Below are 50953 nucleotides of genomic sequence, written 5' to 3'. Positions count from 1 at the left end.
GCCACCGTGGCATCCGCTCCCACCGTCTCGCCCACGAAGGACGCGCCCCCGGAGGCGTCCATCCCGAACGTGGCGGTCTCCAGATCGCCCAGGCCCGTGGCCGACACGAGAGCGGTCTCACCGATCGCGATGGACTGCGGCTCGATCGTCACCTCCGGCGTGGCCGTGGCCTGAGCCGGTCCGGCCCCGCCGAACAGCAGGGCGGTGAGGGCGATGGAGGCGGTGACGGCGGCAGCGAGTCTGGTGCGCACGGGGTTCCCTTCGTCGTTTCGGGCCACGCTAATCAGGCGACGCGGACCCGGGATGCCACTGGACGCGGCCGACGTCGCAAGCTATGAGGCGCCGCACGGTCCCCCGTAGGGTGGAGCCGAGACCCGCCCCTTCCCGGAGACGCCCATGACCGAGCGGAACGCACCACGGCCCCTGGCCGTCCTGCTGTGCGCCCTCGCCGCGGCGATCTTCGCCTTCCCGATCCTGGCGCTCCCCGCGGACACCGCGACGGCGGTGCGCGGCGGCTTCATCCTCGCGGGCTCGATGGTCTTCACCCTCGGCGTGGTGCGCATGCGCGTCGAGACGCGACGACCGCCCGAGGAGTAGGAGCCGCCCCTGGGCGGCCGGCCGGGCTCAGCCCTCCGCGCGCCGGTGCCAGACCGCCGCCGCCCACGGCGCCAGCGGTGCCGCGACGGCCTCGCTCACCCGCGCGGGCAGGTCGACGTTCGAGAGCACCGCGACGGCGGCATCCCAGTCCTCCGCCCCGGCCAGCGCCACCGGTCGCGGATCGCTCGACAGGTTCGCGAGGACGAGGAGCTCCTCCCCCTCGAACGCACGGACGAATGCGAACACGGCGGGGTCGCCGACGTCCAGCCGCGCGAACGTCCCCTCGGCGACGACGTCGAGGTCGTGGCGGAGCGCGATCAGCGCGCGGTAGTGCTCGAGCACCGACCCCGGGACGCCGCGCTGCGCGGCCACCGAGATGCGCGCCGCATTCGGGTTGACGGCGAGCCACGGCTCCCCCGTCGTGAACCCGGCGGTCGGGGTGGACTCCCACTGCACGGGCGTCCGCGCATTGTCGCGGCTCATGGAAGCCAGGCCGAGCAGCACATCGGCGGGCGCGGACCCGCGGGCCATCGCCTCCGCGTAGTGGTTGAGGGACTCGACGTCGCGGAACGCGTCGATGTCGGCGAACGGGGCGTTCGTCATCCCGATCTCCTCGCCCTGGTAGACGTAGGGCGTCCCGCGCTGCAGGTGCAGGATCGTCGCCAGCGCCGTCGCGGACTCGCGCCAGTAGCGCTCGTCGTCGCCGAACCGGGAGACCGGGCGGGCCTGGTCGTGGTTCGCCAGGTAGAGGCTGTTCCACCCCACGTCGGCGAGCGCGTCCTGCCACTGGGTGAACGACGCCGCCAGCGCGCCGGGCTCCGGACGCTGCGGCGCGAACTTGCCCTCGGGACCGTGGTCGAGCCCGACGTGGTCGAACTGGAACACCATGTCGACCTCGGCGCGGGCGGGGTCGGTCAGCAGCCGCGCCTCCTCGACGGTGACCCCGGGCGTCTCACCGACGGTCAGGAGTCCCGATCGGCCGGCGAAGACCTCGCGGTGCATCTCCTGCAGGAACTCGTGCAGCCGCGGGCCGTTCATGTAGAGCGACGAGCCGTCGGCCCACCCGCCCTCGGGCCGCTCCGGCGCGTCGGAGAGAGGGAGCCGCTTGGAGATGAGGTTGATGACGTCCATGCGGAAGCCGTCGATGCCGCGGTGCAACCACCAGCGCATCATGTCGTAGACGGCGTGCCGCACCTCGGGGTTCTCCCAGTTGAGGTCGGGCTGCTTGCGGTCGAAGAGATGAAGGTAGTACTCGCCGCTGACCTCGTCCCACTGCCAGACCGGCCCCGAGAAGAACGACTCCCAGTTGGTCGGCTCGGCCCCGGGCGTCCCCGGCTCGTGACCGGGACGGGCCGGCGACCACCAGTACCAGTCGCGGCGCGGGCTGTCGCGTCCCGACCGGGACTCGGCGAACCAGGCGTGCTCGTCCGAGGTGTGGTTGACGACGAGGTCCATGACGATCCGGATGCCGCGCGCGTGCGCCGCGTTCACGAGGGCGTCGAGGTCGTCGAGGGTTCCGAACAGCGGGTCGATGTCGCGGTAGTCGCTGATGTCGTACCCGTTGTCGGCGTGCGGCGACCGGTAGATCGGCGACAGCCACAGCACGTCGACCCCGAGGTACGCGAGGTGGTCGAGGCGGGACAGCACGCCCCGCAGGTCGCCGACCCCGTCGCCGTCCGAGTCCTGGAAGCTGCGCGGGTACACCTGGTACACCACGGCGCGCTTCCACCAGTCGGGGCGCTGCGCCCAGGCGGACTCGCGGGCGGAGACGGCATCCATCGACATGCCCGCGACACTACCGAAACGTCGCGGGGGCCGGGCGACTCGGTCCGGCTCAGGCGGCGGGGAGCGCCGCCTCGATCTGCTCGGCCGTGATGATCGTGAGGGGCTCGGTGGGGAGGTCCCAGGACGCGGTGGGGTTCATTGCTCTCTCGACTCGAAGATGGGGGCCGGCCGGCATCGGTGGGCGAGGCGCGACGCCGGCGGAGGAGGTCAGATGAGGGGTGACAGCACGCCGGCGGTCATCAGCGTGACGCCGAGGGCGGCGGTGACGGATGCCGTGGCGAAGAAGGGGAGGCGACGACGGAGGATCCGCCGCCGCTGCGGACGGCGGACAGGGCCGAGCGCGTTCTTGGCGTCGTCGAGTCGGGGATATCCGCCGACGAAGCGGGAGTGCTGGTCGAACACAGAGAAGGTGTCGGCGGAACGTCGATCCACGAACCCGTGGAACTCGCCCCCGCGGGTGGCGACGTAGAAGTCGTCGTCGACGCGCGACCAGACCACGGTCGCATCCGACAGGGGCGCAGCCATGGTCGTCAGGCGGCGCGAGCGAGCGAACGTGCCGGCGCGGCGGAACGGGGCGCGGCGGGGGCGCGCTCGGCGGGGGCCTCGTCCAGGGCGATGTCGAGGCTCAGGCCGCGCGAGGAGTTCGCGTCGTTGGCCATGCGCTTGAGCAGGTTCTGGTCGAGCGTCTCGGGCTGCTCCGAGTCGAACACGAAGCGGAGGGGGATGGACGGCTGCAGCCAGATGGTCGTGCGACCGGTGGGCTCGCCCGCCCCGTGCGTCCAGGAGACGGTGAAGCTCTCGCCGCGACGGAGCTTGGTCGCGACGACGACCTTGACGTGGGCCAGCATGCGGTCGTCCACCGTGATCGGTTCGACCGAGGTCCCGTAGAAGAGCTTCGCCATGATGCGACCTTTCGGCTCGTGTTGTTGGTTGCTTGCTAGAGAACTTACTAGGTAGACTAGCGAATAGGCAAGCGAGATATAAGCGAGTTTTCAATGAGCGGTGAACAGACACCTCCCTCCTACTGGTACGGCGACAGCGCCGACGACGCACGGGGGACGCGGGTCATGGAGGCGATGCGGCTGTACCGCGCCGCCGAGATGGCGATGCGCCGTCGCACCCAGGACTCGATGTCGATGGGCGAGAACGAACTGCTCGTCCTCCGTTACCTCACGCGCGCGTCGCGGCGCGGCGACGACGTGACGCCCGTCGACCTCGCCCGCTACCTCGGCGTCTCGACGGCGTCGACGACCGCCCTCCTCGACCGGCTGGAGCGCTCGGGCCACGTCGTGCGCGACCGGCATCCCACCGACCGGCGCAAGGTCCTCGTCACGGCGACGGCCCACACCGAGGAGGAGATGCACGACACCCTCGGCACGATGCACGGCCGCATGATGGGCGCGACCCGCGGGATGAGCGAGGCCGAGGCGGATGCCGTGACGGCGTTCCTCCAGCGGATGCGCTGCGCCGTCGACGCGGTGTGCGACGACGAGACCCCGCGGTGCTGCGGCGTGCTCAAGACCGAACCGGCGGCCTGACCCCGCAGACGACGGGCCGCCCCGACCGACCTCGGACGCCTACTCCGCGACGCGGATCACCTCGGCGATGACCCGCGGGTCGGCGAGCACGCGGAAGTGGCCGCCCGCCGCGAGCCGCACGTTCCGCGCCCCCGCCAGCTCGCTGCCCTCGGGGATGTGCGGGTCGAACGGCCCGAAGACCGAGACGATGCGCTCGTTCACCGCCGCCGCGTCGGCGAGCGCACGCATCGTCGCATCCCCCGACCGGAACGCCCGGAGCGAGGGCGTCGGCATGAGCCGGCTGTACCGCGACCCGCCGAAGGGCGTCGCCACGGCGACCATCGCGCGGACGCGCTCCCCCGCCGGGTCGAACGCCATGACGTGCTTGCCGATCAGCCCGCCCTTGCTGTGCGCGACGAGCACGACGTCGTCGAGCCCGCGCTCACGGAGGAGGTCGGCGACCTGCCCGGCGGCCTCGGCGACGGGGCGGCGGTTGCCGCCGAGCGCCGTCACGACGTGGACGGGATGACCGCGGTCGTGCAGGGCGCGCGCCAGCGGCTCGAGGAACCGCCACGTCTCGTAGATCCCGGGCAGCAGCACGATCGGCGTCCCGTCGCCCGTCGCCATGCGGTCCGGGTCGTCCCGGCCGACGATGGCGCGCACCTGGCCCGCGACGGCGTAGGCGTAGTCGCGCACCCACCACACGAGGTCCTCGGCGAGCGCGCGGAGCCCCGCCCTCGGCGCGGACCCGGGGGCCGTGGCATCCATCGACATCACCCCAGTCCGGCACACGCCCCCGCGACGCGCAACCCCGGAATCCGCGTCGGACGCGACCTCTAGAGTCTGGGCATGGAAACCTCGGACATCCGCTGGAACGAGCCCGCACGCCAGAAGATCCTCGACGACGCCGACCGCGTCCTCCGCGAGGCCGTCATCGACATCGCCCGCGAGAACCCCGGCATCTCGTCGGACGACGCCTTCGCCGAGATCAACTCGCGCATGAAGGGTCGCTTCATCGACTACGAGCCCGGCCCGGACATCCGCACGTACGCCGACGCCATCGCCGCCGGAGAGATCCCCACCGACGCCTCCGCATGACCCGCGCTGCGCGTCTGCCCACCGGACGCCAGCTCGTCCTGACGTGGAGCATCCCCGCCGACTACGGCGGACTGACGGCGGCCCTGCTGCAGCGATCACGCCTGTTCGATCGCCGCGGCGGCGCCGCCGTCGACGTGCTCACGTGCGACGACCGCGAGGACCACGCGCGCGTCGCGGCGGAGCTCGCGCGGCGCGACGCCCTCTCCGAGCGGGTGCGCGTGGTCAACCTGTGGGACTGGCTGCGCACCGACACCCTGCGCGGTCGTGCCGTGTCCCCGGCCGACGGCTTCGCGCCCCTGGCGTCGGGTGACGAGGGCGTCGTCGAGGACCGGTCCGGCGGACACGTCGTCCGTCGGGTGCGGAGGGATGCCGCCGGCGCGGTGCAGCAGATCGACCACCTGCGCCCCGACGGGTCCCTCGCCGCCTCCGACCGCCGCGACGTCCCGCGCGCGGACGGGCGGGTCCGCCGCCGGGTCGTCACGTGCGACGCCGACGGTGCGCCGCTCGCGGCCTTCTCCGGCGTCCGCGCCGTCTACACGGCGTGGCTGGATCGGGTCACGGGCGGGGAGCCCTCGTTCCTCCTCGTGGACAGCAAGACCATGGCGCGCTTCGCCACGACCTACCGCCGCCGCCATGTGGTGGTGCTCCACATCGTCCACGGCTCGCACCTCACCGACGAGGGGGATGCCGTTCGGCCCTCCCGCGCCGAGGTGTTCGGCAAGCTCGCCGCGTTCGACGCGGTCGTGTTCTGCACCGACCGTCAGGCGCAGGACGCGCGCCGGATGGCGGGCCGGCTCCCGCTGCTGCTGACGGTCCCGCACCCGGTGCGGGTGCGAGAGGTGGACACGACCGCTCCGCGGGAGGGCGTCGCCGTCGTCGCCCGGCTCGAGCCGATCAAGCGGGTCGAGGACGCCCTCGCCGCGGTGCGCCGCGCACGCACGGAGGAGCCCGGACTCACCCTCGACGTGTACGGCGACGGACCGGCCGGCGACACCCTGCGGGCCATCGCGGGAGAGGACGGCGGCATCCGGTTCCACGGTTTCGATCCGAACGCCGGCGCGGCGTTGCGCGAGCGGTCGGTGCTGCTGCTGACGAGCAAGAGCGAGGCGTTCTCGCTGGTGATCGCCGAGGCCATGGCGGCGGGGTGCCTGCCGATCGCCTACGACGTGCCGTACGGGCCGCGGGAGCTGATCCTCGACGGTCGCACCGGGTGGCTCGTGCCGTCCGGCGACGTCGCGGCGCTCACCGACGCCGTCGTCCGCGCCGTCCGACTCACGCCCGAGGAGACCGCACGGATGCGCCGCGCCGCCGTGGAACGCGCCCGCCTCTACGACGAGGACGCCGTCCTCGCGCGCTGGGCGGGTGCTCTGGAGCGCGCCTCCCGGCGGCAACGGCTGCGGCGTCAGGCGTGGCGAGTCCGAGAGGTTCTTCGGCGTCGACTCGGAGTTCGCTGAGATCCGCGCGACCCGCATGGTCCGCGCGTAGTGTCTGTGTCACCCGGCCCCGGCATTGCCGGTGCGGAACGCGGCGGTCCCCCCTGGCCGTCGCGACCCCGACGTCCCTCGTCCGTCGAGCACGTTCCCCCAGACACGCTCCGGACGAGGGCCGTCGCAGGGTCACTGTCGAGAGAGTCTCTGCCCTCTGCGCGACCTCCCCGCGGGCGCGGGTCCTTCGTCGAGGCGCTGACTTGCCGCAAATGCACGCGTGACGGGCCTCCGCGCGTACATCTGCGACAACTCAACGCGCAGAACCGCGTGCTTCGTCACAGCGCTGACTTGCCGCAAATGCACGCGTGACGGGCCTCCACGCGTACATCTGCGACAACTCAACGCGCAGAACCGCGTGCTTCGTCACAGCGCTGACTTGCCGCAAATGCACGCCGGAAGGGCCCTCGCGCGTACATCTGCGACAAGTCAACGCAGGGACTCACCGCGAGGGGTCAGCCCGCGAGGCGCGGGTCAGCGGTCCTCGCCGTACGCCTTGATGCTGCGCAGGTCGTCCTGGATGTCCTCGGAGGCGAGATCGTCGTCGTCGGTGACCGCGGCATCGGCCTGGCGCTGCTGAGCGGCGCCTTCCTTCTTCTCCTCGGCACCGGCGTCGGTGGCGCCGTCCATGACGGGGGCGTCCTGGGTCTCTTCGCGATCGGTCATGTCGTCCTCCTCGGGATCGGGCTTTCCGGCATCCTGCCCGCCCGCCCCGACCGGGCGCCGGGGCTTGCGCGCGGCGCATCGGAGTGTTCGCCGACTGTCAAGCCGCTGCCGCAACCGACGCCGACGCCTAGCGTCGAAACCTCACTGATCGAGGAGGACTGATGAGCGACCCCACCCCCGCGGACGAGCCCACCGAGGCCGAGGACATCGAGGCCACCGAGAAGCCGGGAGGCCTCGGCGACGACGGGACCATTCCTGACGACCCGAACGGCGTGGCCGCCGGTCACACCGGCGACGACTCCCACTTCGAGCCCGAAGAGGACTGAGCCCTCCGCGACTCGACGACAGAGGCATCCCTCCCCCGCCTCACCGACCGGGGAGGGATGCCTCTCGTCTTGGGCTCAGGCCGCGGGGCTCAGGCCGCGAGGCTCAGGCCCGCCGGGGGCTCAGGCTGCGTGGGCGGGGTGGCGCCGCTCGAGGGCCGACCCCTCGACGTCGACGTTCGGCACGATCTTGTCGAGCCACTTCGGCAGCCACCACGCCGCCCCGCCGAGCACGTGCATCACGGCCGGGATGAGCAGCATGCGCACGACGAAGGCGTCGAACAGCACGCCGAGGGCCAGGCCGAGGCCCATGGACTTGATGATCACGGAGTCGGAGGCGATGAAGCCTGAGAACACCGCGATCATGATGATCGCCGCCGCGGTCACGACGGTCCGACCGGCCCGGAAGCCCTGCGCGACCGCCAGGCGCGGAGCGGACCCGTGGGCCCACGCCTCGCGCATGCCGGTGGCGAGGAACAGCTGGTAGTCCATGGCGAGCCCGAACAGGATGCCGACGAGGATGACCGGCAGGAAGCTCAGGATCGGGCCGGGGTTGTGCACGCCGAGCAGATCGCCCAGCCAGCCCCACTGGAAGACCGCGGTGACCGCGCCGTACGTCGCGAAGAGGGAGAGGACGAATCCCGCGGTCGCGATGAGGGGCACGAGCAGCGAGCGGAACACCATGACCATGATGAGGAACGACAGACCGACGACCACGACCAGGTAGAGCGGCAGCACGTCCGCCAGTCCCTCGGAGATGTCGATGTTGATCGCCGCGGCGCCGGCCACGCCGAGCTCGATGTCGCCGTCGACCGGGGGCAGCGCCCGCAGGTCGCGGACGAGCTGCTCGGTCGAGACGGCGTTCGGACCCTCGGCCGGGATGACCTGGAAGGCCCCCAGCGTGCGGTCGTCCGAGACGGCGACCGGCGCGACGGACACGACGTCGGACTGGGCCGCGAGCTCGCGGGCGACGTCGAGCTGGGTGGCGACGACGTCCTCCTCGGCCAGGCCGTCGGGGAAGGCGGCGGTGACCAGCAGCGGGGAGTTGGCGCCCTCGCCGAAGGCGTCCTGCGTCCAGGTGAAGGCCTGGTATGCGGTGGAGTCCTCGGCCTCGGAGCCGCCGTCGGGCAGGCCCAGGCGCATGGACAGCGCGGGGATGGCGACCACGAGCAGCGCCACGGTCGCGACGATCATGGTCACGACGGCGCGCACCGTCGACATCGGCCGGACCGCGGTGCCTCCGCGGCGGGGGTGCTCGGCCGTCCCCGCGGCACGGCGCGGGTGCTCGCCGTCGTCGGTCGCCGCCGGGGCGACGGCGGTCCCCTCGGCGAGGCGGGCGCGGGCGCGGCGGCTGAGGATGCGCGTCTTCGCCAGACCGAGCAGCGCCGGCACGAGCGAGACCGCGATGAGGACCGCGATCGCCACGCTGACCGCGCCGGCGGTGCCCATCAGGCCGAGGAAGGGGATGCCGGTGATGTTCAGCGCGAGGAGCGCGACGATGACCGTCGTCCCGGCGAACACCACGGCGTTGCCCGCGGTGCCGTTCGCCAGGCCGATGGACTCGACCACGTCCGACCCCTGCAGCAGCTGCCGGCGGTGCCGGTAGATGATGAAGAGCGCGTAGTCGATGCCGACCGCCAGGCCGAGCATCACCCCGAGGATGGGGGTGACGGATGCCATCTGCACGAGTCCCGAGAACGACAGCGTCGCCATCGCGCCGATGCCGACGCCCACGATCGCGGTCACGATGGGGAACGACGCCGCGAGCAGCGAGCCGAGCACGACGATCAGCACGATGGCCGCGATCGCGACGCCGATGGCCTCGCCGACGCCGAGGATCTCGGGCACGCCCTGCGCGATCTCGGTGTTGAAGGCGACGCCGACGCCGTCGACCGGCTCGGCCGTGAAGTGCTCGATGACCGCTTCCTTCGAGCTCTCGGGGAGCTCGAGACGCGGCTCGCTGAAGGAGATGTTGACGATGGCCGTGGCGCCGTCCTCGGACACGAGACGGATGCCGTCGGCGTAGGAGAGCAGCTCGGCGCCCTGCTCGAGCTGCTCCTCGTTGGCGGCGATCTCGGCGAGGCCGTCGGTCAGCTGCGTCTGCTGCTGCTCCAGCGCGGCGCTCTGCTGGTCGAGCTGCTGCTGCTGCGCGTCGAGAGCGGCGAGCTGCGCCGCCTTCTGCGCCTCGGGCAGCGGCGCCGCCTCCAGCTGCGCGCGCCCGGCGTCGAGCTGCTGCTGTCCCGCCTCGAGCTGCGCCCGGCCGGCGTCGAGCTGCTCCTGTCCGGCCTCGGCCTGCGCGCGGCCGGCCTCGAGCTGCGAACGGCCGTCCTCGACCTGCGCCCGCTGGTCGTCGAGCTGCTGCTGCGCGTCGAACGGGTCGGTGACGCCCGCGACGTCCGGCAGGTCGCCCGCGGAGGCGACCAGGGCGGAGATCTCGGCCTTCTGCTCGTCCGTGAGCGCCGAGCCGTCGTCGGTGCGGAACACCGCCGTTCCGGCGGCGCCGCTGAAGTCGGGCAGCTCGTCCTCGAGCTCGGCGATGACGTCGCCCGACGCGGTCCCGGGGATGTCGAAGCTGGAGCTCAGCCCCTTGAAGCCGATGAGGAAGCCGCCGACCGCGACACCGAGGATCACCACCCACGCGACGATGACCGTCCACGCGCGACGCGCGGCGAACGTTCCGAGGCGGTGCAGCAGTTCTGCCACGGGGGCTCCTCTCGTGCGGTGCACGCGGAGGAGCACCGTCGGCTCCGACCAGTCTTGCTAAGATAACACGCACCGTCTCGTCTTGACTCGGTGGCCCCGGTGTGAAAGAGGTGCCCATGGCGCTCCCCCGCAGTGGACCCGTGCGCAGCGAGGCCGCCCGCATCGCGATCCTCGACGCCGCCGTCGCGCTGTTCGCGGAGCGCGGGTACGACCACCTCACGATGGAGGGCATCGCCCGGCAGGCGGGGGTGGGCAAGCAGACGATCTACCGCTGGTGGCCGAGCAAGGGCGACGTCATCGCCGAGGCCATCCTCGAGGGCAAGCTGCTCGGGGGCCGCCGCGACCTCCCCCGCACGGGCGACGCGCGGGGCGACCTCACGGCGTGGCTCACCGACCTGTTCACCCTCCGCGGCAGCGCCGACGGCGAGGGCCTGCTGCACTCGATCGTCGCCGCGGCCGCCGGCAACGCCGAGACGGGCCGCCGACTCCGGTCCGAGATCCTCGCGGCACCGCTCAGCGACCGGCTGTCCGAGGCGCTCGGCGGGGCCACCGGGCCTCGGCTCGCCGCCGCCGCCGACGCGCTCGTCGGCGCGGTCATCCTGCGCGCGCTCAGCCGGGAGCACTTCGACGAGACCGACATGCGGGCCCTCGTCGACGCCGTGATCGGCACGCCCTAGGCATCCCTCCGTCGCCCGTCGCCGTGGCGCGTGTTTACGCCGCCGACACGAGACCTTGGTATGAATGGGGCTGTCCGGCTCGTCCAGTGGGGGTGAGAGGCCCCGGACGCGCGCGAGGAGTGCCATGCGTCTTTCGGTGATCGGTTGCGGGTATTTGGGAGCGGTCCACGCGGCGGCGATGGCCTCCATCGGCCACGAGGTCGTCGGCATCGACGTCGACGAGCGGAAGGTCGCGGCCCTGTCCAAGGGCGAGGCGCCGTTCTTCGAGCCCGGCCTGCAGGAGATCCTCACCGAGGGGATCGCCTCGGGACGGCTGTCGTTCACCACCGACATGTCCGCCGCGGCCGGCGCCAAGGTCCACTTCGTCGGGGTGGGCACGCCGCAGCAAGCCGGCGGGTACGCCGCCGACCTCACCTACGTCGACGCCGCCATCGACGGGCTCGTGCCCCACCTCGCCCCCGGCGACATCGTCGCGGGCAAGTCGACGGTGCCGGTCGGCACCGCCGAGCGTCTGGCCCCGCGCGTCTCGGCCGCGGGCGCGACGCTGGTGTGGAACCCCGAGTTCCTCCGCGAGGGCTGGGCCGTGCAAGACACCGTCGACCCCGACCGTCTCGTGGCCGGTGTCCCCTCCGAGGACGGCTCCCCCACCGCCGAGGGCGCCACCGCCGCCGACGTCCTGCGCGAGGTCTACCACCCCTCCATCGGCAAGGGCACGCCGTTCATCGTGACCGACTACGCCACCGCCGAGCTCGTGAAGGTCTCCGCCAACGCGTTCCTGGCCACCAAGATCAGCTTCATCAACGCCATGGCCGAGATCGCCGAAGTCACCGGCGCCGACGTCACCACCCTCGCCGACGCCATCGGACACGACGCGCGCATCGGCCGCCGCTTCCTCGGGGCCGGCATCGGCTTCGGCGGCGGCTGCCTGCCCAAGGACATCCGCGCCTTCTCCGCCCGCGCAGAGGAGCTCGGCCGCGGCGAGTCCGTCGCGTTCCTGCGCGAGATCGACGCGATCAACCTCCGCCGCCGCGACCGCGCCGTCGACCTCGTCTCCACCGCCCTGGGCGGGGCGCTGTTCAAGAAGAACATCACCGTCCTCGGTGCCGCGTTCAAACCGCACAGCGACGACATCCGCGACTCCCCCGCCCTGGACGTCGCCGTCCGCCTCCACGGCCTGGGCGCCTGGGTCACCATCACCGATCCCGCCGCGATCGATAACGCCCGCCGCATCCACCCCCAGCTCAACTACGTCGAGGACCGCGACGAGGCCCTCCGCGAGGCCGACGCCGTCATCGTCGTGACCGAATGGGACGAATACCGCCGTCAGCTCACCCCCGAGCACGCCGCGAGCCTCACCCGCGGACGCATCGTCATCGACGGCCGCAACTGCCTCGACGCCGCCGCCTGGCGCGCCGCCGGGTGGACCTACCACGGAATGGGCCGCCCCTGAACGCACGGGAGAATGGATGCCGCGCGCTCGCGGCCCGAGAGGGCGGCGCGGTCGCGTAGAATTCACGCAGCAAGGGGAGTACTCCCACGCGACGATCCCGTCAATACGGTCCACGCCATCGAGGACCCGGGGCGTCGGTCCGCAGCAGCGGGTGGAGGAGACCTTGGTGTCCCGGCACACACCTATTTCCCTTGGAGGCCGCGTTGGGCGTCACACCCCTCGTCTGGATCATCACGATTGCGATCACCATCGCGTTCTTCGTGTTCGAGTTCTTCGCTCATGTGCGCAAGCCGCACGAGCCCACCATCGGCGAGTCCGCTCGCTGGTCGGCGTTCTACATCGGCCTCGCGCTGCTGTTCGGCGTCGGCGTCGGCGTCTTCTCCGGCTGGACCTACGGCGGTGAGTACTTCGCCGGGTACCTGACCGAGAAGGCCCTGTCGATCGACAACCTGTTCGTGTTCCTGATCATCATGACCGGGTTCGCGGTGCCGAAGAAGTACCAGCAGAAGGTGCTGATGATCGGCATCGTCATCGCGCTCATCATGCGCGGTGCGTTCATCGCCGTCGGCGCCGCCCTCATCGCGAACTTCTCGTGGATCTTCTATATCTTCGGCGCGCTGCTGCTCTTCCTCGCCTACCGCCAGGCGTTCTCGCACGGCGACAGCGACCCCGCCAACGGCAAGTTCATGCAGTTCGTGCGCCGCATCCTCCCCGTCAGCGAGGAGTACAACGAGGACAAGCTGACGGTGCGCAAGAACGGCAAGCGCTTCGTCACCCCGATGCTGCTCGTCATCGTGGCGATCGGCTTCATCGACCTCGTCTTCGCCGTCGACTCGATCCCCGCCATCTACGGCCTGACGAACGAGGCGTACATCGTCTTCACGGCGAACGCGTTCGCGCTCATGGGTCTGCGTCAGCTGTACTTCCTCATCGGCGGTCTGCTGGAGCGCCTGGTCTACCTCGCGCAGGGCCTGGCCGTCATCCTGGCGTTCATCGGTGTGAAGCTCATCTTCCACGCCCTCCACGTCAACGAGCTCCCCTTCATCAACGGCGGTGAGCCGCTGCTGTGGGTGCCGGAGATCCCGATCTGGTTCTCGTTGCTGTTCATCGCGGCGACCGTCGCCGTGGCGACCTTCCTCAGCCTCCGCAAGACCCGCGGCGACCGCCAGAAGAAGGATCGCGAGACCTTCGACGGCGAGAAGGTCATCCACGCCCCCGAGGACTGACCCTCCGGAACGACGGGCCCGCGGTGTACGCACCGCGGGCCCGTTGCCGTATCCCGGCGGCACGCGCAACCCCGAGAGTCGGGTCGGCCCCGACACCTACCGTGGCGGTCATGACGCGATTCGGATACACCCTCATGACCGAGCAGAGCGGCCCGCGCGCGCTCGTCGACTACGCCGTGGGCGCCGAGAAGGCGGGCTACGACTTCCTCGTCTCGAGCGACCACTACAGCCCGTGGCTGACCAGCCAGGGCCACGCCCCCTACGCCTGGACCGTGCTGGGCGCGGTCGCGAACGCGACGACCGACGTCGAGCTGATGACCTACGTCACCTGCCCCACCGTCCGCTACCACCCCGCCGTCGTCGCGCAGAAGGCGGCGACGCTGCAGCTGCTCTCCGACGGACGCTTCACCCTCGGTCTCGGATCGGGTGAGAACCTCAACGAGCACGTCGTCGGCGAGGGCTGGCCGGCCGTGCACGCCCGCCAGGACATGCTCGTCGAGGCCATCGAGATCATCCGTGCGCTCCACACGGGAGATCTCGTCACCTACGACGGCGAGTACTTCCGCGTCGACTCCGCCCGCGTGTGGGACACCCCCGACGGCGGCGTGCCGATCGGGGTGGCCGTCTCGGGCGAGCACTCGATCGCGCGCTTCGCGCCGCTCGGCGACCACCTCATCACCACCGAGCCCGATGCCGAGATCATCCAGGGCTGGGACGAGCACCACGAGGGCGAGTCGCGCAAGATCGGCCAGATCCCCATCAGCTGGGACCCCGACAAGGAGACGGCCATCGCCCGCGCGCACGACCAGTTCCGCTGGTTCGCGGGCGGATGGTCGGTGAACGCGGACCTGCCGACGCCCGCCGGATTCGCCGGCGCGTCGCAGTTCGTGCGCCCCGAGGACGTCGCCGAGTCCATCGCCTGCGGACCGGACCTGGACGAGCTCGCCGAGAGCGTCCGCCCGTTCATCGACGCCGGCTTCACCGACATCGCGATCGTCCAGGTCGGCGACGCCGAGCAGCAGCGCTTCGTCGACGAGATCGCCGCCCCGCTCCTGGAGAAGCTCCGCGCGCTCTGACAGCGCCTCCGCGAGGGGTCACGGCCGGTCGGCGCGTGGCCCCTCCGCGGGAGAGCGGGCTTCGGCCACCCACTGTTCCAGACGCCACACCGGCACGCGGAACATGCGGGCGATGGGCGGGACCGGATGACCCGCCTCCACGACCGCGGCGACCGCGAACTCCTGCAGAGACGGGAACGTGCGACCGGCGAGCTTACCTTTGCGCAGGTCGGCGAAGGTCCGCGGCGCGGGTTCGACCACGGCGGCCTCCGCAGCGTCCGGCGAGACGAAGACGTACGCGGACGTCTCCTGCATCCCGCGCGCCGCAGACAGGTGGTGGACGCGCGGCACGACGGTCTGCGCCGACGCCGCCGCCGTCACCACGTAGCGGTTGAAGGACGTATCGGGAGCCGGGCCCGCCGCATCCGTCGCCGCGCGGACCGGGTAGTCCTGCGGCAGCGACTCCTCGTCCGGGGCGTGCTCGGCCACCCACGGCGCCGGCGGGATGCCATTGCCCCACGTCTGCTCCGTCCGAGGGGCCGCGGGACGGGCCTCCGCAGCGGCCGGCGCGGGTACGACCGCGTCCGGGAGCGCCGCTGCCGCTGCGGCGGGCGCGACGGGTTCCGGGGTCGCCGCCGGCGCGGGCCCGACCGGCGTGGGCGCGACCGGCACGGGCGGGACGGAGGCCACCGGGGCGGGCGTGACGTCGGAGTCAGGCGCCCCCGCGGCGGCGAGCCAGGGGGCCGGCGGCAGCTCCCCTCCCCAGACCACTTCGCTCGGGACGACGTGGACGCTCCGCATGGCGGGATCGTCGACCCCCTCCTCCGGAACGACGCCCGCGTCGCCGAAGAGGGCGCCCACGCCGACGCCCAGCGCATCGGCGAGCGCGACGAGCGAGGCCAGCGACGCGCTGACGCGGCCGGACTCCACCGCTCTCACGGTCGACTCCGACAGGCCCGCCTCCGCCGCCAGGCCGGCGGTGGTCATCCCCCGCTGCAGACGGTGGGCGTGCACGCCGACCGCGAGGTCGCGGATGACCTCGTCGAGACGTGCATCGGATTGCGCGACCCCCGTCGCGCCCGTTCTCATGTGCACTCGGACTCCCCGCGGTCCACGGTTCTCTCACCGACGACGGCCCTCGGGTCGGCCGCGTCGATGCTCATGCTAGAGCTTCCGTCCCCCGTTCGGGGGACAGAATCGTGGGCGATTCCCGTGTCTCAGCGCCGGAACGCCGGCGAGCCGAGCACGCGCTCCACCCGCATCTCCAGCACCACGCGCTCCGGATTCACCCGGGGCTGGCGGTAGCGGCCCGCGTACAGCTCCACCGCGTGCGCGACCGCGTCGGGGTCGTCGGTCACGGTCGCCGTCCCCTCGAAGCTGATCCACCGCCCGCCGTCCACCGAGCAGATCGACGCGCGGCCGCTCCGCTCGGCGTTGAGGAACTTCTGCGTGCCGCGGGACCCGATGACCCGGACGATGCCGTCCTCGTAGGTGAACCCGACCGGCACCGCGTGCACGCGGCCCGAGCGTCCGAGGGTGGAGAGGGTCGCCAGGTGGTATTCGCTCAGGAACGCGAGCGCGTCGTCGGTCAGCACGGGTCCAGCGTCCCACGTCCGACGACCGTGGAGATCTCGCGCGCCCGCGCGTCCCAGCGCCGGATGCCGACCGCGTGACCCGCGATATCGCCGGCGCCGTGCTCGGCCAGGGCGGTCAGCGCCTCGCCGACCCGCTCGACCGGCACACGACGGGCGAGCGTCACGTGCGGCGTCCAGGCCCCCGGCAGCGTGTGGTCCAGGTCCTCGCCCATCCCGGCGGCACGATGCACCGCGGCGTGCAGCGCGAGCAGCTCCGCCGAGGGCACCACCAGTCGCGCCACCACGCGGTGACGCGCCCCGCCGAACAGCACCGGAGCGCCCAACGTCACCGCCACGGGCAGCAGGGCCTCGAGCGGGGCGGCATCCATCCCTCCGATCGACGGGCGGACCGCGAGCGTCGTGTGCGGGCGGTTGCTCGCGCCCGTGTGGCGGGCCTGGCTGGGCAGGTCCGCGGCGGCGAGGGCGTCCCACTCGGCACGGACGGCGGCGTCGGTGTCGTCGTCGAAGACCAGCTCCAGACTGACGATCGGCGAGGTCATCGGGCGGCCCGGCTCAGCGCGTCGACCACCAGGCCGCCGCGACGAGGGCCGGCTGGAAGAAGAGGCGCACGAGCCGCTTGCGGTCGGTGTCGAGTCCGAACGCCGACCGGCGCTTGCGCCACTGGTCGATGTTGCCCGGGAAGATCGCGATGAAGAACGCCGCCAGGGCCGCCCCGATCCGTCGGCGCTCGCGCGGGAGGGCCAGCAGCGCGATGCCGAACCCCGCCTCGACGACACCGGATGCCACGACGACGAGGTCCCGGTCGAGGGGGCCGCGCTCGACGAGGGCGTCGGGCACCTGGGCCTGGAAGTCCCGACGGGCGAAGGTGAGGTGCGACACCCCCGCGAACACCATGGCGAGGGCGAGGGACCAGCGCACGAACGTCTTCATACGAGGACGCTATCCGCGCCTCCTGCACCCCGGCGGGGCTTGACGTCCCGGTAAGGGGCACCCTTAAGGCACGAGGACGTATCGCGCAAGCCCGAGAACCGTCCGCGCAACACCGATTCACTGGAATAAGCATTCGGAGGTGCCCCTGTGACGATGACCGACGCTCGCCCCGTCCCTGCGGACGAGGCGGACCTCGACGCCCTGCTGGCGCGTGCCGCGACCGGCGACTGCGACGCGTTCGTCGCCTTCTACGACGCCACCTCCCCGCGGATCTACGCGATCCTGCTGCGAGTGACGGGGCACTCGTCCGCGGCGGGGGAACTGCTCGAGGGCATCTACGTCGAGGCGTGGGAGCGCATGCGCGGGCGGAACGCGCCGCCGTGCCCGGGGCTCGAGTGGATGTCCGTCATCGCCCACCGGCACGCGTCGGCTCGGCGTCGCTGACTCTCAGCGCGCGGACGCGTTCTCGTGGACGGGCGTCGCGTCCAGATCGACGACGAGCCCGCTGGAGGAGTTCGCGGCGGTCGCGTACCGCTGGAGCATCGCCGGATCGAGCACCTCGGGATCGACCGACGAGAAGACGAAGCGCAGCGGGATGGAGGGGTGGATCCACAGCGTGCTGCGGCCCGTCTCCTCGCCCTGCGGGTGCTGCCACGAGAGCGTGAAGCTCTCTCCGCGGCGGAGCTTGGTCGCGATCACGACCTTGATGTGCGCCAGGACGACGTCCGGTATCGCGACGGGGCGCTCGGACGAGCCGTAGAAGAGGTGGCCCATGAGCGTCTCCTTCCGGAGTCTGGCGGTAGAGAAATTTTACTAAATTGCCTAACTATTTCCAAGTGAATGACGGATGAATGACGACCGTCTCCCTTGCTTTCCCGGCTCGCGCACCAGATAAGGGCCGGTTTTCATCTCGGCCCTCTAACTAGACTGTCGCTCGGGCAGCCTGGGAGAGGCGAGAGGGAAGCATGACGACCGGGACATCCGAGGACGATCACGCCGTCGTCGCTGTGCGTGCCGTCGAACGGTTGAGGCTGGCCGAGGCGCGCCTGGCGCGCCGGCGACAGGCCGACAGCGGTCCGAGCGAGAACGCGCGTGCGGCCATGCGGCTGATCCTCGAACGCGCGGACGACGGACTGAACGTCACACCGACCGAGATCGCCCACGCCCTCGGCGTCTCCACCGCGTCGGTGACCGGAATGCTGGAACGCCTGCACCTCGGCGGCCTCATCGGCTTCGTCGCCAACCCGAGCGACCGGCGCAGCAAGTACGTCGTCCCCTTCGACCGCAGCGCCGACGTCGACGCGATCGACCCCGTCACGGCGCGCATCCGGGAGTTCGCGGGCGATCTCCCCGCGGTCGCCCTCGACCAGGTCGCGGCCTTCCTCGACCGGGTGCGCGAGGTCGTCGACGCGGAAGGCGCCTGACACCCGCGCTCTCCGGACCGGATGCCAGCGCGCGCGGGCTCGTCAGAGCGCGAGCGGCTCGGCGGAGTCGGGGTCGGGCTCGGGCGTGATGGACAGCCCGTTCGGCGAGCTGGCCTCCAGCATGAGGTCGTCGACCCACCGTCGATTCACCTGCGGCGACCGGCTGCCGTAGAAGTGGAACACGAGCGGGATCGACGGATGGATCCACAGGGACCTGCTGCCGCTGCCGTCACCGACGGCGAAGTGGAACATGAAGGGCTCCGAGCGACGGAGCTTGTTCATGAAGACGAGGCGGAGATGGGCGAGGGTGCGATCCTCGATATCGAACGAGTGACCGACGGCGTTGTAAACCAGTTTGCCCACAGATAAACCCTATCCCGAGTGAGCGGTTAACTATCAGCGCGACCGGTCTGCGCGTCGGCGAGGGGAGGGGATGCGGCGGGCGGAGGACGCGCTCGCCGGCGGGGGGCCTCCCTCCGCGGCATCCCCTCCCTCCCCCGCTCGGATAGAGTCCTCACCGTGGCGATCACACGACGGCCCCGCCGATGGCGGCGACGCCTCCCCCGCGCGGTCGTCATCGCGCTCGTCGCCGGGGCGCTCGTCATCGTGATCGCGGCCATCGCCGTCGTCGGCTCCCTTGTGACGACGCTGTTCCAGACCCTCGCCGCGCGGCCTCCGGCCGTCGACACCCGCATCGTGGCGCCGGACGAGTCGAAGGCCGCGAAGGCTGCCGCCGCAGCCGACGGCAGCGCCGACGAGACCGCGGCCGCGGCCTGGCTCGCGTCGCAGCCCACCGCCTACTGGCTCACGCCCGAGCTGGACCCCATCGACCAGGTGTGGGACCGCGTCGCGCACCTCGCGGCGGAGGCCCGCGATCAGGACGCCAGTCTCGCCGTCGTGGTCTACGGACTGCCGGACCGCGACTGCGGCAACCACTCGGCCGGCGGTCTCGACCCGGAGTCGTACCGCGCGTGGACCGAGCGCATCGGGGACGCCCTGTCCCAGGCCTCGGACCTGCAGCGCATCGTCATCCTGGAGCCCGACAGCATCGCCCTGTCCTCCCAGTGCGGATCGCCGGAGGAGCGCGCGGGACACCTGCGGGCGGCTGTCGACAACCTGCGCGGCACCAACACCTGGATCTACCTCGACGGCGGCCACTCGTCGTGGCATCCGGCCGCCGAGATGGCCGGCCTCATCAACGCGACCGGCCTCATCTCCGACGTGCGCGGGGTGGCCCTCAACGTGTCGAACTACCAGGACACCTCCGACGAGTTCGCCTACGCGCACGAGCTGTCGCAGCTGCTGGGCGGGACCCACGCGATCGTGGACACGTCCCGCAACGGCGCCGGACCGGCCGGCCCCGAATGGTGCAACCCGGCCGGCCGCCTCGTCGGCGATCCGGGCGGCACCTACGGCGACGGCGTCGTCGACACCAACCTGTGGATCAAGCCGCCCGGCGAGAGCGACGGCGAGTGCAACGGCGGCCCGACCGCCGGCACCTGGTGGCCGGAGGCCGCCGCCGAGCTGACCCGCGGACGACGCTGACGCGAAGATCCCCCGCGACGCCGTGCGACGGCGGCGACACACGCGTATGCGAAGATGTGCACGGTCGGTGTAACGACCGTCATCTCGGGGGAGAGCCGGGGCGCGCCGCGCCCTAGAAGAGGGAATGATGAGCGACAGCACCGAGCTGCTGAAGACCGCGGTGATCGTCGAGGACGATCCGGACATCCGCCACCTGCTGGTCGAGGTGCTCGAGTCCGCGGGGTTCTCGACCGTGTCGGTCGGTAACGGCATCGACGGCGTGCGCGCCGTCATCGCCTACCAGCCGCTGATCACGACGCTGGACGTGAACATGCCCGGCATCGACGGCTTCGAGGCCGCGCGGCGCATCCGCCAGCAGAGCGACACGTACATCATCATGCTGACGGGCCTCGAGGAGGAGGCGGATGTCGTCCTCGGCCTCGGTGCCGGAGCGGACGAGTACGTCGTGAAGCCCTTCCGCCCGCGCGAGCTGCGCGCGCGCATCGAGGCGCTCCTGCGCCGGCCCCGTGCCGGCGGCGCGGCCGCCTCGGGCGCTCCGCGCCAGGACAGCGTCGGTCCGTCCTTCCCCGGTGCCCGGCCGGCCGCCGCGCCGGAGCCCGCACCCGCGGCTCCGCCCGTCGTGCCCGTCGCGCCCGCTGCGGCGGCCGTGGTGGTCCCCTCCTCGCAGGGCCCCGAGCCGTGGGCGACGGCCCCCGGCACCGAGGTCGCCCACCGGACGGGCTCCGAGGTCGTCCCTCGCCTCGGCGGCGAGATCGCGCCGAACGGCGCACCGTGGGTCGTGCACCGCGACCTGCAGCTGGACCCGGACAGCCGCATCGTCCTCGTCGGCGGCGAGGAGCTCGATCTGACGCGGACCGAGTTCGACCTGCTGGCCACGCTCATGGAGTCCAAGCGCCGCGTACGCAGCAAGGCCGACCTCACCCTGGTCCTGCGCGGCGAGTCGTACGTCACCAGCTACTTCGTCGGCGAGGCCGACAAGCGGGCCATCGAGGCGCACATGACCAACCTGCGGCGCAAGCTCGGCGACAATCCCGCCAACCCGCGGTACATCGAGACCGTGCGCGGCGTCGGCTACCGCCTGACTTCGGAGCTGCTGGCCGCACCCTGAGCGCCCGCTCCCGGACATCACGGATGCCTCGACCCTCCCCAGGGCCGAGGCATCCGTCTTCTGTCGCGTTCGGGTCGCGATCAGACCGTGGGTCCGTCAGACCTTGAAGCCGTGGTGACGACGGACGAGCTTGGAGAACATGAGGAGCGTCTGCAGGACGGTGACGACGCCGACGATGGGCCAGCCGATCCAGAGGATCGAGGACTGCACCATCGGGCCCACCATGACCCAGATGACGGCGAGCGCGATCGCGACGGCGATGAGGACGATCATCGGCGTCCAGTGACCGAGTCCGCCACCGCGCTCCGCCTTGGCCTGCATGGCCCAGTTGTCGACCTTCTTGCGGGACAGGAAGCGGGTCCACGAGCGCACGAAGTGGCTGATGCGGATCCACATGAAGATCTCGGCCGGGAAGAACAGGATCGCGAAGAGGACGTCGGTGCGGTTGACGTTCAGCATGGTGCGCGCGATGCGCAGGTTGAGCAGCATGGCGATGACCGGCGGGATGAGCCACAGCGGCGAGAACACGAAGGCGCCGATCGACAGCGAGCCGGCCAGCAGCGTCAGGAAGGCCACGCGGACGAAGAGGTTGGTGAGCATGCCGAAGTTCTCGAACCAGCGCAGACGCAGGTTGGGGTGGAACGGCTGGCCCTTCGTGTCGCCGCGCTGGCCCGGCCACATGAGCTCGATGGCGCCGTACGTCCACTTGACCTGCTGGGCGTCGTAGCCCGACAGGGTGGTCATGCCGCCGACGTCGGCGCGGGCGAAGGGGCTGATCTTGGTGAGGTAGCCCGCGCTCTTGATCTGCAGCGAGAGCAGGGAGTCCTCGACCTCGGAGTCCTTCACCCACGGGGTGTTCTGGTGGTTCTGCTTCATCGCGTCGCGCAGGGCGTTGGTCGAGAAGATCGAGAACTGCCCGCCCAGCACCGCCATGTTGCGGCCGCGGAGCATGTTCTGCAGGTTGAACGCGGCGAACTGGGTGCGCTGACCCGCGGTGAGGAAGCGGGCGATCATGCCCTTGATGGGCTTGTCGTCGATCGTGTAGATGGCCGAGATGCCACCGATGCGCGAGTCGGACACCGCCTCCGTCTCGAGGTACTCGACGGCCTTGCTGTCGGCGATGGTGTCGCCGTCCACGCCGAGGAGGTAGTCGTAGCCCTCGACGAGCGAGTAGCCGTAGTTCAGCGCGCCGACCTTCTTGTCGGGGTTCTTGCCGATGTCGTGGACGAAGACCTCGGTGAACTGCTCCCCGAGCTCGGTGTGGATCTCGTGCGGACCGCTGTACTCGGAGGCGATCTTCACGGTCGCGTCGGAGGTGTTGTTGACGACGACGTGGATGACGTCGGGCACGCGGGTCTGGCTGAGCAGGCCCTCGATGACGTCGGCGATCGACTCCTCCTCGTTGTACGCGGGGATGATGCAGCCGATGGTCGAACGGTGGACCGAGGTGTTCTCGAGCACCGCCGAGAAGTCGTCGGCGAAGCCGTGCTCCTCGGTGAGGGCGACGGGCTGGTGTGCGAGAGTCCGGGTGGAGCTCGCGAAGCTGCGCGCGTCGGTCATGGCGGTGTCTTCCTGTCGGTGGTCGGCGGTTCTACCAGGAATCACTCTGGTAGCGTCGCCGCAAGGCATCCGCCGGACAGCACAGTCGTCGCCGCAAGGTTTCCTGAAGATTGCATCGCGACGCGAGAAGGATGGGGATGGGCACGGAATGGGCGTCCTCGACCTCGTCGCGGCCATCGCGGCCGCTGTGATCGCGTCGTCGGTGCTGTTCCTCGCCCACGGGCGCCACGGCGACGACCGGGGCGGTCCGCGGGCGGAGCTCGTCCGCTACGTCGGCGTCTCGGCGCTCTCGGCGCTGGTCTGCGCCGTGATGAACGCCCTCGAGATCCTCGGCGGCGGCACCGTCGCCGCCGCGGTCGGGAACGCCACCAACGTCTTCGCCCCGGCGATGGTGTGGGCGCTCGCGCGGCGGCTCAACGCCCGTGCCGCGATCGGCGTGCTGAGCGCGGGCGCCGCCGCCATCCTCATGCTCGGCGTCACCTTCCTCATCCCGCTCGACGAGGCGACCCTGGTCAAGACCGCGGCCATCGCGGCCGCGTGCCTTCTCGCGGCCTGGGAGCTGCGCCGCCGCCCGCTGCGCGACCTCGTCGGCTCCGGCGTCCTCGCGACGACGCTGTCGCTGTTCGCGGTGTTCAACCTCGGCCGGCTCGTCGTCGCCGCCGCGGCGGGCATGTACTCGGACGCCTGGGACGCCGTCGCGTCCGCGCAGCTGACCTCCATCGTCAGCGCCGTCGCCATCGTGCTCATGGGCGTCGGCACCGTCCTCATGGGACGCCAGCTCGACGACGACCCGGCGCCGGGCACCCGCGCCTTCGACCGCGGCGCGCTCCGCCGGGAGGCCGCCGAGCTGCTGCGCACCCACGGCCGGATCACGGCCGTGACCGTCCGCCTGCCGGAGATCGACCTGATCCGACGCGCGCACAACGCCGACCGCGCCGAGACGATGATGAGCGCGATCGTGGACGCGGCCCGGGAAGCGGAGCCTCGCGGCGCCGCGGGCGTCCCCGCGCGCGACACCGTGATCCTGCTCGTACCGGGCGAACGCGTCGGCGACGTCGACGAGGACGTGCGCCGGGCCTTCGCGGCGCGGATGCCCGGCATCGGGTACGACGACACCCCCGACCTCGAGTTCGCGCACCGTCGCATCACGGACGTCGCCGCGCTCTCCACGCTCATGGAGGCGCGGCGCCTGCGTCCGTCGCTGCGGGAATTCGACGACGCCTGAGACCCGGCTCAGCCCTGACCGCGCGTCCGCCCCACCGAAGTCGGGCGCCTGAACCGCGGCTCAGCCCTGGCCGCGCGCGCACCCGACCGGAGTCGGACGCCTGAACCCGGGCTCAGCCCTGGCCGTCGCCCCAGCTCTGGCCGGTGCCGGTCCCCGAGCCCTGCTGGCCCGACGAGCTCTGGTCCCACCCGGACTGCTGACCGTTCTGTCCCCACCCCGACTGCTGGCCGCCGGACTGGTCGCCGTTCTGCGTCGTGGTCGATCCGGTGCTGCCAGCCTGGTCCGCGTAGATGGCGATGGGCAGGTACTGGTACACGGTCTGCTGCGAGAAGGAGCCCTCGCTGTTGGGCGCACCCTCGACCCAGACGTTCAGGGCGAACTCCAGCGTGAGGCCGTAGGAGTCGTTGGGCAGCTGACGGATGGACGTCGTCGGCATGAGGAGGCCGCCCTGGTAGCTGTTCAGCAGCAGGCCGCGGTCGGAGCGCTGGGTGTCGGAGGGGACGAGCGTGCGCGGGTCGGCGCTGAACTGGAACGGGTTGGACACCTGCCCCCCGGTCTGCGCCGTCTGCGACGTGACCGAGATCGACGACAGGTAGACCCGGCGCTTCTGGGTGAGCACGGCCTTCTCGTCGACGCGGTGGTCGTAGACGTTGACGGCGAACCCGAGCTGCTTCTCATTCGAGGCGGTCCACTCCATCGTCCGCTTCGGGTCGACGGCCCACACGTCGAGGCGCACCTCGAGGCCGTCGGCCACCTCGGACGACAGCGACACGGACCCGTCGTAGGTGAACTGCGAGTCGAACGGCATCGCGCCCGTCGAGGACTGCGGGGCGGGGGTGGCGACGACGACGGACTGCGTGCCGGAGGTCTGCCCCTGCAGGGCGTTGAAGGCGTCCGCCACCTGCGAGCACCCGCTGAGAGTGGCGGGCCCGACGAGGGCGAGGGCGGCGGCGAAGGCGACCGTGCGCGCGACGCGACGGCGAGAGGGCGTGCTCATGGATTCTCCTGAGGTGAGGCGCGGGACGGCGCCGAGGTCGACGAACGACCATCACGCTGCGGGATGCAGGCCTCAGGGGGAGTCTGACCGGACGACGACCCTCGGGAGGGCTGTCGGCGGAGCAGAGACAGGATGGCGAGCAGCAGAGTACACCATCCTCTATACACTCGGAGGCATGGCAGTCGCAGGCGGCGTATCGACGACGTCCCCCCGCGACCGCAGCGGCACGGACGACACCGGCCCCGGCAGCAGGACCCGGTCCGTCTGGCTCCAGCAGCTGGTCCTCAGCGCGAGCGTCGTGATCACCGTGCTGGTCGTGCAGGCGTTGCAGCCCGAGCTGTTCGGGGTGTGGACCTTCTCGACCGGCGTGGCCCTCATCATCGCCCTGACCGCGGCGGCCCTCGTCGTCCCCTGGCATCGCGTTCCGCGGACCGCGGTGGCCGCCATCCCCCTCGGCGACGTCCTCGGCATCGGACTGCTCGCCTTCGGCACCGACCTGCGGTTCGGCTTCTTCTGGGCGTTCCCCATCATCTGGCTCGCGACGTACTTCAGCCTCGTGCTGCTCATCACCGCGCTGGCCGGGGTCGGGACGATGATCCTGGTGGATGCCACGGTGAACGGCTTCGGACCGGTGCAGGCCCTGCGGCTCATCATCGTGCTGCTCACCCTCACCTTCATCGGCATCACCGCGTACATGACCTCGCGGCAGACCCGGGCGTTCAAGCAGCTGCTGCGCCGCCAGGCCACCCGCCTGCAGGGGACGCTGCAACGCGTGACGGGCCAGGAGCGCCGGGTGTCGCAGATGCTCAACGGCCTCGACACCGGCATCGCCCGGCTGTCGGCCGAGGGCGAGGTCCTGGCGCTCAACGACACCTACGTCGCCCTCTACGGGGTGGACCGCGACGACCCGAAGCGCCCCGGCGGCGCCGTGGAGTACGCCGCGCTGCGCGGGGACCCGCTGCCCGACGGGGAGCGGCCGTTCATCCGGGCGTCGCGCGGGGAGCAGTTCGAGGACGAGCGGGTCTGGCTGTACGACGCGGACGGGAACTGGCACGCGCTGTCGGTGTCGACCCGACGCCTGATGTCGTCGGACGAGCCGCCCAGCACCCTGCTGATCGTGCACGACATCACGGCGCTCATCGAAGCCGAGCGCGCCCGCGAGCGCCTGGCGGCGACGGTGTCGCACGAGCTGCGCAATCCTCTGACGGCGATCGTCGGCCACGCCGACCTGGCGCTCGACGACCCGACGCTGCCGCCCAAGGTGCGAGAGCAGATCGAGGTCATCGCCGGCGCCGGCGAGCGCATGCAGTCGCTCATCTCGGAGATCCTCGCCAGCTCGCGCGGCGTGTTCCGCGAGGACGCGGCACCCGCGGTGTCCGACGCCGCCCGCATCATCTCCTCGTCGCTGGAGTCGTTCCGTCCCGCGGCCGCGGCGCGCCGGGTGACCATCGAGGAGGACCTGGGCGAGGGCCTGGAGGTCGTGGGCGACGCGTTCCGCCTCCGGCAGGCCTTCGACAACGTCCTGAGCAACGCCATCAAGTACACGCCGGGCGGGGGGACGGTCCGCATCATCGGCGACGCCGATCGCCTCGGCCGCACGGTGGTCCTGCACTTCGCCGACACGGGCATCGGCATCCACGAGGACGACCTGCCGCGCATCTTCGAGCCCTACTACCGGGCTCGCGCGGTGCGCGAGAGCACCACCCCCGGGACCGGGCTGGGGATGGGCATCGTCCGCAGCATCGTCGAGCAGCAGGGCGGCTCCCTGACCCTGGAGAGCGAGGTGGGCGCGGGGACGACGGTGAGCATCACGCTCCCCGCCCGCGCCGACGGGCCCGGCGCGGAGGAGCGCACGGCATGACCTTCGACGTCGCGATGGCCAACCTCGGCCTGGCGCAGGCGACCGTCGCGACGCTGGGCGCCGTCATGGTCATCGGGCTCGGCTTCCTCCACCGCCCGTCGAAGGCGTCCCTGCTGTGGTCACTGGCCTTCGTCCTGGCGATGACGAGCACCTGGGTGTCGGTGACCGGCTCCGCCCTGGGCGACGAGCAGATCCGCCGTGCCGGTCTCGGGCTCATGCTCGGCGCCCCGGCCCTCATCTGGTCGGGCTTCCGGGCCCGCCGGGGCGTCCCCGCCCTCCCCTGGATCGCGGTCGCCCAGGCGCTGATCACCGCCGGCGGCTTCCTCGTCGCGTCGGCCTCGGAGGTCTACGGGCTCGCGTTCCGGGTCGGCTTCTTCGGGGCGTCGGTCTTCGCCGGGCTGACGCTGCTCGAGCTGCGCCGGGCGGCCGACCGCCAGGAGCGGCTCGTGCTCCCGCTCACGATCGTGTCCGGAGGCTTCGTGGCGCTCGGGTGCTGGGTGCTGCTGTCGGGCCTCCTCCTGCCCGTGCGCGCCGACGATCTCGAGCTCACCCGGGTGCTCAACGGCCTCGCGATGCTCGTGTTCCTCGTCTGCGCGATCGTCAGCCTGCTGTACTTCACGTCGGTGTCGCCGGTCGGAACCCTCCGAGCGACGTCGTGGCCGCAGTTCTCGGTCACCGCCCGCGACCGCCTCCGGCGTGCACGGCGCGCACACGAGCCGGGGTGGGCCGTCCTGGCGATCCGCATCGACGACGCGGACCACGTGCGCGGCGCGGCCGGCGAGGCGAGCTGGGGGCGCATCGTGGAGGCGTTCGAGGACGTCGTCGCGACGACCCTGCCCGCCGAGGCGGATCTCGGCAGTCCGGCCCGCGGGCGGGTGGTGGCCGTCGTGTGCCGGCCGGGACCGGTCCTGCGCGAGCACGTCCGCGAGATGCTCCGGCGCGTGACCGAGTTGGATGCCACGAGCCACATCGCCGTCCAGCTGTCGGCCAGCGTCGGCTGGGTGCCCGCCGAGAGCGGGAGCTACGACCTCGACGTCCTCGCGGCCGCGGCGGACGGGGCCGCCGCCCAGGCGTCCCGCCTCGGAGGCGACCGGTGGGAGCGGCTCGACGCCTGAGCCGTCAGCTGGACGCGGAGGGCTCGGGCTCCCCGCCGCCCGAGATGGCCACGGTGATGCTGTCGCTGGCGGTCTGCTTCGCGAACTCGCTCGACGTGGGCGTCGTCTGGACGAGGAAGTCGTACGTGAACTGCAGCGTCACGAACGTCGCCCCCGGCGGGACCTCGCCGATCGTGAAGGTCTGCGAGTAGCTGTACGGGTCGAGGACGAGGTACCCCGGAGCGACGGAGGACTCGTCGATCTGCGGATCGAGCGGCGCGAACGACTGATTGGCGTTGCCGGGCACCGCCGTCATCGTCGCGCGCTGCAGGTAGACCTTCTGGCCGTCGTTGGGCGTCACCGTCGTCACCATCGACATGCTGACCGGCTTGAGCGCCGTGGCCGTCCACCGGTCCATGGAGAGCTTGGACCAGTAGTCGACGGTCGCGTTGACGGCACCGGCCTGCAGCGGCCGCTGGGTCGAGCCGCTGGAGAGGTCGTTCGGGACGGGCTTCGGCGCCGGTGCCGTGGTCGGGGCCGCGGTCGCGGTCTCCACGGGGGCGGCTCCGCCTCCGGTGGCCCACGGCGGTGCGCCGCACGCGCTGAGGGCGAGCGCCGCCGTCATGATGCCGATCGCGCTCAGCGCGGTCCGACGTCGTCGTGCACCGTCCCCCATGCGTCCTCCCCGGGTCAGCGGCCAGTCTAGGCGGACGCGGGGTCGCCGGCGGTCGACGCACGGCCCGAACGTCTAGGGTGGTCCGCGTGACCGACCCCGCCCCCCGCCGTCGGCCGTCGCGCGCCGCCGGAACGGCGTTCGCCTGGACGGTCGGCGCCGTCCTCGCCGTCGCCGTCCTCGCCGTCGCGTGGGTGGGCGTCCGGGGGTGGCTCGCCTACGGGCACCTGCGCGACGCACAGGACTCCGTCGCCGCGGCCTCGGCCTCGATCGACGACCCGGCCGCGGCCGCGGCGCTGCTCGGCGGGGTGGGTGACGACACCTCCGCGGCGCGATCCCTCACCAGCGACCCGGTCTGGCGCGCCGCCGAGACGGTGCCCTGGGTCGGACCGCAGCTGGCGGCCGTGGCGCGCCTCGCGGCGGCCATCGACGATGTCGCCGCCGACGCCCTGGGGCCGCTCTCCGAGGCCGCGTCCGGGCTCTCAGCCGATGCCCTTCGCCCCGTCGACGGCGCGTTCGACGTCGCGCGCATCGCCGCCCTCGAACCCGCCGCCGGCGCCGCGGCGACCGCTCTCGCCGGCGCGTCCGACGACCTCGCCGGCATCGACGAACGCCCCCTCCTCGGCGTCGTCCGGGAGGCGGTGGGCCAGGCGCGCGACCTCGTCTCCGAGGCGTCCGTGTCCGCCGACGCGCTGCACCGGGCCACGCGGATCGTCCCCGCCATCCTCGGGGCGAACGGTCCGCGGACGTATCTCGTCGCCTTCCAGAACAACGCCGAGTGGCGGTCCATGGGCGGGATCGTCGGCGCCGTGGCCCAGATCGACACCGAGAACGGCCGCATCTCCCTCGGTGCGCAGGGCTCGTCCGGCGACTTCCGCGCCCCCGCGCCGGACGACCCGGTCGTCGCCCTGCCCGAGGACACCCTCCGGATCTTCGGCACCCGGCCCGCCCGGTTCATCCAGAACGTCACGCAGCTCCCCGACTTCACCATGGGCGCCCCGATCGCGCGGGAGATGTGGCTGCGCGAGACCGGCACCGCCGTCGACGGGGTCATCGCCCTCGATCCGGTCAGCCTGTCGTACATCCTCCGGGCCACCGGTCCGATCACCCTGCCCACCGGCGACGTGATCACGTCCGACAACGCCGTGTCCCTCCTCCTCGACGAGGTGTACCGCCGCTACGAGGTCCCCGCGCAGCAGGACGCGTTCTTCCAGTCGGCCGCGGCCTCGGTCTTCCAGGCGCTCGCGGACGGCCGCGCCGACCCCGCCGCCCTCATCGACGCGCTCACCGAGGCGGGCGAGCAGCGCCGCCTCCTGATGTGGAGCGCGGATGCCGCCGAGCAGGCCGTCCTCGACGGCACGACCCTCCAGGGGGCGCTCCCCGTCAGCGACGCCGACCGCACCGCCTTCGGCGTCTACCTCAACGACGGCACCGGGTCGAAGATGGACTACTACCTGCACGTCGACGTCGAGACGGCGTGGTGCGGCGCGGACGCGGCGTCTCTCCGCGTGACGCTGCGCAACGACGCCCCCGACCCCGCGACGCTCCCCGCGTACGTCACGGGCGGCGGCGGATTCGGTGTGCCGGAGGGCCAGGCGCTCACCGGGGTGTACGTCTACCTCCCCGAGGGAGCGGTGCTCCAGGATCAGAGGCTGTCCAGCGCCGGGAGTGCCGCGAGCGCCACGACGGACACGGACCGCGGGCACGGCGTGGTGAAGTGGTCGGTGCAGCTCGCTCCGGGTCAGCAGGCCGAACTCCTCCTGAGGGCGGGAACCCCCGCGACCGCGGAGCTGGACGCTCTTCTCACGCCCACTGTTTACGCAAATGAAACGTCCCGAGTTGGCGTGGGCTGTGGTTTTCCTGAATAATCTCCCCTAAGAGAGTCGAGACCCGGTGTGGGGCCTTGGGGGGTCGCCTCGGCTCTCGATTTCATGTGCCGTGATCTTCTCGGCGCATGCCTTCGATCTAGATGGGTGCCACCATGAACAACAAGCTTGTCCGCGCCTCCGCGGTTCTCGCTCTCGCCGCGGGCATGGCGCTCGCGGTCCCGACCGCCGCCAACGCCGAGTACCCCGACCCCGCCGTCGCTGAGACGTCCGGCGGCACCGGCCCCGGCGAGACCCTCGGCCTGACCCTCCCCGCCGGCACGATGGCTCCGGGCGAGACCGTGGGCCTCACCATCACCGGTGAGAGCGCCCTCGGCATCACCACGGCCATCGTCAAGACGGCCGTCGAGACCAACAGCAGCCTGCGCACGCAGGCTGACGCGTCGGGTTCCGTCGCGGTCAACCTCAAGTTCCCGGACACCGCTGCCGGCGCCTACTCGATCACCCTCGTGGGCCTCGAGAGCGGCCGCTCGGTCTCGGTCGTCGCGGGTGACAGCGCCAGCGCCGGCGGCAGCACCGGTGGCAGCACCGGCACCGGCGGTTCGAACGCCGGCGGCCTGCCCGCCACGGGTCTGGACTCCGGCTCGCTCCTCGGCCTCTGGGTCGGTGGCGGCGCGCTCGTCCTCGCCGGTGGTGCGATCGCGGTCGGCACCACGGTGCGCCGCTCGCGTCAGAACGCCGCCTGACCTCAGCTCCGCTCGAAGGGCCGTCCGCATCGCGGGCGGCCCTTCGTCGTTCCCCGGGTCCGAATCCGTCCCCGGCGCACAACACCGGTCAGGGCAGGGGCATGGCGGATGCCGTCGCCTGCGGCATCCCTCCGGCTGAGGGGGAGTTCACGCCTCATGGATGCCACGGTGAGCGGCATCCATCCCGCTCAGACGACGGCGGGCGGGCGTCGGGACGACACGTCCGCGGTGATGAGGATCGGCAGATGGTCGCTCAGACCCTGCGGAAGCGTCCTGATGTGGGCGATGTCGAACCCGTTGGACGTCGCGAAGTCGTAGTGACCGCGGAAGAACCGATAGCGCGTGTAGGTGCGCGCGTCGCTGAGCGTCAGCTCGTAGCCCTGGTCCCGCACCTTCTGACCGAGGTTCTCCTTGAAGACGGGGTAGTTGTAGTCCCCCACCATGAGCGCCGGGAGGCCCGGACCGAGATCCTGCAGGGCCGAGAGCGCCGTGCGGATCTGATGACGCCGCAGAGAGTTCAGCGCCGTCAGCGGCGCCGCGTGGAACGACGCGACGATGATCTCGCGACCGTGGTCGATGTCCCGCAGGCGCACGCCCAGCATCCGCTCCTCGGCGGGCTTCAGCACGTAGTCGTGCAGCGACTTCTTGAGGCCGATCGCGCGGACCTCCTGCGCCTGGAACGTGTTGGCGCGGTAGTAGACGGCGAGGCCGAGCCTGTTGCGCTGCGTCGCGTCGGCAAGGTGGAGACCGGCGATCTCCGCGGGAAGATCGCGGGTGTCCGCCTCCTGGAGGCAGAGGACGTCGACGGCGTGCGCCTCGACGAGCGCGGCGAGCTCACCGGCGGCGCGGTGCTTGCGGAGGTTGTACGAGATGACCTTCATGGCGATGACAGCCTAGGCCCGCCGAAGATGCGGACGCGGGGGGCTTGCGGCGGATTCCCGGCACCCGCGCGGCACGCTCATGACCCGATGTCGTCGGCGTCGCGGCGATTGCGTGTCTGCTCCGCCCGCGCGGCGAGCAGGTCGTCGGCGGGATAGCCCACTTCGGCGAGCACGAGACCGCGCGCCGCCAGGACCTTGGTGTCCGCCGTCCGCAGACCGGCATCGCGGATGGCCACGACGTCCTCGACGGCGAGACGCCCCTCCCCCACCGCGACACAGGCTCCGACGAGGGCCCGCACCATGCTGTGGCAGAAGGCGTCTGCGCGGACGTGGGCCACGAGGACGCCGTCCGCACCGCGGTGCCAGTCGTACTCGAGGAGGGTGCGGATGGTGGTCGCCTCCTCGCGCGCCTTGCAGTAGGCGGCGAAGTCGTGCAGGCCGATGAGGCTGCGGGCGGCGGCATCCATCCGGTCCACGTCCAGGTCGGCCTTGACCGTGGTCGTCGCGGCGCGAAGGAGCGGGTCGTACCCCGTCCGCGCGTCCGCGAGACGGTAGACGTACCGCCGCCACACCGCCGAGAAGCGCGCGTCGAAGCCGTCGGGGGCCAAGCTCGTCCGGCGCACGGTCACGTCGGGATACGCACCCAGGACGCCCCGCACGCGGCCCGCCAGGGACGCGACGGGATCGGCGCCCGGGTCGTTGCGGCGGCGCGGCAGACGGGCCGCCTGCGCCTCGTCGAGGTCGACGTGCGCGACCTGGCCGCTCGCGTGCACGCCCGCATCCGTCCGGCCCGCGACGACCAGCCGCGGGTCGCCGCCGACGATCCGGGCGAGGGCGTCCTCGAGGGTCCCCTGGACCGTGCGCAGGTGCGGCTGCCGCGCCCAACCGCGGAAGTGCGTGCCGTCATAGGCGATGTCGAGACGGATGCGCACCCGACAAGCCTAGAGGCACGACGAAGCCCCCACCCGCGGACGGATGGGGGCTTCGATCGAGCGAAGGCGCTCAGGCCTTGGTGTCGCCCTCGACGGCGTCCTCGGCCGCAGCCTCGGCAGCAGCGCCCTCCTCCGGCGACTCGGCGCCGGCGTCGGCGGCCTCGTCGGTGGTGGCGGTCTCGTCGGCGGCGGTCTCCTCGGCGGGAGCCTCGTCGGCGGGCGCCTCGTCGGCGGCGGGGGCTGCGGCGGCGGGCGCGGCGGCCTTCGACGACGACGGCTTCTTCGTGACGGGCTCGAGGACGAGCTCGATCACGGCCATGGGCGCGTTGTCGCCCTTGCGGTTGCCGACCTTGGTGATGCGGGTGTAGCCGCCGTCACGGTCGGCCACCAGCGGCGCGATCTCGGTGAACAGGGTGTGCACGACGTCCTTGTCGCCGATCACGCTCAGCACGCGGCGACGCGCGTGCAGGTCGCCACGCTTGGCGAAGGTGATCAGACGCTCGGCGAGCGGACGCAGGCGCTTGGCCTTGGTCTCGGTCGTCTTGATGGACTTGTGCGTGTACAGCGCTGCCGCGAGGTTGGCGAGAAGCAGACGCTCGTGGGCCGGGCCGCCTCCGAGGCGGGGACCCTTCGTGGGCTTGGGCATGTCGTGTTACTCCAGTGGGAAGGTTCGGTCGGGTCCGACAGGTCAGACGGTCTCGTCGTCGTAGCCGCCGAAGTACTGGGCGCCGTCGAAGCCGGGCACCGAGTCCTTCAGCGACAGGCCGAGCGACGTGAGCTTGTCGCGCACCTCGTCGACCGATTTCTGACCGAAGTTGCGGATGTTCATCAGCTGGGTCTCCGACAGGGCGACCAGCTCGGAGACGGTGTTGATGCCCTCGCGCTTGAGGCAGTTGTACGAGCGCACCGACAGGTCGAGGTCCTCGATCGGCATGGAGAGCTCGTTCGAGAGCACGGTCTCGACCGGGGCGGGCCCGATCTCGATGCCCTCGGCCTCGACGTTCAGCTCGCGGGCGAGACCGAACAGCTCGGTGAGGGTACGACCGGCGGAGGCGACGGCGTCGCGCGGCGCGATCGAGGGCTTCGACTCGACGTCCAGGACGAGCTTGTCGAAGTCGGTGCGCTCCCCGGCACGGGTGGCGTCGACGCGGTAGCTGACCTTGAGCACCGGCGAGTAGATCGAGTCGATCGGGATCTGACCGGCCTCGGCGTACTCGTTGCGGTTCTGCGTCGCGGACACGTAGCCGCGGCCACGCTCGATGGTGAGCTCGAGCTCGAACTTGGCGGTGTCGTTGAGCGTGGCGATGACCAGCTCGGGGTTGTGCACCTCGACACCGGCCGGAGCCGAGATGTCGGCCGCCGTGACCTCGCCGGCACCCGTCTTGCGCAGGTACGCGGTGATGGGCTCATCGCGCTCGCTCGAGACGACGAGCTGCTTGATGTTCAGGATGATCTCGGTGACGTCTTCCTTCACGCCCGGGATGGTGCTGAACTCGTGCAGCACACCGTCGATGCGGATGCTCGTGACGGCCGCGCCGGGGATGGAGGACAGAAGGCTGCGACGCAGCGCGTTGCCGATCGTGTAACCGAAGCCGGGCTCGAGCGGCTCGATGACGAAACGGCTGCGGAACTCCCCGATCTTCTCCTCGGTCAGAGTGGGACGCTGTGCGATGAGCACTATGTGTTCCTTTCGATCACGTGCCCGCTATATGACACGTGTAATGGGGTGAGGTGTTGAGTTGTCCCCGAGGACGCCTCGCCCCGGAGGAACAGGGGCGGGAGGCTTCCCGGAAAGTGCTGGGACGCGCGACGCGCGTCGATCCCGAGGAGCACAGGGCCCCTCGGGATCTCACACGTCAGACGCGGCGGCGCTTCGGCGGACGGCAGCCGTTGTGGGCCTGCGGCGTCACGTCCTGGATCGAGCCGACCTCGAGGCCCGCCGCGGTGAGCGAGCGGATCGCGGTCTCACGGCCCGAGCCGGGACCCTTCACGAAGACGTCGACCTTCTTGACGCCGTGCTCCTGCGCCTGGCGAGCGGCCGACTCCGCGGCCATGCCGGCGGCGTACGGCGTCGACTTGCGCGAGCCCTTGAAACCGACACCGCCGGACGAGGCCCAGCTGATGACGGCACCGGAGGGGTCGGTGATCGAGACGATGGTGTTGTTGAACGTCGACTTGATGTGGGCCTGACCCACGGCGATGTTCTTCTTCTCCTTGCGGCGCGGCTTGCGCGCAGCGGACTTGGCCTGTGCCATGTGCGGTTCTCCTGAATCCTGCGCCGGCGGAGGCCTAGCGCGCCTTCTTCTTGCCGGCGACGGTGCGCTTGGGACCCTTGCGGGTACGCGCGTTCGTCTTCGTGCGCTGACCGCGCACGGGGAGGCCGCGGCGGTGGCGCAGGCCCTCGTAGGAACCGATCTCGACCTTGCGGCGGATGTCGGCGGCGACCTCGCGGCGAAGGTCACCCTCCACCTTGTAGGTGCCCTCGATGTGGTCGCGGAGCGCGACCAGCTGGTCGTCGGTGAGGTCCTTGACGCGGACGTCCGGGCTGATGCCGGTCGCGGTGAGGATCTCGGTGGAGCGGGTGCGGCCCACGCCGTAGATGTAGGTAAGTGCGATCACCACGCGCTTGTCGCGCGGGATGTCGACGCCGGCGAGACGTGCCATGCGGCTCTCCTCAGAGTGTCGTGGAGGTGTGAAACAGGATCGGTGCTCGGGCCTCCGCCCCGAGGTGTCCCCCGCATCGCGGGTTCTGATCCTGCCGGTGTGTATTCAGTTGGAAAGTCGGGGTGTCAGCCCTGGCGCTGCTTGTGACGCGGGTTGCTCTTGCAGATCACCATGACGCGCCCGTGGCGACGGATCACCTTGCAGTGGTCGCAGATGGGCTTGACGGAGGGGTTGACCTTCATGATTTCCTGATTTCGCTGTCTTCGACCCGCCGGAGCGGCTCGTTACTTCTCGGCCGGACTCAGCGGTAGCGGTAGACGATACGACCACGGGTGAGGTCGTACGGGCTCAGCTCGACGACGACGCGGTCCTCAGGGATGATGCGGATGTAGTTCTGCCGCATCTTTCCCGAGATGGTGGCGAGCACCTTGTGACCGTTGGTCAGCTCGACACGGAACATCGCATTGGGCAGTGCCTCGGACACCGTGCCCTCGATCTCGATGACACCGTCTTTCTTCGCCATAAACTCGCTCACGCTCGTTGCAGACCGGCCGGTCTGCGGTGGATGGGGTTTCGGTGCTTGCGACACGCCAACGAAGGCGCAACGCACCAAAGATCAAGCATACGTGGTAGTGCCCGATGCGGCAAGTCGCCGCCGGCGCTCAGCCGTTCAGACGCCCCGTGATGTCGGTCTCGGGGTTGCCGGTGAGGTCGGTCTGGTTGTTCAGCACCTCGCCGTTGATGGCGATCGTCGGCGTCGCGATGCCCGAGGCGCCCGGCTGGACCGGGGTGTCGCGGGTGCGCGCCGTCACGAAGCGCTCGTAGGTGCCGTCCTGGATGCAGGAGGCCACGGCATCCGATGCCCCGGCGGACTCGGCGATCTGGACCAGCGTCGCGTCGTCGAGACCCGAGGTCTGCTCGGCCGGCTGCTGCGCGTACATCGCCTGCACGAACGGCAGCACGTTCTGCGCGTCGTCCTCGGCCACGCAGTAGGCGGCGTTCGCGGACCGGGTGGAGAACTCGGTGCCCTGCGACGCCCGGTCCAGGATCGAGATCGGGTGGATGTTCAGCGTGATGGTGCCGTCGTCGACGAGGCTCTCGAGGGTCGGCCCGTAGCTCTGCTCGAACTGGTTGCAGATGGGGCACATGAAGTCGACGTAGGTGTCCACGGTCTGGTCGCCGGTTCCGACGGCGATGGCGCCCGTGTCGGGGTCGACGGCCTGTGCCTGAGGCGCCGGGCCGGGTGAGGTCGCCTGGCTGTTGGCGAACCACACCACACCGCCCACGATGAGGACGACGACCAGCGCGGCGGCGGTGACGCCGATCGCGAACCAGTTCATGGACTTGCGGGCGGCGGCCATCATCATCCCTCGATCTCCGTGGGCACCACTCCGAAGGGCGCCAGCTTCTCTGCACCGCCGTCGGGCGCGGTGAGGACCCAGATCCCTCCATCGTGCACCGCGACGCTATGTTCCCAATGGGAGCCGTCCGTGCCGTCCAGCGTCGACACCGTCCATCCGTCGTCCTCGGTGAACGTCTGCTGGTCACCGATGACGACCATGGGCTCGATCGCGACGGCGAGACCGGGCCGCACGTCGGCGCCGCGCTCCTCGGTCGCGTAGTTGAAGATGCTCGGCGACTCGTGCATCTTGCGGCCGATGCCGTGCCCCACGTAGTCGCGCAGGATGCCGTAGCCCGGCGCCGGTGCGTGCTCGACGATGTACTGCTCGATCGCGGCGCCCACCTCGCCCAGGTGCTCGGCACGGGAGAGCGCCGCGATGCCGGCCCACAGGGAGCCCTCCGTCACCTCGGAGAGGCGGCGACGCGGGGCGACGAGCTCCTCCGGGGCGTCGCCCGGCACGATCACGGTGAAGGCCGAGTCGCCGTTCCACCCGCGGTACTCCGCACCCGCGTCGATCGACAGGATGTCCCCCGCCTGCAGCGGGCGGTCGTTCGGGATGCCGTGCACCACCTGCTCGTTGACCGAGGCGCACACGGTGTGCCGGTACCCGCGGACCATCTGGAAGTTCGACTTCGCGCCGCGCCCGACGATGACGCGGGAGGCCGCGGCATCCAGGTCCAACGTCGTGACGCCGGGGGCGATCATCGCCCGGACGGCGTCGAGCGCCGCCGCCGTGATCAGTCCGGGCTCCACCATCGCGCGCAGGTGCGCGGGCTTCTTGTAGACGGACGAGCGCAGCACGGCGTCAGTGCGCGGACGACGGGGTGATGCCCCGCGCCTCGAGGGCCGCGGTGATCCGCGCGGCGACCTCGTCGAGGGATCCGACGCCGTCGATCTCGTCGACGATGTCCCGCGTGCCGTAGACGCCGAGGATGGGCGCGGTCTCGCGCTCGTAGATCGCGAGACGGGTGGCGATCCCCTCCTCGGTGTCATCCGCACGGCCCTGCTCCGTGGCGCGCGTCTTGAGGCGGGAGATGGACTCCTCACGGGGAACGACCAGCGCGATGACGGCGTCGAGCGACTCGTCGCGGCCCTCGAGGAACTCGTCGAGGTGCATGACCTGGGCGAGGTTGCGGGGATACCCGTCGAGGAGGAAGCCGTCGGCGGCGTCGGCCTGGGAGAGGCGGTCGCGGACCACGGCGCTGGTGAGCTCGTCGGGGACGAGGTCGCCGGCGTCGATGATCGACTTCACCTCGAGGCCCAGGTCGGTGCCCTCGGAGACGTTCTGACGGAACACGTCGCCGGTGGAGACGACCGGGATCCCGAGCGCCTCCGCGATGCGGACGCCCTGCGTGCCCTTGCCGGAGCCCTGCGGGCCGACGATCAGCAGGCGGGCGGTCATCGGAGGAGCCCCTCGTAGTGACGCTGCTGGAGCTGCGCGTCAATCTGCTTCACCGTCTCGAGACCCACACCGACGATGATGAGGATCGAGGCGCCGCCGAACGGGAAGTTCTGGTTCGCGCCGACCGTGGCCAGGGCGATGAGCGGCAGCAGGGCGATGAGACCCAGGTAGATGGACCCGGGCAGCGTGATGCGCGTCAGCACGTAGTCGAGGTACTCGGCCGTCGGACGGCCCGCGCGGATGCCGGGGATGAAGCCGCCGTACTTCTTCATGTTGTCGGCGACGTCGACCGGGTTGAAGGTGATCGCGACGTAGAAGTACGTGAACCCGACGATGAGCAGGAAGTAGATCGCCATGTACAGCGGGTGGTCGCCACGCGTGAGGTACTGCGAGATCCACGTCACCCAGCCCGCGGGCTCCTGACCCGCCTGCGGCTGGTTGAACTGCGCGATGAGGGCGGGGATGTACAGCAGCGACGACGCGAAGATGACGGGCACGACGCCGGCCATGTTGACCTTGATCGGGATGTACGTGTTCGAGCCGCCGAAGGTGCGGCGGCCGACCATCCGCTTGGCGTACTGCACGGGGATGCGGCGCTGCGACTGCTCGACGAACACCACCAGGGCCACGACGACGATGCCGACGGCCAGGACGAGGAGGAAGACCTCCGGGCCGCGCGAGGTGAGGATCGACAGCATCGCGCCCGGGAAGGTCGCGGCGATCGAGGTGAAGATGAGGATCGACATGCCGTTGCCGACGCCGCGCTCGGTGACGAGCTCGGCGAACCACATGACCAGGCCGGTACCGGCGGTCAGCGTGATGATCATGAGCAGCTGGGCCCACCAGATGTCGTTGGTGAGCAGCTGCGTGCACTCGGGCACGCCCGTCGAGCCGAACAGCTGGCCGGAGCGGGCCACGGTGACGAGGGTGGTCGACTGCAGCAGCGCCAGCGCGATGGTGAGGTAGCGCGTGTACTGCGTCAGCTTCGCCTGGCCCGCCTGGCCCTCCTTGTAGAGGGTCTCGAAGTGCGGGATGACCACGCGCAGCAGCTGCACGATGATCGTGGCGGTGATGTAGGGCATCACGCCGAGCGCGAAGATCGAGAGCTGGAGCAGCGCGCCGCCGGAGAAGAGGTTCACCAGCGAGAGCAGACCCTCGGTGCTGCCCGACTGCTGCAGACACGACTGCACGTTCGGGTAGTCGACGAACGGGGTCGGAACGTGGGCACCCAGCCGGTAGATGGCGATGATCCCCAGCGTGAAGGCGATCTTCCGCCGCAGGTCTGGCGTGCGGAAGACACGCGCGATGGCGCTGAACAAGAGGATTCCTCCAGAACGATCTCGGCGCGCGTCAGAGCGCACACCTCATCACACTAACCCAGAAGGGGCCGGCGGCCCTAAGGCCGCCGGCCCCCTGCAGGGTCGGACGTCAGTTGTTGACGGTGCCGCCCGCGGCGACGATCTTCTGCTCAGCCGAGCCGGAGACCTTGTCGACGGAGACGTTGAGCGCCACGGCGATGTCGCCGGTGCCCAGCACCTTGACCTTCTCGTTCTTGCGAACGGCGCCCTTGGCCACGAGGTCGACGATGGTCACATCGCCGCCCTGCGGGTAGAGCTCGGCCAGCTTGTCCAGGTTGACGACCTGGTACTCGACGCGGAACGGGTTCTTGAAGCCGCGCAGCTTGGGGGTGCGCATGTGCAACGGCATCTGCCCACCCTCGAAGCCGACCTTGACCTGGTAACGCGCCTTCGTGCCCTTGGTACCACGACCGGCGGTCTTACCCTTCGAGCCCTCACCACGACCGACGCGGGTCTTGGCGGTACGGGCGCCGGGGACCGGACGCAGGTGGTGGACCTTCAGCACACCGGGACGCGACGCCGGGGCGTCGGTGGTCGCGGCGGCCTTGCGGGCGGATGCCTTCTTCGGGGCGTCGGCCGCGACGGCCTCGTCCTTCTTGTCAGCCATTAGTCGATCTCCTCAACCTTCACGAGGTGAGCGACGGTCTTGACGTAGCCGCGCGTCTGCGCGTCGTCGGGACGGACGACCGAGTCGCCGATCCGCTTGAGACCGAGCGAACGCAGCGTGTCGCGCTGGTTCTGCTTCTCACTCACCTTGGACTTGATCTGCGTGACCTTCAGACGCTCGGCCATCAGGCACCTACCTTCTGAGCGGCGGCCTCCGCACGCACGAGGCGAGCGGGGGCGACCTGGTCGAACTCCAGGCCACGGCGGGCGGCCACGGCGCGGGGCTCCTCGAGCGACTTCAGCGCCTCGACGGTCGCGTGCACGATGTTGATCGTGTTCGACGAGCCGAGCGACTTCGAGAGGACGTCGTGGATGCCGGCGCACTCGAGCACCGCGCGGACGGGACCACCGGCGATGACACCGGTACCGGCGGCGGCGGGGCGCAGGAGCACCACACCGGCAGCGGCCTCACCCTGGACGGGGTGGGGGATGGTCGAGCCGGAGCGCGGCACGCGGAAGAAGTTGCGCTTGGCCTCCTCGACACCCTTCGAGATGGCGAGGGGGACCTCGCGGGCCTTGCCGTAGCCGACGCCCACGACGCCGTTGCCATCGCCCACGACGACAAGCGCCGTGAAGCTGAAGCGACGACCGCCCTTGACGACCTTCGACACGCGGTTGATGGTCACGACGCGCTCGAGGAACTGGCTCTCGTTGCGGTCGCGCGAACCACGGTCGCGCTGGTTGGCGTTGCGCTCGCGGCCACCGCGGCGCGGCTCGCGCTCACGCTCGGCCGGGGCCTGAGCGGCAGCTGCACCCTCTGCGGGGGCGGTCTGCTCGGTCACTTCGGTCTCCTTGTTGTCACTCACAGGTTCAACCCTCCTTCGCGGGCGCCCTCGGCGATCGCGGCGACGCGACCGGCGTAACGGTTGCCACCACGGTCGAACACGACGTCGGAGACACCGGCGACCTTGGCACGCTCGGCGACGAGTTCGCCGACCTTGCGGGCCTTGGCCGTCTTGTCACCGTCGAACGACCGCAGGTCGACCTCGAGCGTGGAGGCCGAGGCCAGCGTGTGGCCCTTGCTGTCGTCGACGAGCTGGACGAAGACGTGGCGCGCCGAGCGCGTCACGACCAGACGGGGACGGACGTCGGTGCCCACGACCTTCTTGCGAAGACGTGCGTGGCGACGCGCGCGGGCTGCGGACTTTGTCTTGAGAGCCATGGCTTACTTACCACTCTTTCCGGCCTTGCGACGCACGACCTCGCCCGCGTACCGGACACCCTTGCCCTTGTAGGGCTCGGGCTTGCGGATCTTGCGGATGTTGGCGGCGGCCTCACCGACGGCCTGCTTGTCGATACCACTCACGGTGACCTTGTTGTTGCCCTCCACCGTGAGCGTGATGCCGGCGGGGGGCTCGACCAGCACGGGGTGCGAGAAGCCGAGGGCGAACTCGATCGAGCTGCCCTTCTGCGCGACGCGGTAACCCGTGCCGACGACCTCGAGACCCTTGGTGTAGCCCTGGGTGACACCGATGATGTTGTTGTTGATGAGCGTGCGGGTCAGGCCGTGGAGCGACCGCGACTCGCGCTCGTCGTCGGGGCGGGTGACGAGAACCTGGTTCTCCTCGACCGACACCTCGAGGGGCTGCGCAATGGTGAGCGCGAGCTCGCCCTTGGGGCCCTTGACGGCGACCTCCCGGCCGTTCACCGAGACGGTGACTCCGGCGGGGATGTCGATGGGAAGACGTCCGATACGCGACATGTCAGATCACCACACGTAGGCGAGGACTTCCCCGCCGACGCCCTTCTGCTCTGCCTGACGGTCGGTGAGGAGACCGGAGGAGGTGGACAGGATGGCCACGCCCAGGCCGCCGAGGACCGTGGGGACCTCGGTCGACTTCGCGTACACGCGGAGGCCGGGCTTGGAGACGCGCTTGATGCCGGCGATCGACCGCTCGCGGTTCGGGCCGTACTTCAGCGTCATCGTGAGGGTCTGGCCGACACGGGCGTCAGCGACGCTCCAGTCGGCGATGTAACCCTCCTGCTTGAGGATCTCGGCGATGGTGGTCTTGAGCTTCGAGCTCGGCAGCGACACGGAGTCGTGGTGCGCAGAGTTCGCGTTGCGCAGACGGGTCAGCATGTCTGCGACCGGGTCTGTCATCGTCATCTGATGCTTCTTTCGTTCATGAGGTTTCGCCTGCCGTTACGCGACAGACGACCTTCGATGAGGGGCCCCCGGGGTTCCGGGGGCCCGGGGGGTTAGGCCTGCGAGTCCGCCGACTGGAACGGGAAGCCCAGCTGACGCAGCAGCGAGCGACCCTCGTCGTCGGTCTTGGCGGTCGTGACGATCGTGATGTCGAAGCCACGCACGCGGTCGATGCGGTCCTGGTCGATCTCGTGGAACACGGACTGCTCCTGGAGACCGAAGGTGTAGTTGCCGTTGCCGTCGAACTGCTTGGCCGACAGACCGCGGAAGTCGCGGATGCGGGGCAGGGCGAGGTTGACGAGGCGGTCCACGAACTCCCACGCACGGTCGCCACGGAGGGTGACGTGCGCACCGATGGCCTGGCCCTCGCGCAGCTTGAACTGCGCGATGGACTTGCGGGCCTTGGTGACGATGGGCTTCTGACCGGTGATCTTGGTGAGGTCCTCGACCGCGCCATCGATCACCTTGCTGTCGCGAGCAGCCTCGCCGACACCGGTGTTCACGACGACCTTGACCAGGCCGGGGATCTGCATGACGTTCGCGTAGCCGAACTCGTCCTGCAAGGCCTTCTTGATCTCGGTGTTGTACTTCTGCTTGAGGCGGGGCTGGATCTTGCCAGCCACCGCGGCAGTGTCGGTGCTCATGTTCAGAGGTCCTTGCCGCTCTTCTTCGCGAAACGCACGCGGACGGTGCGCTTGACGCCGTCCTTCACCTGCTCCTCGACGCGGTGACCGACACGGGTCGGCTTCTTGGTCGAGGGGTCGACGAGCGCGACGTTCGAGATGTGGATCGGGGCTTCGAACGTCTCGATGCCGCCGGTCTTGGTACCGCGCTGGGACTGGCCCACGCGGTTGTGCTTGGTGACGTAGTTCACGCCCTCGACGATGACGCGCTGGCCGCCGTCGAGGATCTCGAGAACCTTGCCCTGCTTGCCGCGATCGCCGGCCTTGCGGCCTTCCTTCTTCGGCTTTTCGGGCGCACCCGAGATGACCTGAACCAGGTCGCCCTTCTTGATCTTCGCCATGATCAAATGACCTCCGGGGCGAGCGAGACGATCTTCATGAACTTCTTGTCGCGAAGCTCACGGCCGACCGGCCCGAAGATACGGGTGCCGCGGGGCTCCCCGTCGTTCTTCAGGATCACGGCGGCGTTCTCGTCGAACTTGATGTACGAGCCGTCGGGACGGCGGGTCTGCTTCACGACACGGACGACGACGGCCTTGACCACGTCGCCCTTCTTGACGTTTCCACCCGGGATCGCGTCCTTGACCGTGGCGACGATGACGTCGCCCAGGCCGGCGTAGCGGCGGTTCGACCCACCGAGCACGCGGATGGTGAGCAGCTCCTTGGCGCCGGTGTTGTCGGCGACCTTCAGCCGGGATTCGTTCTGAATCACTTTTTACTCCTTGGGTTCCAAGCGAGCCGCGAGGCTTACTTGGCCTTCTCGAGGATCTCGACCAGACGCCAGCGCTTGGTGGCGCTCAGCGGACGGGTCTCGTTGATGACGACGAGGTCGCCGATGCCCGCCGAGTTGGTCTCGTCGTGCGCCTTGACCTTCGAGGTGCGACGGATGACCTTGCCGTAGAGCGGGTGCTTCACGCGGTCCTCGACCTCGACGACGATCGTCTTGTCCATCTTGTCGCTGACGACGTAGCCGCGACGCGCCTTGCGGTAACCGCGGGCGTTCTCGTCGCGCACGTCGTTCGCGGCGTGCTCGTGACCGGCGACCTGCGCCTCGGCCTCTGCCTTCTTCGCGGTGGCCATTACTCCGCCTCTTCCTTCGCGGCGTCGTCAGCGGCATCCGCCTTCTTCGCCTTGCTCTTCTTCGCCTTGACCTCGACCGGGGCCGGGGTGGCACGGATGCCGAGCTCGCGCTCACGGATCACGGTGTACAGGCGCGCGATGTCGCGCTTGACCGCACGGATGCGACCGTGGCTCTCGAGCTGGCCGGTGGCCGACTGGAAGCGCAGGTTGAACAGCTCTTCCTTGGCCTTGCGCAGCTCCTCGACGAGGCGCTGGTCTTCGAACGTGTCGAGCTCGCTCGGGGCGAGCTGCTTGGTGCCGATCGCCATTACGCGTCGCCCTCCTCGCGCTTGATGATGCGTGCCTTGAGCGGCAGCTTGTGGATGGCTCGGGTGAGGGCCTCGCGAGCGAGCTCCTCGTTCACACCCGCGACCTCGAAGAGGACGCGGCCCGGCTTGACGTTTGCGACCCACCACTCGGGAGAACCCTTACCGGAACCCATGCGGGTCTCGGCGGGCTTCTTGGTGAGGGGACGGTCGGGGTAGATGTTGATCCACACCTTTCCGCCACGCTTGATGTGACGCGTCATGGCGATACGAGCGGACTCGATCTGACGGTTGGTCACGTAGGCGGGGGTCAGGGCCTGGATGCCGAACTCACCGAACGACACCTGGGTGCCACCGGTGGCCTGGCCCGAGCGGCCCGGGTGGTGCTGCTTGCGGTACTTGACCTTGCGGGGGATGAGCATTACGCCGACGCTCCTTCTGCCACGGGGGCCTCGTTGCGGGGGCCACGACGACGGTCGCCGCCGCGGTCGTCACGACCGCGGGACTTCGGGGCGTTGGCCTGCTCGCGGGCGAGCTCCTTGTTGGTGAGGTCGCCCTTGTAGATCCAGACCTTCACGCCGATGCGGCCGAAGGTGGTCTTGGCCTCGTAGAAGCCGTAGTCGATGTTCGCGCGCAGCGTGTGCAGCGGAACGCGACCCTCGCGGTAGAACTCCGAGCGGCTCATCTCGGCGCCGCCGAGACGGCCCGACACCTGGATGCGGACACCCTTGGCGCCGGCGCGCTGGGCGCCCTGCAGACCCTTGCGCATCGCGCGACGGAAGGCGACACGAGCAGAGAGCTGCTCGGCCACACCCTGCGCGACGAGCTGAGCGTCGGCCTCGGGGTTCTTGACCTCGAGGATGTTCAGCTGGATCTGCTTGCCGGTGAGCTTCTCGAGGTCGGCGCGGATGCGCTCGGCCTCGGCGCCGCGACGACCGATCACGATGCCCGGGCGGGCGGTGTGGATGTCGACGCGGACACGGTCACGGGTGCGCTCGATCTCGATGTTGCTGACACCCGCGCGGTCGAGCGAGGTCGTCAGCAGACGACGGATCTTGATGTCCTCGGCGAGGTAGTCGGCGTAGCGCTGGCCGCGCTTCGTCGAGTCCGAGAACCAGCGCGACACGTGGTCGGTGGTGATGCCGAGACGGAAGCCGTACGGGTTGACCTTCTGTCCCATTACTTGCTCGCCTTCTTGTTGGTGCGCGCCGGGGCCGCAGCGGCCTCTTCGGGCGTCGCGAGCACGACCGTGATGTGGCTCGTGCGCTTCTTGATCTGGAAGGCGCGACCCTGTGCACGGGGCTGGAAACGCTTGAGCGTCGTGCCCTCGTCGACGTACGCGTTCTTCACGTACAGGTCGGCGTCATCCAGGTACTCGTTCGTCTTGTCGGCGGTGACGCGAGCGTTCGCGATCGCCGAGGCGACGAGCTTGTAGATCGGCTCGCTCGCGCCCTGGGGCGCGAACTTCAGGATGGCGAGGGCCTCTTCGGCCTGCTTGCCCTTGATGAGCGCAACGACACGACGAGCCTTCTGAGGGGTCACGCGGATGTGTCGCACGCGTGCGATGGACTCCACCATTTCTCTCTCCTCTAGCGCCCCCGCGTCAGCGGCGGCGGCCCTTCTTGTCGTCCTTCACGTGGCCGCGGAAGGTGCGGGTGGGCGAGAACTCGCCCAGCTTGTGGCCGACCATGGTCTCGGTCACGAACACGGGGATGTGCTTGCGACCGTCGTGCACGGCGATGGTGTGTCCCAGCATGGCGGGGATGATCATCGACCGGCGCGACCAGGTCTTGATGACGTTCTTGGAACCGGCTTCGTTCTGCGAGACGACCTTGCGAAGCAGGTGCTCGTCGACGAAGGGGCCCTTCTTAAGGCTGCGAGGCATCTTCCTCTACTCCTACTTGCGCTTCTTGCCGGCGGTGCGACGGCGGACGATCAGCTTGTCGCTTTCCTTGTTCGCGTGGCGGGTGCGGCCCTCGGCCTTACCCCACGGCGAAACCGGGTGACGACCACCGGAGGTCTTACCCTCACCACCACCGTGCGGGTGGTCGACCGGGTTCATGGCGACACCGCGGACGGTCGGGCGTACGCCCTTCCAGCGCATACGGCCGGCCTTGCCCCAGTTGATGTTCGACTGCTCGGCGTTGCCGACCTCGCCGATCGTGGCGCGGCAGCGCACGTCGACGTTGCGGATCTCGCCCGAGGGCAGACGCAGCTGCGCGTAGGGGCCGTCCTTCGCGACCAGACGCACCGAGGCGCCGGCCGAACGGGCCATCTTCGCGCCGCCACCGGGACGGAGCTCGATCGCGTGGATGACGGTACCGGTGGGGATGTTACGCAGCGGCAGGTTGTTGCCGGGCTTGATGTCCGCGCCGGCACCCGACTCGACGACGTCGCCCTGCGACAGCTTCGCGGGAGCGAGGATGTAGCGCTTCTCGCCGTCCGCGTAGTGCAGCAGCGCGATGCGCGCGGTGCGGTTGGGGTCGTACTCGATGTGAGCGACCTTGGCATCGATACCGTCCTTGTCGTTACGACGGAAGTCGATCAGACGGTACTGACGCTTGTGGCCACCACCGATGTGACGCGTGGTGATGCGGCCCTGGTTGTTGCGGCCACCGGTCTTCGACAGCGGGCGCAGCAGCGACTTCTCGGGCGTCGATCGGGTGATCTCGGCGAAGTCGGCCACCGACGAGCCGCGGCGACCGGGGGTCGTGGGCTTGTACTTGCGAATAGCCATTGTTCTGTCCTTGGTATCCCGGTCAGCCGACCGACGTGAAGATGTCGATGGTGCCCGACTTCAGCGAGACGATCGCGCGCTTGGTGTCCTTGCGCTTGCCGATGCCGAAGCGGGTGCGGCGGGCCTTGCCGACACGGTTGATCGTGTTGACCGAGGCGACCTTCACGCCGAAGATCTTCTCGATGGCGAGCTTGATCTCGGTCTTCGAGGCGCGCGGGTCCACGAGGAACGTGTACTTGCCCTCGTCGATGAGCGAGTAGCTCTTCTCCGAGACGACCGGCTTCAGGATGATGTCGCGCGGGTCCTTGTTGACGGCGGTCATGCCGAGACCTCCTCGGTGGCGCCGGACTTCGACGCGACGAACGCGTCGTAGGCGGCCTTGGTGAAGACGATGTCGTCGGAGACGAGCACGTCGTAGGCGTTCAGCTGGCCGAAGGTCAGCACGTGCACGTACGCGAGGTTGCGCACGCTCTTGACCGTCAGCTCGTCGTCGCGGTCGATGACCACGAGGACGTTCTTGACGGCGCCGAAGGCGGTCAGCACGGCGGCCGCAGCCTTGGTCGAGGGCGCGCCCTCGATGCCGAAGCTGTCGACGACGTGCAGACGCGAGCCGCGGGCACGGTCGCTCAGCGCGCCCAGGAGGGCGGCGGCGATCATCTTCTTGGGGGTGCGCTGGCCGTAGTCACGGGGCTTGGGGCCGTGGACGATGCCACCACCGGTCATGTGCGGCGCGCGGATCGAACCCTGACGGGCGTTACCCGTGCCCTTCTGCTTGAAGGGCTTGCGGCCGGCACCCGAGACCTCGCCACGACGCTTGGTCGAGTGCGTGCCCTGGCGGGCGGCGGCGCGCTGGGCGACGACGACCTGGTGGATGAGCGGGATGTTCGTCTTGACGTCGAAGATGGCGGCGGGCAGCTCAACGGAGCCGGCCTTCTTGCCGTCGGCCTTCAGGACGTCGAGCGCGAGAGTCGAGTCAGCCATGAGATCAGGCACCCTTCACTGCGTTGCGGACGTAGACGATGCGGCCGCGCGCGCCGGGGACGGCGCCCTTGACGAGCAGCAGACCCTTCTCGACGTCGACGGCGTGCACCGTGAGGTTGAGGACGGTCACGCGCTCGCCACCCATACGGCCGGCCATGCGCATGCCCTTGAAGACGCGGCTCGGAGTCGACGAGGCGCCGATCGAACCGGGCTTGCGGTGGTTGCGGTGCGCACCGTGCGAAGCGGAGACACCCTTGAAGTTGTGGCGCTTCATGACACCGGCGGTGCCCTTGCCCTTGCTGGTGCCGACGACGTCGACCAGCTGGCCGGCCTCGAACAGGCCGTCCACGGTGAGCTCCTGGCCCAGCGAGTAGTCGGCGGCGTCCGCGGTGCGCACCTCGGTGAGGTGGCGGCGCGGGGTGACACCGGCGGCCTCGAAGTGAGCCGTGAGGGGCTTGTTCACCTTGCGGGGGTCGATCTGGCCGTAGCCGATCTGCACGGCGTTGTAGCCGTCCTTCTCGACCGAGCGGAGCTGGGTCACGACGTTCGGGGCGACCTCGATGACGGTGACGGGAACGAGCTTGCCGTTCTCGTCCCACACCTGGGTCATGCCGAGCTTGGTGCCGAGGAGGCCCTTGGAGATCTTGGAGTTGATGTCAGCCATGTCGAACCTCAGAGCTTGATCTCGATGTTGACATCGGCCGGGAGGTCGAGGCGCATCAGGGAGTCGACGGCCTTGGGCGTCGGGTCGATGATGTCGATGAGGCGCTTGTGGGTGCGCATCTCGAAGTGCTCGCGGCTGTCCTTGTACTTGTGGGGCGACCGGATGACGCACACGACGTTCTTCTCGGTCGGCAGGGGAACCGGGCCCACGACAGTGGCGCCGGCACGGGTCACGGTGTCGACGATCTTGCGCGCGGACGAGTCCAGTCCGGCGTGGTCGTACGACTTCAGGCGAATGCGGATCTTCTGTCCCGCCATTGTCTGCTCACTCTCTTTCTCGCGTCTTACCCGACCCCGGGCATCGGACGCACGGTGGCGCTCTCGCGCCCTGGCACTTCCCCTCGCTTGCGCGAGAGATGCTGCACCGCTGTTCAGCTGTCAAACCGGGCGCACGGCGCCCGGCCCGTCCCTCTCCGCGCGCACGCGCACGGATTCCCTGGGGGATGAGGGGGTTCGGTGTGTGTTCTGCTGCCCGCGGCCCAGGTCCCTGCGCTTTCGCGCCGCCTGTGCACTGCCCTGGCAGTGATCCTGGCGCGCGCCGAGCGCACGCCGGAATGTGGAACTGGTCTAGTCTACGTGGGCCCCGGGCCAGCCGCAAACCCGGGCGTGTCGCGCGCAGCGATCACTCAGAAAAGCCGACGGCGCCGCCCCGTTCGGAGCGGCGCCGCGGACGGCATCCCGGTCAGGAGTTGCCGATGTTCTTGTCGATGTTCGCGCGCGTGCTGTCGATCTTGGCGTGGTGCTCGGCGGGCACGACCTTCTTGATCGCGTCCGCCGCCCCGTCAAGGATCTTGTCGCTGACCTCCTCGGCCTTCTCGCTCTTGAGGGCTTCCTCGATCTTGTCGCGGTTCTCGTCGAGGAGCTTCTTGCTCTTCGCGATGATGTCGTCGACTCCCATGAATCCTCCTCGTGGTCACGCCCGTGGCATCCCGGGCGCCTTCATTCTGGACCGGACGGCGGCGCGAAGGGAACGGGTTGCGCGACACCCCCGGACACGACGAAGGGGCCGGGCCCGAAGGCCCGACCCCTGTCGGTTCAGTCCGAGGACTTACTTGATGATCTTGGTCACCGTGCCGGCGCCGACGGTGCGGCCACCCTCACGGATCGCGTAGCCGAGGCCCTCTTCCATGGCGATCGGCTGGATGAGCTCGACCGACATCTCGGTGGTGTCACCGGGCATGACCATCTCGGTGCCCTCGGGCAGCGTGATGACGCCGGTGACGTCCGTGGTGCGGAAGTAGAACTGCGGGCGGTAGTTCGTGAAGAACGGGTTGTGACGGCCGCCCTCCTCCTTGGACAGGATGTACGCCGTGCCCTCGAAGTTGGTGTGCGGGGTGACCGAACCGGGCTTCACGACGACCTGGCCGCGCTCGACGTCGTCACGCTTGGTGCCGCGGAGAAGCAGACCGCAGTTCTCGCCGGCCCACGCCTCGTCGAGCTGCTTGTGGAACATCTCGATACCGGTGACCGTGGTCTTCTGCGTCGGGCGGATGCCGACGATCTCGACCTCGGAGTTGATCGCGAGGGTACCGCGCTCGGCGCGGCCGGTGACGACCGTGCCACGACCGGTGATGGTGAAGACGTCCTCGATGGGCATGAGGAACGGCTTGTCCTTGTCACGCACCGGGTCGGGGATCGACGAGTCGACGGCCTCCATGAGCTCGACGATCGAGTTGACCCACTGCTCGTCACCCTCGAGAGCCTTGAGGCCCGAGACGCGGACGACGGGGGCGTTGTCGCCGTCGAAGTCCTGCGAGGACAGGAGCTCGCGGACCTCGAGCTCGACGAGCTCCAGGATCTCCTCGTCGTCGACCATGTCCGACTTGTT

General features: G+C 70.3%; 68 protein-coding genes (2 of these 68 running past the window's edge). 18 read left to right on the top strand and 50 right to left on the bottom strand.

What is annotated here, in order from left to right; all coding sequences use genetic code 11:
- A protein-coding gene (locus MRBLMI1_RS06980; RefSeq protein ID WP_367728815.1) for a hypothetical protein crosses the window boundary here: on the bottom strand, positions 1-251 show its beginning. The gene continues 346 nt to the left of window position 1, outside the view; only the first 251 of its 597 coding nucleotides appear in the window; its start codon is at positions 249-251; the stop codon falls past the left edge of the window.
- Between the two features lie 145 nt (positions 252-396).
- Here MRBLMI1_RS06980 and MRBLMI1_RS06975 point away from each other — a divergent pair, with 145 nt between their 5' ends.
- Positions 397-597 (top strand): hypothetical protein, encoded by a 201-nt coding sequence (locus tag MRBLMI1_RS06975; protein WP_367728813.1) that lies wholly within the window; start codon positions 397-399, stop codon positions 595-597.
- Between the two features lie 27 nt (positions 598-624).
- Here the strand turns inward: MRBLMI1_RS06975 and MRBLMI1_RS06970 are convergent, their stop codons facing one another.
- The 3 genes from MRBLMI1_RS06970 to MRBLMI1_RS06960 all read right to left on the bottom strand — a co-directional run bounded on the left by MRBLMI1_RS06970 (position 625) and on the right by MRBLMI1_RS06960 (position 3284).
- The gene (locus MRBLMI1_RS06970) at positions 625-2382 is read right to left on the bottom strand and encodes a glycoside hydrolase family 13 protein (RefSeq protein ID WP_414685820.1); all 1758 of its coding nucleotides are present in this window, start codon (positions 2380-2382) and stop codon (positions 625-627) included.
- Between the two features lie 207 nt (positions 2383-2589).
- Complete coding sequence (locus MRBLMI1_RS06965) at positions 2590-2907, bottom strand: hypothetical protein (RefSeq protein ID WP_367728812.1); 318 nt, start codon at positions 2905-2907, stop codon at positions 2590-2592.
- Positions 2908-2912: 5 nt separating this feature from the next.
- Positions 2913-3284, bottom strand: a complete 372-nt coding sequence (locus tag MRBLMI1_RS06960; RefSeq protein WP_367728810.1) for a hypothetical protein — start codon at positions 3282-3284, stop codon at positions 2913-2915.
- Positions 3285-3377: 93 nt separating this feature from the next.
- On the opposite strand from MRBLMI1_RS06960, the gene MRBLMI1_RS06955 reads away from it, so the two are divergent.
- A complete protein-coding gene (locus tag MRBLMI1_RS06955) occupies positions 3378-3920 on the top strand; it encodes a MarR family winged helix-turn-helix transcriptional regulator (protein ID WP_367728808.1) in 543 nt (180 codons plus the stop codon).
- Positions 3921-3959: 39 nt separating this feature from the next.
- Here MRBLMI1_RS06955 and MRBLMI1_RS06950 read toward each other — a convergent pair whose 3' ends face one another.
- Positions 3960-4667, bottom strand: a complete 708-nt coding sequence (locus tag MRBLMI1_RS06950; RefSeq protein WP_367728806.1) for an esterase/lipase family protein — start codon at positions 4665-4667, stop codon at positions 3960-3962.
- Between the two features lie 81 nt (positions 4668-4748).
- Between MRBLMI1_RS06950 and MRBLMI1_RS06945 the strand changes: the two genes are divergently transcribed.
- Together MRBLMI1_RS06945 and MRBLMI1_RS06940 are read left to right on the top strand one after the other, a co-directional pair.
- Entirely contained in the window at positions 4749-4997 is a 249-nt protein-coding gene (locus MRBLMI1_RS06945) for a hypothetical protein (RefSeq protein WP_367728805.1), read from the top strand.
- A complete protein-coding gene (locus MRBLMI1_RS06940) occupies positions 4994-6451 on the top strand; it encodes a glycosyltransferase (protein WP_367728803.1) in 1458 nt (485 codons plus the stop codon). The genes MRBLMI1_RS06945 and MRBLMI1_RS06940 overlap by 4 nt, the downstream gene beginning before the upstream one ends.
- Positions 6452-6955: 504 nt before the next feature.
- On the opposite strand, the gene MRBLMI1_RS06935 is transcribed toward MRBLMI1_RS06940, so the two are convergent.
- Entirely contained in the window at positions 6956-7147 is a 192-nt protein-coding gene (locus MRBLMI1_RS06935; RefSeq protein ID WP_367728801.1) for a hypothetical protein, read from the bottom strand.
- A gap of 161 nt (positions 7148-7308) precedes the next feature.
- Between MRBLMI1_RS06935 and MRBLMI1_RS06930 the strand changes: the two genes are divergently transcribed.
- Positions 7309-7473 (top strand): hypothetical protein, encoded by a 165-nt coding sequence (locus MRBLMI1_RS06930; RefSeq protein WP_367728799.1) that lies wholly within the window; start codon positions 7309-7311, stop codon positions 7471-7473.
- Positions 7474-7593: 120 nt separating this feature from the next.
- On the opposite strand, the gene MRBLMI1_RS06925 is transcribed toward MRBLMI1_RS06930, so the two are convergent.
- Positions 7594-10173 carry an MMPL family transporter gene (locus tag MRBLMI1_RS06925; protein ID WP_367728797.1) on the bottom strand — a complete coding sequence of 860 codons (2580 nt, stop codon included), beginning with the start codon at positions 10171-10173 and terminating at the stop codon, positions 7594-7596.
- A 116-nt stretch (positions 10174-10289) separates the two neighbouring features.
- On the opposite strand from MRBLMI1_RS06925, the gene MRBLMI1_RS06920 reads away from it, so the two are divergent.
- From MRBLMI1_RS06920 to MRBLMI1_RS06905, 4 genes are all read left to right on the top strand, one after another.
- Complete coding sequence (locus tag MRBLMI1_RS06920; RefSeq protein ID WP_367728795.1) at positions 10290-10850, top strand: TetR/AcrR family transcriptional regulator; 561 nt, start codon at positions 10290-10292, stop codon at positions 10848-10850.
- Between the two features lie 124 nt (positions 10851-10974).
- Complete coding sequence (locus tag MRBLMI1_RS06915) at positions 10975-12300, top strand: UDP-glucose dehydrogenase family protein (RefSeq protein WP_367728793.1); 1326 nt, start codon at positions 10975-10977, stop codon at positions 12298-12300.
- Between the two features lie 203 nt (positions 12301-12503).
- Positions 12504-13526 (top strand): TerC family protein, encoded by a 1023-nt coding sequence (locus MRBLMI1_RS06910; RefSeq protein WP_367728791.1) that lies wholly within the window; start codon positions 12504-12506, stop codon positions 13524-13526.
- A gap of 110 nt (positions 13527-13636) precedes the next feature.
- Entirely contained in the window at positions 13637-14602 is a 966-nt protein-coding gene (locus MRBLMI1_RS06905; RefSeq protein WP_367728789.1) for an LLM class F420-dependent oxidoreductase, read from the top strand.
- A gap of 18 nt (positions 14603-14620) precedes the next feature.
- On the opposite strand, the gene MRBLMI1_RS06900 is transcribed toward MRBLMI1_RS06905, so the two are convergent.
- The 4 genes from MRBLMI1_RS06900 to MRBLMI1_RS06885 all read right to left on the bottom strand — a co-directional run bounded on the left by MRBLMI1_RS06900 (position 14621) and on the right by MRBLMI1_RS06885 (position 17106).
- Positions 14621-15670, bottom strand: a complete 1050-nt coding sequence (locus MRBLMI1_RS06900; RefSeq protein WP_367730814.1) for a helix-turn-helix domain-containing protein — start codon at positions 15668-15670, stop codon at positions 14621-14623.
- Between the two features lie 128 nt (positions 15671-15798).
- Positions 15799-16176 carry a PPOX class F420-dependent oxidoreductase gene (locus tag MRBLMI1_RS06895; RefSeq protein WP_367728787.1) on the bottom strand — a complete coding sequence of 126 codons (378 nt, stop codon included), beginning with the start codon at positions 16174-16176 and terminating at the stop codon, positions 15799-15801.
- Positions 16170-16715 carry a 2'-5' RNA ligase family protein gene (locus tag MRBLMI1_RS06890; protein WP_367728784.1) on the bottom strand — a complete coding sequence of 182 codons (546 nt, stop codon included), beginning with the start codon at positions 16713-16715 and terminating at the stop codon, positions 16170-16172. Before MRBLMI1_RS06890 ends, MRBLMI1_RS06895 begins: the two co-directional genes overlap by 7 nt.
- 13 nt (positions 16716-16728) lie before the next feature.
- Positions 16729-17106, bottom strand: a complete 378-nt coding sequence (locus MRBLMI1_RS06885) for a DoxX family protein (protein WP_367728780.1) — start codon at positions 17104-17106, stop codon at positions 16729-16731.
- A 147-nt stretch (positions 17107-17253) separates the two neighbouring features.
- On the opposite strand from MRBLMI1_RS06885, the gene MRBLMI1_RS06880 reads away from it, so the two are divergent.
- Positions 17254-17550, top strand: a complete 297-nt coding sequence (locus tag MRBLMI1_RS06880; RefSeq protein WP_367728779.1) for a hypothetical protein — start codon at positions 17254-17256, stop codon at positions 17548-17550.
- 3 nt (positions 17551-17553) lie between these two features.
- Here MRBLMI1_RS06880 and MRBLMI1_RS06875 read toward each other — a convergent pair whose 3' ends face one another.
- Positions 17554-17880: a hypothetical protein gene (locus MRBLMI1_RS06875; RefSeq protein WP_367728777.1), complete on the bottom strand. Its 327-nt coding sequence runs from the start codon at positions 17878-17880 to the stop codon at positions 17554-17556.
- A gap of 191 nt (positions 17881-18071) precedes the next feature.
- Between MRBLMI1_RS06875 and MRBLMI1_RS06870 the strand changes: the two genes are divergently transcribed.
- A complete protein-coding gene (locus MRBLMI1_RS06870; RefSeq protein ID WP_367728775.1) occupies positions 18072-18530 on the top strand; it encodes a MarR family winged helix-turn-helix transcriptional regulator in 459 nt (152 codons plus the stop codon).
- A gap of 42 nt (positions 18531-18572) precedes the next feature.
- Here the strand turns inward: MRBLMI1_RS06870 and MRBLMI1_RS06865 are convergent, their stop codons facing one another.
- The gene (locus tag MRBLMI1_RS06865) at positions 18573-18893 is read right to left on the bottom strand and encodes an ATP-dependent DNA ligase (RefSeq protein WP_367728773.1); all 321 of its coding nucleotides are present in this window, start codon (positions 18891-18893) and stop codon (positions 18573-18575) included.
- Positions 18894-19049: 156 nt separating this feature from the next.
- Between MRBLMI1_RS06865 and MRBLMI1_RS06860 the strand changes: the two genes are divergently transcribed.
- Entirely contained in the window at positions 19050-20075 is a 1026-nt protein-coding gene (locus MRBLMI1_RS06860; protein ID WP_367728771.1) for a glycoside hydrolase family 6 protein, read from the top strand.
- 127 nt (positions 20076-20202) lie between these two features.
- Positions 20203-21183 carry a response regulator transcription factor gene (locus tag MRBLMI1_RS06855; RefSeq protein WP_367728768.1) on the top strand — a complete coding sequence of 327 codons (981 nt, stop codon included), beginning with the start codon at positions 20203-20205 and terminating at the stop codon, positions 21181-21183.
- 96 nt (positions 21184-21279) lie between these two features.
- On the opposite strand, the gene MRBLMI1_RS06850 is transcribed toward MRBLMI1_RS06855, so the two are convergent.
- Positions 21280-22743, bottom strand: a complete 1464-nt coding sequence (locus tag MRBLMI1_RS06850) for a glycosyltransferase family 2 protein (RefSeq protein ID WP_367728765.1) — start codon at positions 22741-22743, stop codon at positions 21280-21282.
- 148 nt (positions 22744-22891) lie between these two features.
- On the opposite strand from MRBLMI1_RS06850, the gene MRBLMI1_RS06845 reads away from it, so the two are divergent.
- Positions 22892-23968, top strand: a complete 1077-nt coding sequence (locus MRBLMI1_RS06845) for a hypothetical protein (RefSeq protein ID WP_367728764.1) — start codon at positions 22892-22894, stop codon at positions 23966-23968.
- 112 nt (positions 23969-24080) lie between these two features.
- On the opposite strand, the gene MRBLMI1_RS06840 is transcribed toward MRBLMI1_RS06845, so the two are convergent.
- Positions 24081-24965, bottom strand: a complete 885-nt coding sequence (locus MRBLMI1_RS06840; protein ID WP_367728762.1) for a fructose 1,6-bisphosphatase — start codon at positions 24963-24965, stop codon at positions 24081-24083.
- A 175-nt stretch (positions 24966-25140) separates the two neighbouring features.
- Here MRBLMI1_RS06840 and MRBLMI1_RS06835 point away from each other — a divergent pair, with 175 nt between their 5' ends.
- Together MRBLMI1_RS06835 and MRBLMI1_RS06830 are read left to right on the top strand one after the other, a co-directional pair.
- Positions 25141-26826 (top strand): sensor histidine kinase, encoded by a 1686-nt coding sequence (locus MRBLMI1_RS06835; RefSeq protein ID WP_367728757.1) that lies wholly within the window; start codon positions 25141-25143, stop codon positions 26824-26826.
- Complete coding sequence (locus MRBLMI1_RS06830) at positions 26823-27941, top strand: hypothetical protein (RefSeq protein WP_367728756.1); 1119 nt, start codon at positions 26823-26825, stop codon at positions 27939-27941. Before MRBLMI1_RS06835 ends, MRBLMI1_RS06830 begins: the two co-directional genes overlap by 4 nt.
- 4 nt (positions 27942-27945) lie before the next feature.
- On the opposite strand, the gene MRBLMI1_RS06825 is transcribed toward MRBLMI1_RS06830, so the two are convergent.
- Positions 27946-28596 (bottom strand): hypothetical protein, encoded by a 651-nt coding sequence (locus MRBLMI1_RS06825; RefSeq protein WP_367728754.1) that lies wholly within the window; start codon positions 28594-28596, stop codon positions 27946-27948.
- An 86-nt stretch (positions 28597-28682) separates the two neighbouring features.
- On the opposite strand from MRBLMI1_RS06825, the gene MRBLMI1_RS06820 reads away from it, so the two are divergent.
- Positions 28683-30461, top strand: coding sequence for a DUF4012 domain-containing protein (locus MRBLMI1_RS06820; RefSeq protein ID WP_367728741.1), 1779 nt, complete (start codon positions 28683-28685; stop codon positions 30459-30461).
- Positions 30462-30574: 113 nt separating this feature from the next.
- Positions 30575-31165: a hypothetical protein gene (locus MRBLMI1_RS06815; RefSeq protein WP_367728738.1), complete on the top strand. Its 591-nt coding sequence runs from the start codon at positions 30575-30577 to the stop codon at positions 31163-31165.
- Positions 31166-31353: 188 nt separating this feature from the next.
- Here the strand turns inward: MRBLMI1_RS06815 and MRBLMI1_RS06810 are convergent, their stop codons facing one another.
- From MRBLMI1_RS06810 to tuf, 34 genes are all read right to left on the bottom strand, one after another.
- Positions 31354-32046 (bottom strand): endonuclease/exonuclease/phosphatase family protein, encoded by a 693-nt coding sequence (locus MRBLMI1_RS06810; protein WP_367728731.1) that lies wholly within the window; start codon positions 32044-32046, stop codon positions 31354-31356.
- 77 nt (positions 32047-32123) lie between these two features.
- Entirely contained in the window at positions 32124-32978 is an 855-nt protein-coding gene (truA, locus tag MRBLMI1_RS06805; protein ID WP_367728728.1) for a tRNA pseudouridine(38-40) synthase TruA, read from the bottom strand.
- A 70-nt stretch (positions 32979-33048) separates the two neighbouring features.
- Entirely contained in the window at positions 33049-33624 is a 576-nt protein-coding gene (gene rplQ / locus MRBLMI1_RS06800; protein WP_367728725.1) for a 50S ribosomal protein L17, read from the bottom strand.
- Between the two features lie 42 nt (positions 33625-33666).
- Positions 33667-34656, bottom strand: a complete 990-nt coding sequence (locus MRBLMI1_RS06795) for a DNA-directed RNA polymerase subunit alpha (protein WP_367728722.1) — start codon at positions 34654-34656, stop codon at positions 33667-33669.
- Positions 34657-34834: 178 nt separating this feature from the next.
- Positions 34835-35233 carry a 30S ribosomal protein S11 gene (gene rpsK / locus MRBLMI1_RS06790; RefSeq protein WP_013583990.1) on the bottom strand — a complete coding sequence of 133 codons (399 nt, stop codon included), beginning with the start codon at positions 35231-35233 and terminating at the stop codon, positions 34835-34837.
- A 34-nt stretch (positions 35234-35267) separates the two neighbouring features.
- Positions 35268-35642 carry a 30S ribosomal protein S13 gene (rpsM, locus tag MRBLMI1_RS06785; RefSeq protein WP_063256596.1) on the bottom strand — a complete coding sequence of 125 codons (375 nt, stop codon included), beginning with the start codon at positions 35640-35642 and terminating at the stop codon, positions 35268-35270.
- Between the two features lie 125 nt (positions 35643-35767).
- Entirely contained in the window at positions 35768-35884 is a 117-nt protein-coding gene (gene rpmJ / locus MRBLMI1_RS06780) for a 50S ribosomal protein L36 (protein ID WP_005050492.1), read from the bottom strand.
- 59 nt (positions 35885-35943) lie between these two features.
- Positions 35944-36165, bottom strand: coding sequence for a translation initiation factor IF-1 (infA, locus tag MRBLMI1_RS06775; protein ID WP_013583992.1), 222 nt, complete (start codon positions 36163-36165; stop codon positions 35944-35946).
- A 139-nt stretch (positions 36166-36304) separates the two neighbouring features.
- Entirely contained in the window at positions 36305-37009 is a 705-nt protein-coding gene (locus tag MRBLMI1_RS06770; protein WP_367728702.1) for a DsbA family protein, read from the bottom strand.
- Positions 37006-37845 (bottom strand): type I methionyl aminopeptidase, encoded by an 840-nt coding sequence (map, locus tag MRBLMI1_RS06765; protein WP_367728699.1) that lies wholly within the window; start codon positions 37843-37845, stop codon positions 37006-37008. Before map ends, MRBLMI1_RS06770 begins: the two co-directional genes overlap by 4 nt.
- A gap of 4 nt (positions 37846-37849) precedes the next feature.
- Positions 37850-38446: an adenylate kinase gene (locus MRBLMI1_RS06760; RefSeq protein ID WP_367728694.1), complete on the bottom strand. Its 597-nt coding sequence runs from the start codon at positions 38444-38446 to the stop codon at positions 37850-37852.
- On the bottom strand, positions 38443-39765 hold the full coding sequence (gene secY / locus MRBLMI1_RS06755; RefSeq protein WP_367728692.1) for a preprotein translocase subunit SecY: 1323 nt from the start codon (positions 39763-39765) through the stop codon (positions 38443-38445). Before secY ends, MRBLMI1_RS06760 begins: the two co-directional genes overlap by 4 nt.
- Positions 39766-39874: 109 nt before the next feature.
- Positions 39875-40411, bottom strand: coding sequence for a 50S ribosomal protein L15 (gene rplO, locus MRBLMI1_RS06750; protein ID WP_367728688.1), 537 nt, complete (start codon positions 40409-40411; stop codon positions 39875-39877).
- Entirely contained in the window at positions 40411-40596 is a 186-nt protein-coding gene (gene rpmD, locus MRBLMI1_RS06745) for a 50S ribosomal protein L30 (protein ID WP_013583998.1), read from the bottom strand. The genes rplO and rpmD overlap by 1 nt, the downstream gene beginning before the upstream one ends.
- The gene (gene rpsE, locus MRBLMI1_RS06740) at positions 40596-41276 is read right to left on the bottom strand and encodes a 30S ribosomal protein S5 (protein WP_387055717.1); all 681 of its coding nucleotides are present in this window, start codon (positions 41274-41276) and stop codon (positions 40596-40598) included. The genes rpmD and rpsE overlap by 1 nt, the downstream gene beginning before the upstream one ends.
- The gene (rplR, locus tag MRBLMI1_RS06735; RefSeq protein WP_367728676.1) at positions 41273-41632 is read right to left on the bottom strand and encodes a 50S ribosomal protein L18; all 360 of its coding nucleotides are present in this window, start codon (positions 41630-41632) and stop codon (positions 41273-41275) included. The genes rpsE and rplR overlap by 4 nt, the downstream gene beginning before the upstream one ends.
- 3 nt (positions 41633-41635) lie before the next feature.
- Positions 41636-42172 (bottom strand): 50S ribosomal protein L6, encoded by a 537-nt coding sequence (gene rplF / locus MRBLMI1_RS06730; protein ID WP_367728673.1) that lies wholly within the window; start codon positions 42170-42172, stop codon positions 41636-41638.
- Between the two features lie 6 nt (positions 42173-42178).
- Positions 42179-42577 (bottom strand): 30S ribosomal protein S8, encoded by a 399-nt coding sequence (rpsH, locus tag MRBLMI1_RS06725; protein WP_367728670.1) that lies wholly within the window; start codon positions 42575-42577, stop codon positions 42179-42181.
- A gap of 92 nt (positions 42578-42669) precedes the next feature.
- Positions 42670-43260 carry a 50S ribosomal protein L5 gene (rplE, locus tag MRBLMI1_RS06720; RefSeq protein WP_367728665.1) on the bottom strand — a complete coding sequence of 197 codons (591 nt, stop codon included), beginning with the start codon at positions 43258-43260 and terminating at the stop codon, positions 42670-42672.
- 2 nt (positions 43261-43262) lie between these two features.
- Complete coding sequence (gene rplX / locus MRBLMI1_RS06715; protein ID WP_367728661.1) at positions 43263-43640, bottom strand: 50S ribosomal protein L24; 378 nt, start codon at positions 43638-43640, stop codon at positions 43263-43265.
- 2 nt (positions 43641-43642) lie between these two features.
- Complete coding sequence (gene rplN, locus MRBLMI1_RS06710; protein ID WP_013584005.1) at positions 43643-44011, bottom strand: 50S ribosomal protein L14; 369 nt, start codon at positions 44009-44011, stop codon at positions 43643-43645.
- A 35-nt stretch (positions 44012-44046) separates the two neighbouring features.
- Positions 44047-44379 carry a 30S ribosomal protein S17 gene (rpsQ, locus tag MRBLMI1_RS06705; RefSeq protein WP_022877835.1) on the bottom strand — a complete coding sequence of 111 codons (333 nt, stop codon included), beginning with the start codon at positions 44377-44379 and terminating at the stop codon, positions 44047-44049.
- Positions 44379-44687, bottom strand: coding sequence for a 50S ribosomal protein L29 (gene rpmC / locus MRBLMI1_RS06700; RefSeq protein ID WP_367728653.1), 309 nt, complete (start codon positions 44685-44687; stop codon positions 44379-44381). The genes rpsQ and rpmC overlap by 1 nt, the downstream gene beginning before the upstream one ends.
- A complete protein-coding gene (rplP, locus tag MRBLMI1_RS06695) occupies positions 44687-45106 on the bottom strand; it encodes a 50S ribosomal protein L16 (RefSeq protein ID WP_077049577.1) in 420 nt (139 codons plus the stop codon). The genes rpmC and rplP overlap by 1 nt, the downstream gene beginning before the upstream one ends.
- Entirely contained in the window at positions 45106-45864 is a 759-nt protein-coding gene (rpsC, locus tag MRBLMI1_RS06690) for a 30S ribosomal protein S3 (protein ID WP_367728645.1), read from the bottom strand. Before rpsC ends, rplP begins: the two co-directional genes overlap by 1 nt.
- Complete coding sequence (rplV, locus tag MRBLMI1_RS06685) at positions 45864-46262, bottom strand: 50S ribosomal protein L22 (protein ID WP_367728632.1); 399 nt, start codon at positions 46260-46262, stop codon at positions 45864-45866. Before rplV ends, rpsC begins: the two co-directional genes overlap by 1 nt.
- 25 nt (positions 46263-46287) lie before the next feature.
- Positions 46288-46569: a 30S ribosomal protein S19 gene (gene rpsS / locus MRBLMI1_RS06680; RefSeq protein WP_013584011.1), complete on the bottom strand. Its 282-nt coding sequence runs from the start codon at positions 46567-46569 to the stop codon at positions 46288-46290.
- Between the two features lie 12 nt (positions 46570-46581).
- Positions 46582-47421, bottom strand: a complete 840-nt coding sequence (gene rplB, locus MRBLMI1_RS06675; RefSeq protein ID WP_013584012.1) for a 50S ribosomal protein L2 — start codon at positions 47419-47421, stop codon at positions 46582-46584.
- 22 nt (positions 47422-47443) lie between these two features.
- Positions 47444-47743, bottom strand: coding sequence for a 50S ribosomal protein L23 (gene rplW / locus MRBLMI1_RS06670; protein WP_367728628.1), 300 nt, complete (start codon positions 47741-47743; stop codon positions 47444-47446).
- A complete protein-coding gene (rplD, locus tag MRBLMI1_RS06665) occupies positions 47740-48402 on the bottom strand; it encodes a 50S ribosomal protein L4 (RefSeq protein WP_367728627.1) in 663 nt (220 codons plus the stop codon). Before rplD ends, rplW begins: the two co-directional genes overlap by 4 nt.
- 4 nt (positions 48403-48406) lie before the next feature.
- A complete protein-coding gene (gene rplC / locus MRBLMI1_RS06660; RefSeq protein ID WP_367728624.1) occupies positions 48407-49066 on the bottom strand; it encodes a 50S ribosomal protein L3 in 660 nt (219 codons plus the stop codon).
- 8 nt (positions 49067-49074) lie between these two features.
- Positions 49075-49383: a 30S ribosomal protein S10 gene (gene rpsJ / locus MRBLMI1_RS06655; protein WP_013584016.1), complete on the bottom strand. Its 309-nt coding sequence runs from the start codon at positions 49381-49383 to the stop codon at positions 49075-49077.
- Positions 49384-49807: 424 nt separating this feature from the next.
- Positions 49808-50023 (bottom strand): hypothetical protein, encoded by a 216-nt coding sequence (locus MRBLMI1_RS06650; protein WP_367728612.1) that lies wholly within the window; start codon positions 50021-50023, stop codon positions 49808-49810.
- Positions 50024-50173: 150 nt separating this feature from the next.
- Positions 50174-50953, bottom strand: partial view of an elongation factor Tu gene (gene tuf, locus MRBLMI1_RS06645; RefSeq protein ID WP_108317909.1) — the 3' portion only. 414 nt of this gene lie beyond the right edge of the window; the window shows 780 of its 1194 coding nt (coding positions 415-1194); its start codon lies off the right edge, out of view; the stop codon is at positions 50174-50176.

The sequence above is a fragment of the Microbacterium sp. LMI1-1-1.1 genome, assembly GCF_040815675.1.
In the GTDB taxonomy this organism is placed as follows: domain Bacteria; phylum Actinomycetota; class Actinomycetes; order Actinomycetales; family Microbacteriaceae; genus Microbacterium.
The sequence above is the reverse complement of the archived record's forward strand: the minus strand, read 5'-3'. Positions and strand labels throughout refer to the sequence as shown.

What these genes read in the sequence shown, in the direction of transcription:
- MRBLMI1_RS06900 (WP_367730814.1), bottom strand. Translation starts at nt 15,670, where the DNA reads ATGAGAACGGGCGCGACGGGGGTCGCGCAATCCGATGCACGTCTCGAC.
- MRBLMI1_RS06875 (WP_367728777.1), bottom strand. Translation starts at nt 17,880, where the DNA reads ATGGGCCACCTCTTCTACGGCTCGTCCGAGCGCCCCGTCGCGATACCG.
- MRBLMI1_RS06905 (WP_367728789.1), top strand. Translation starts at nt 13,637, where the DNA reads ATGACGCGATTCGGATACACCCTCATGACCGAGCAGAGCGGCCCGCGC.
- MRBLMI1_RS06845 (WP_367728764.1), top strand. Translation starts at nt 22,892, where the DNA reads ATGGGCGTCCTCGACCTCGTCGCGGCCATCGCGGCCGCTGTGATCGCG.
- rplB (WP_013584012.1), bottom strand. Translation starts at nt 47,421, where the DNA reads ATGGCTATTCGCAAGTACAAGCCCACGACCCCCGGTCGCCGCGGCTCG.
- rpsK (WP_013583990.1), bottom strand. Translation starts at nt 35,233, where the DNA reads ATGGCACAGGCCAAGTCCGCTGCGCGCAAGCCGCGCCGCAAGGAGAAG.
- rpsJ (WP_013584016.1), bottom strand. Translation starts at nt 49,383, where the DNA reads ATGGCGGGACAGAAGATCCGCATTCGCCTGAAGTCGTACGACCACGCC.
- rplE (WP_367728665.1), bottom strand. Translation starts at nt 43,260, where the DNA reads ATGAGCACCGACACTGCCGCGGTGGCTGGCAAGATCCAGCCCCGCCTC.
- rplF (WP_367728673.1), bottom strand. Translation starts at nt 42,172, where the DNA reads ATGTCGCGTATCGGACGTCTTCCCATCGACATCCCCGCCGGAGTCACC.
- MRBLMI1_RS06930 (WP_367728799.1), top strand. Translation starts at nt 7,309, where the DNA reads ATGAGCGACCCCACCCCCGCGGACGAGCCCACCGAGGCCGAGGACATC.
- rplQ (WP_367728725.1), bottom strand. Translation starts at nt 33,624, where the DNA reads ATGCCCAAGCCCACGAAGGGTCCCCGCCTCGGAGGCGGCCCGGCCCAC.
- rpmD (WP_013583998.1), bottom strand. Translation starts at nt 40,596, where the DNA reads ATGGCCGAGCGTCTGAAGGTCACGCAGATCAAGTCCAAGGTGAGTGAG.
- MRBLMI1_RS06885 (WP_367728780.1), bottom strand. Translation starts at nt 17,106, where the DNA reads ATGAAGACGTTCGTGCGCTGGTCCCTCGCCCTCGCCATGGTGTTCGCG.
- MRBLMI1_RS06960 (WP_367728810.1), bottom strand. Translation starts at nt 3,284, where the DNA reads ATGGCGAAGCTCTTCTACGGGACCTCGGTCGAACCGATCACGGTGGAC.
- MRBLMI1_RS06850 (WP_367728765.1), bottom strand. Translation starts at nt 22,743, where the DNA reads ATGACCGACGCGCGCAGCTTCGCGAGCTCCACCCGGACTCTCGCACAC.
- rpmC (WP_367728653.1), bottom strand. Translation starts at nt 44,687, where the DNA reads ATGGCGATCGGCACCAAGCAGCTCGCCCCGAGCGAGCTCGACACGTTC.
- MRBLMI1_RS06870 (WP_367728775.1), top strand. Translation starts at nt 18,072, where the DNA reads ATGACGACCGGGACATCCGAGGACGATCACGCCGTCGTCGCTGTGCGT.
- MRBLMI1_RS06935 (WP_367728801.1), bottom strand. Translation starts at nt 7,147, where the DNA reads ATGACCGATCGCGAAGAGACCCAGGACGCCCCCGTCATGGACGGCGCC.
- MRBLMI1_RS06825 (WP_367728754.1), bottom strand. Translation starts at nt 28,596, where the DNA reads ATGGGGGACGGTGCACGACGACGTCGGACCGCGCTGAGCGCGATCGGC.
- rplX (WP_367728661.1), bottom strand. Translation starts at nt 43,640, where the DNA reads ATGGCGAAGATCAAGAAGGGCGACCTGGTTCAGGTCATCTCGGGTGCG.
- rplW (WP_367728628.1), bottom strand. Translation starts at nt 47,743, where the DNA reads ATGACCGCCGTCAACAAGGACCCGCGCGACATCATCCTGAAGCCGGTC.
- rplV (WP_367728632.1), bottom strand. Translation starts at nt 46,262, where the DNA reads ATGGTGGAGTCCATCGCACGCGTGCGACACATCCGCGTGACCCCTCAG.
- MRBLMI1_RS06815 (WP_367728738.1), top strand. Translation starts at nt 30,575, where the DNA reads ATGAACAACAAGCTTGTCCGCGCCTCCGCGGTTCTCGCTCTCGCCGCG.
- MRBLMI1_RS06760 (WP_367728694.1), bottom strand. Translation starts at nt 38,446, where the DNA reads ATGACCGCCCGCCTGCTGATCGTCGGCCCGCAGGGCTCCGGCAAGGGC.
- MRBLMI1_RS06830 (WP_367728756.1), top strand. Translation starts at nt 26,823, where the DNA reads ATGACCTTCGACGTCGCGATGGCCAACCTCGGCCTGGCGCAGGCGACC.
- rpsH (WP_367728670.1), bottom strand. Translation starts at nt 42,577, where the DNA reads ATGACGATGACAGACCCGGTCGCAGACATGCTGACCCGTCTGCGCAAC.
- MRBLMI1_RS06920 (WP_367728795.1), top strand. Translation starts at nt 10,290, where the DNA reads ATGGCGCTCCCCCGCAGTGGACCCGTGCGCAGCGAGGCCGCCCGCATC.
- rplR (WP_367728676.1), bottom strand. Translation starts at nt 41,632, where the DNA reads ATGGCTCTCAAGACAAAGTCCGCAGCCCGCGCGCGTCGCCACGCACGT.
- MRBLMI1_RS06855 (WP_367728768.1), top strand. Translation starts at nt 20,203, where the DNA reads ATGAGCGACAGCACCGAGCTGCTGAAGACCGCGGTGATCGTCGAGGAC.
- MRBLMI1_RS06915 (WP_367728793.1), top strand. Translation starts at nt 10,975, where the DNA reads ATGCGTCTTTCGGTGATCGGTTGCGGGTATTTGGGAGCGGTCCACGCG.
- rplP (WP_077049577.1), bottom strand. Translation starts at nt 45,106, where the DNA reads ATGCTCATCCCCCGCAAGGTCAAGTACCGCAAGCAGCACCACCCGGGC.
- MRBLMI1_RS06945 (WP_367728805.1), top strand. Translation starts at nt 4,749, where the DNA reads ATGGAAACCTCGGACATCCGCTGGAACGAGCCCGCACGCCAGAAGATC.
- MRBLMI1_RS06940 (WP_367728803.1), top strand. Translation starts at nt 4,994, where the DNA reads ATGACCCGCGCTGCGCGTCTGCCCACCGGACGCCAGCTCGTCCTGACG.
- rpsQ (WP_022877835.1), bottom strand. Translation starts at nt 44,379, where the DNA reads ATGGCCACCGCGAAGAAGGCAGAGGCCGAGGCGCAGGTCGCCGGTCAC.
- MRBLMI1_RS06810 (WP_367728731.1), bottom strand. Translation starts at nt 32,046, where the DNA reads ATGAAGGTCATCTCGTACAACCTCCGCAAGCACCGCGCCGCCGGTGAG.
- MRBLMI1_RS06770 (WP_367728702.1), bottom strand. Translation starts at nt 37,009, where the DNA reads ATGATGATGGCCGCCGCCCGCAAGTCCATGAACTGGTTCGCGATCGGC.
- MRBLMI1_RS06890 (WP_367728784.1), bottom strand. Translation starts at nt 16,715, where the DNA reads ATGACCTCGCCGATCGTCAGTCTGGAGCTGGTCTTCGACGACGACACC.
- MRBLMI1_RS06835 (WP_367728757.1), top strand. Translation starts at nt 25,141, where the DNA reads ATGGCAGTCGCAGGCGGCGTATCGACGACGTCCCCCCGCGACCGCAGC.
- rpmJ (WP_005050492.1), bottom strand. Translation starts at nt 35,884, where the DNA reads ATGAAGGTCAACCCCTCCGTCAAGCCCATCTGCGACCACTGCAAGGTG.
- infA (WP_013583992.1), bottom strand. Translation starts at nt 36,165, where the DNA reads ATGGCGAAGAAAGACGGTGTCATCGAGATCGAGGGCACGGTGTCCGAG.
- rplO (WP_367728688.1), bottom strand. Translation starts at nt 40,411, where the DNA reads ATGGCTGACAAGAAGGACGAGGCCGTCGCGGCCGACGCCCCGAAGAAG.
- MRBLMI1_RS06970 (WP_414685820.1), bottom strand. Translation starts at nt 2,382, where the DNA reads ATGTCGATGGATGCCGTCTCCGCCCGCGAGTCCGCCTGGGCGCAGCGC.
- MRBLMI1_RS06975 (WP_367728813.1), top strand. Translation starts at nt 397, where the DNA reads ATGACCGAGCGGAACGCACCACGGCCCCTGGCCGTCCTGCTGTGCGCC.
- rpsS (WP_013584011.1), bottom strand. Translation starts at nt 46,569, where the DNA reads ATGCCTCGCAGCCTTAAGAAGGGCCCCTTCGTCGACGAGCACCTGCTT.
- MRBLMI1_RS06965 (WP_367728812.1), bottom strand. Translation starts at nt 2,907, where the DNA reads ATGGCTGCGCCCCTGTCGGATGCGACCGTGGTCTGGTCGCGCGTCGAC.
- MRBLMI1_RS06650 (WP_367728612.1), bottom strand. Translation starts at nt 50,023, where the DNA reads ATGGGAGTCGACGACATCATCGCGAAGAGCAAGAAGCTCCTCGACGAG.
- rpsM (WP_063256596.1), bottom strand. Translation starts at nt 35,642, where the DNA reads ATGGCACGTCTCGCCGGCGTCGACATCCCGCGCGACAAGCGCGTGGTG.
- rplC (WP_367728624.1), bottom strand. Translation starts at nt 49,066, where the DNA reads ATGGCTGACATCAACTCCAAGATCTCCAAGGGCCTCCTCGGCACCAAG.
- MRBLMI1_RS06955 (WP_367728808.1), top strand. Translation starts at nt 3,378, where the DNA reads ATGAGCGGTGAACAGACACCTCCCTCCTACTGGTACGGCGACAGCGCC.
- MRBLMI1_RS06950 (WP_367728806.1), bottom strand. Translation starts at nt 4,667, where the DNA reads ATGGATGCCACGGCCCCCGGGTCCGCGCCGAGGGCGGGGCTCCGCGCG.
- MRBLMI1_RS06840 (WP_367728762.1), bottom strand. Translation starts at nt 24,965, where the DNA reads ATGAGCACGCCCTCTCGCCGTCGCGTCGCGCGCACGGTCGCCTTCGCC.
- rplD (WP_367728627.1), bottom strand. Translation starts at nt 48,402, where the DNA reads ATGGCTGACTCGACTCTCGCGCTCGACGTCCTGAAGGCCGACGGCAAG.
- rpsC (WP_367728645.1), bottom strand. Translation starts at nt 45,864, where the DNA reads ATGGGACAGAAGGTCAACCCGTACGGCTTCCGTCTCGGCATCACCACC.